This is a genomic window from Halonotius sp. F2-221B (genome assembly GCF_046719765.1).
Classification (GTDB): Archaea; Halobacteriota; Halobacteria; order Halobacteriales; family Haloferacaceae; genus Halonotius.
Map to the genome: position 1 here is coordinate 1 of NZ_JABEBY010000002.1, position 56,533 is coordinate 56,533.

The window sequence follows — 56,533 nt, forward strand, 5'->3', positions numbered from 1 at the left end:
AACGTGCTGTTTCCGGCTCATTCCTGTAGATATGCTCCCAGAGAGGTTAAACTAGACAGTCTAAGTCTGAAGCTACAGTGAGCGTTCGAGATTAAGATCTTCAGGGACTGGAGACATGGTATTGAGATAGGCCTCTGTCTCGCGGAGGCTCTTGTCGATCTCGACACGGAACAGGATGATTGCAATTTGTGCCCACTTGGTGTGCCCGCTGTCGCCTGTCGGCGCAGCGGGCTCGTCTTGATTCTCAACGTGTTCTTTGGCAAGATTCTTACACTGTCTGGCTATCGATCGCTTTGACTTCATATCGCAAGACGGCGTCCAATTTACCGTCAATTTCACGGAGAAGAGATAGAGAGCTACCGAGACGGCTGATTATCTACGCCGCAACGAGGCGTTTGCGGGCGAACCTCTCCGCGAGGTGTCCGCCTATGAAGTCCGCACCGCCGGTTACGAGTACGTTCATCGGGCGGTCTTAGTTAGCTATTTCCTTGTGGTTTCCACTATCATACCACTTTAATTTTCTTCGCCACCATTTTGAAAATGCTTCGACTAAGATGACTTCCGGAACTTCATCAGAGTTAGTTCACGCACTACACCATCGCCAAACTCGTACAAGTTATTAAATCCTTCATCCTGTAAGAGTTCAATCAGACTGCTTTGGTCGACTCCCTCATGAAGCTCAACATAACAAACACGTGCCCCCGATAAGTTCTCCCTCATTCCATGAAGGACTTCATGCTCTGCACCCTCAACATCGATTTTTATTACATCGGGCTGTTCAAGTTCAAGCGCATCGCCTCGCCTGACCTTTACCGTTTCACCATCTCCGTCAGACAGTTTCCTATGACCTGACTTTCCTGTATCTATAAGATTTCTAGTTCCCTCTTCATCTGCTAAAGCTATTTCCATTACAGATATATCGACCGAATTTAACTCAATATTCTTTCGTAATCTGGACAGGGCGTCAGATGCCGGCTCAAATGCCACCGTAGAGGCTCCTTGCTTTGCGGCGAACAGAGAGTAGGTGCCCACATTTGCACCAACATCCCAAACAGTATCGCCTGGGCGCACTTCATCCACAAAGTCTTGCAACACATCCAGCTCTCCGTGCCCTCTAGCGCGTTTTAAATCTTCCTCTTCTTCGATTATAAAATACACCTCTGTACCATCAACCGACAAAGACTTCTTGTTAATTAGATGGGCGTGAATCGTGGTCAAGCCTAAATAGTCACGCGTTCCTCTGAAGACCTCGGTAATACCCCCATCTTCGTACAACTCCTTCACACGTTTCAACGTTTGACTCACCATATTCAGAACGTATTCGTATTTCTTATATAAACCTCAGGAAACATCCCGACACCCAACCTAATTGATGTACGACCCTCATAATGGCAGTGTTCAGATAAGGAGTGAAAAGTGAGGCGTCACGAGTTCTACGTGGTTATGGAAGAATTCGGACGCCTCAGTGGCAGTATCGACCAGATTGAGTTAGCCTTTGTGGAACGAGAAGCGACACCGGAGTTTCTGATGAAGCTCAGTATTCAGCTGCATTTGTCTGGATTATCACTTTCGAATACTGTTTCTGTACTTGAGGTATTCGGTGTCGAACGCGCTCGATCAACCGTGCATAACTGGGTTCACAAAGCCGATCTACAGCCCACGTCCGGGAAGAGCCCGGATCACGTTGCGGTTGATGAAACGGTGATCCACCTCAACGACGAGCGATATTGGCTGTACGCAGCGGTTGATCCAGAGACAAACGAATTCCTGTATACAACCCTTGAACCGACGACTAACACCGGACTCGCAGAAGTGTTTCTCGCTGAGCTCAGCGAGAAACACGACGTTGCTGACGCCGTCTTTCTCATTGATGGTGCCCACTCATTACAGGCTGCCTGTCACCGAGCCGGCTACGATTTCAGATACGAGAAACATGGAAATCGGAACGCTGTCGAACGTGTCTTCAGAGAACTAAAACGCAGAACTCTCTGTTTCTCGAACTGTTTCAGCAACGCCTCAGCAGACACAGCCGACGACTGGCTCAGATCGTTCAGCTTCGCATGGAACCAGCTTATCTGAACACTACCCTCATAATCCCCGTAATGTTTATATATATATATAAATGATAGCAAAAAAAGCCAGAATGGGGAGAATATCCAAGATACTATTCGTAACCGTTTCCGATTTTTCTGAGGTTACCGGAGGAAGCGTGGCTACTGCAGAGATGGTCGCTGCATTCGGAAGGAATGAATCTATTGAACTCTCGGTGGTCTGTGCGGAACCGCCGGACGAGATACCATCGAAAGTGGCCGAAAACGTGGACGAATTCTACTACTTTTCGGGCGATTCTGAAGGAACTGTACTCGGACATATAAAAGAGCAAGCTAATATGGCGCCCGTTTTGCGAAGGGCAATAAAGAAAGAAGACCTCGATGCTGTAGTATCAAGGTACTCCGCCACCTCGGTTACTCCGCCTCTTTTGACCAAGGCGTACGGCAAACCGCACATTCTGTTGATAAGGGGGCTGGCTCACGACAGGATGCGCTACGGATACATACTCAAGAAGATATTCTGGATGAATGTCCGTTTAGCAGACAGACTATACGTTGCGTTCAAGGAAATAAAAAAAGAGACAAAAAAGGTACGTAAGCCGTCCCAGACTGAGGCAGAGTACTTCACTAACGCAGTAGACCCTGAGGAGTTCTCACCAACCTCGTTAGAAAAGGCAAGAAAGAGTCTTGAACTGGGACTTGAGAAGGATGACTTCGTGATCGGTTTCGTCGGAAGTCTAAAAGATAGGCACATGATTGAGAAGCTCCTACTCACGGTGAGTAACCTCAACGATGTTAACGCTCTGATAGTTGGGGATGGTCCTGAGCGGGGGAGGTTGGAAGAGTTAGTCCGTAAAGAAGGAATTGAGGAGAGGGTTACTTTCACCGGAAATGTTAAGCATAGCGAGGTTGACAGGTATATCTCTGCCTGCGATATTATGTATGGTGTCGTGCATCCAGACATACCCTCAAACCCGATAAAATGCTATGAGTACTTGGCGTCCGAGAGACCAGTGATTACTTCAAACAAACGGGAGTTTGAATTTGTGAGTAGAATAGAAGTTGGAAAGACAATAGATACAATAAAAATGGATGAGGTAAGAAGTGCAATACAGGATCTACGCTCGCTAACAAGAGAAGAGATTTTAAATATGGGTAAGAGGGGACGAGAATACGTTCTGGAAAACCACACCTGGGACGAACTTCCAAGGATGGTATTGGGTGACATAGAGGATATAGGAATATGAGAATGTTTATAAAAACACTCCGGTTTAGTCATATAGTAGTTGGAAAGCAGGTTGCTAATCACCAGACTGCGAAGGGTCACACTTCATCTGTCAGATATCATATTTGGTTGAATGTAAAATAGTATTACCGATATCGAGTTCAGATTGAACGAACATCAATTTAGGTGGTATAATTACACCTCAGATATCGTGATTTAAATTTCAAAACACTTATGTAATTTATCGAACAAAAACGTCGAAGCAGAGCGTCTCAAGCTGCTGTTTTCGAATGAGAGAACTGCTATCCAACTACCTCATATATATCCAAGGTCTTCCAACTGTTCTTTGACTTCATTCTGGGTTCCACCTGACCCACTACGGACTACTTCTCTTTCTCTGGGGGTGTGTTCGCCTGAACGGATTTCCTGATTGATGGCGTCATTGATATCAAGGACAGAGTCTATTTGATTAACCGTTCTCGTATCTGTCCCGGACACCATCGCTTTATGGGTATGTACTCCATCCTGTAATCCGTGGTCGCTAACAAGGAGAAGTACATCGTCGTCTTCAAGATCTTCGCGTAGCTCTCCCACGAAGTCGTCTAATTCGTCGTAAGCCTGTTCCTGTAGTTCGGGTATATCGTACGAGACATGTCCTATGAGATCAAGACCACTTGTGTAGCCGAAGACGAGTTCGTAACGGCGGCTTCTGAGTGATCGCCGTGCTCGCGCGATACGTACCATTGTCATTTCCATACAAAGTTCGTAGAATGAGAAAGGATCGGCACTTCTGTGCCCCCCCTTCGCTTCGCCGTCTCGTTCGAACATCTCACCCATATCCTTACGTAACTCATGTTCTCTATCCTTATCGTTCGGGTCAATTACATAGTTAGGAACACCGATAGCCTTCGATTCATGTCCGTCAAAGATCGTCTCCAATTCGTTCCTTTCGTAGTAGTCGGCAGATTCCCTGAAAGCGTCCTGCTCTGTGCTGTTAAGTATCCAAGCCCCGATGCTTGACTGGAGTGTGTCGGGGAGGACGTACTCGGCTACTTCACTTCCCCAACGCAAAACCGGGCTTTCCCATGCCACTCCACCGTCAAGCTTCAGTCCATGTTCTTCGGGTGTGAGTCCGGTTATTATACTGGGCCAGAGCTCGTGGGTGCTTGGCTCACCGGAAGAACTCTCTATCGTCTCTATGCTCTTGTGAGAATTGAGTACAAGATTTTCTTGCTGAGTTGAATCAACGAGTTCGGGATCAAGCGCATCAATTCCCAGAACTACGACAGTCATCATTTCATCAACACCCCTCATGATAATGAATTATTCGGAATTCTTCTCTGGAAAAACCATCAGTGTTATTATACCTTCCTTACCTAAGTAGGTTCATGACGGAACGCCCCAACATAATCTGGATTACCCTCGACAGCGTTCGTTCTGATCATACGACAATGGGGGGCTACGAGCGCGACACTACACCGGAACTGGAAAGAATATCCAAGACTACAGATGGGCAATGGTTCTCCAATTGTTTTTCGCACAATAACTCGACACGGACGTCAACCGCATCCATAATAACAGGTACGTACCCCTCACATCACGGTGTCACATGGGATAAGATCATTCCGCCCGAACTTGAGACGGTTCCCGAGATATTCTCCAAAGTAGGCTACCACACAGTTGGTATCTCAAGAAACGCGAACTCCTCGATGGGATTCAATCGGGGATTCGACGAATTCAAATGGATATCCTCTTCACAGTTCCTTAGTGCAGTTGACCTCCCTACGGTAATAAAGTATGGCTTGAATGTACGGAAACATTCCGCGGGGTTCACCACCGACACGGCGAAACACGCGACGCCGTTCATAATCAACGACATGGCGAAGAGACGGATCAGATCGTATGTCGGCGACAGCGAACCGTTCTTCATGTACCTCCACTACAATGAGCCGCACAGACCTTACTACCCCCCACTGAGCTACCTCGACGAGTATACGGACGAGATAGAAATGTCGACGCAAGAGGCTGCAGAGGTAGCTATGGAGATGCACCGGAATGCCAACGAGATAATCGCCAACGGCTCTGAATTCTCTGAAGAAGAATGGGAAGCACTCTATGCCATGTACGACGCTGAGATCGCTTACACCGACGACTGCGTTGGAAGGCTATTTGACTATGTCAAATCTCTTAATATTGACAACACTATATTCGTTATAACCGCCGATCACGGCGAACTTTTCGGCGAAAAGGACATGCTCACACATAAGATAGTCCTACACGACGCCGTGATCAACGTGCCGTTAGTAACGCACGGTTTTGGAAAGTTAGAGACGGGGACTGACGACTTGGTACAGCACGCCGACATCATGCAGACGTTGGTAGCCATGGCTGGCGGAGACACGAGCCAGTTCCAAGGAGTAGACATAAGAGAAGAATCACGTAATTTCGTCGTCGCTCAGGATCAGGACATCGGTAAATCTCTCGACAAGTTCGCCGAGTACAATCCGGAGTTCAATAGTTCGCGTTACCACAGATCTCTTTTGACCTGCATCAGAGACCAGAATTATAAGTACCAGAAGAGCGAGGAAAACGCTGAGCTTTTCATACTACCTGACGAAGAGGAGGACATATCGGATGAGGAACCGGAAGTCGTTGAAGATATGGATACAATTCTTGACAAATGGGTGGATGAGTATGGATATCCGGTTTCAGAAGAGGAAAAAAAGTCCAAATTCTCTGACAAGATGAAGCAGCAACTCTCTGACCTCGGTTATATTGTCGACTGATGCGTTTAGCCAAGCAGTCGATACTATACTTCGTATCCGACGTAGGGACATCGGTCATCGGTTTTCTTGCCATCCTCTACTTCGCACGCGTACTAGGCTCGGAACCGCTGGGCCAGTACTTTTCGATAATAGGTCTTATCGCGTGGGCTACGGTGCCGACCAACGGATTGTCGGCGGCGATAAATAAAAGGATAAGCGAAGGAAAAGACGCTGATGAAATATTTTCCGCTGCTACGGTAATCAATGGAGCCTACGGAGGTTTCCTATTCTTTGTCTCGATACTCGGAGGAAGATATGTCAACGCATACATCGGCGCGGAGGTGAACGTTTTACTCGCGAGCCTTCTCGTAATTAATATAATATACACATCCACCCGAGGAGGACTGAGAGGAAAAAAGGAGGTAGTTACTGCGGGCTTTCTGCGCACCTTTGACGGAGTGTTACGCACGGGAAGCCAGATAGCCCTGATCTATCTTGGATACAACCTCCTGGGTCTGGTCTTAGGTCACATAGCAGCACTCGTGATCTCGGCATTCGTCGGTGTCATCCTGTTCGGTCTACGCCCTAAGATACCGAGTAGGAAGGCATTTGAAGACCTATACTCATACGTCAAATACTCATGGCTCGGCGAAATCAAAGGAAAGACGTTTGGATGGATGGACGTGATAGTTCTCCAGCTTTTCGTGTCATCCAGTCTTGTTGGCGTCTATGGCGTTTCGTGGCGTCTCGCCTCCGCCCTCATTCTCGTGAGCAACGCCGTGAGTGCCGTAATCTTCCCGGAAGTGAGCGACCTATCCGTTGATGGAAACGATGATAACGTCCGCGACCTACTGAACGAAGCGATGTTTTTCGCTGGTATATTCGTGATACCCGGTTTTTTTGGGGTACTCGCGATCGGCGACAGAATACTACGTATCTACGGTGGAGAGTTCGTTGAAGGTGTAGTGATCCTCCTGATACTCATACTCGCGAGAGCGGTAAACGTGTACGGTTCACAGATGCTCAACATGATAAACGGGATAAACAGACCGGACGTCGCTTTTCGTATCAATCTCGTTTTCGTGGTTAGTAACCTGTCGCTTAATTTCGGTCTGGTGTATCTTTTCAGCTGGTACGGTGCCGCAGTAGCTACGGCGACATCGTCGCTCGTTACCTTGGTGCTGAGCTATAGGTCAATAAGTAGACTGCTAGGAAAGCCCGAGATACCGATGTTAGGGATACTAAGACAGGTAGCATCTGGGGGCATCATGGCAGTAGTTCTCCTCAGTCTGGAGTACTTAATGCCATTCTGGAACATGTACCTGACTATCGGTGCTGTCTTGTTTGCGGCTTTCGTTTACGCGGTGTCCCTGTACACTCTTTCGGGTAGAGTCAGAGAAAAGACACAGTCGCTCGTACCACTCTAATCATAGGAATTAAGGTCGTTAAGTATCTTACTGTACCTCTCAACGGAAGCCTCAAAGCTATACTTCTCTGCTCTATTGAAAATGGAAGATGGCGTCGGAATTAGACCGTAACTCATTGCCAAAACGAGGCTGAGAAGTCGATAATGGCAGTCGAATTACTCAGCCTCGTTGAGAATGCACTTCGTGCAGCCAAACAAGCGTTGGGAAGCCACGCGGGGAAGCCCGAGTCAGGCGGGCTTCCCCGCGAGACGAATATCGTCGCGCACTGTGTCCGGAAGGAGGAAGGACACAGCTACGGCGAGCTGGTTGATCGGCTGAGCCTCATGCCTGATGTGTGCGAACGGCTTGATCTACGCCCCGACGCCATGCCCGATCCAACCGCGTTCTACCACTCTTTTGACCGATATGCGATGTACATCTGGCGGGCGTTGCTGCGCGTGTCAGCGCAGCAACTCCGCCACTCTGGGCATGCAGCACTCGACAGCACGTTCTTTGAGCGTGAACAGGCCTCCCAGTACTACCGCCAGCGGAACGGACGCAGTGTGAAAACGATCAAGGCAACGATATTGACCGATACAGAATCCTTAGCGGTGCTTGACGTACACTGCTGTATCAACCGAGAACTAATCACCTCCCAGACGGACGTTTGGTTGACGCTGGCCATCGTGATTACTGGCCAGATATCGTCGGAATCGAGGGGAGAGCCCTCGATTCCTACCATTGGAAGTTGGTGAATCACATCAGTCGCTGCTTGTTTGACATCTGCTGCTGAAAGAACACCGTCTGGTTCGAGGTGATTGAACACATCCACGAACCAGACATCCGCCACAATCAGAGCGACGCTATTCTACTCAGACCGGTTGGGAAGTACCGATATTCCGGTTGATCACCGTGACGAAGACGCTGACTGGAACTATGATCACACAGAAGACGACTATTACTACGGGTATGGCTGCTGTGTCGTCACTGCAGCACATAACATTCCGGTCGCAGCAGCATTCACTCCAGCGAAGAAGGTCGATGAGGAAACGGCGATGCGTCACGCCTGACGCGCTCGCTGTCGACACTCCACGCTGGCTCCTCGGTTGATTCAGAGTTCGATATGCTGAGATGGCACGACTGGCTGCTAGAGAAGTCAGCCGTGCCGATATCGCCGTACAATCCACGGAATACGAACGATCCACCAGACATAGAATACCGCGTCGAAGAGCGAATCAAAGAACACAGCGACACCGTTCGTCTCTGGCAGCACCAACTCAACGAAACGTATGCAGAACGCTCACGAGTTGAAACAGCGATTGGCGTCTGCAAGGATCTCGGCCTCGGGATCCCGCGGATCCGAGGCCGAGTACGAGTCAAGCCACACGTCTTCCTCGCTCTTTGCCTTCGATTGGCTGTCGCACTCGCCAATCCCCCTCGAGGAAACGATGTCGCTAGCCCAACCATCACGCTATGAGTACAGTTCTGCACCACCGCCTCTGCTACTGAGCTAATCAGCTGTTTGGGGCTTAGGCGATAACGAGTGCATCTGAACACCGCCGTAGAAGCGAAGAGAACAAACCACAGGATTTGTATCGTCGTGGTAACGAGGAGTGATAATAGAATGATTCAACCACACGGTAACGAACTCGTCGACCGTCAGATCGGAGCCGAGCGGAGCGCAGAACTCCAAAATGGGTTCGATGACCTGACGACGGTTACACTCAATCAGAACCTTCTGTTCGATTTTGCTAATATTTCCCGTGGAGTCTACAGTCCGCTTCGGGGCTTCATGTCTCGAAACGATTTCCTGAAAGTCGTCAACGATCTCACGCTGGAGAGCGGAGCTGCATGGCCGCTTCCAATCGTGCTCGATATCGAAACTGAGCTCGCAAACAAGGTGGGGCCGGGAGATCGAATCGGGATCCGTAGCCCTAACGGCACGCCGGTCGGCATCATGAACGTCGACAGTGTCTACCGGTACAACGAGGAAGAGACCTCCCAGAACCTCTTTGGGACGACCGACGAGGAGCATCCCGGCGTTCGAACCCTCCAGTCGAAAGAGCCGTTCTTTGTCGGCGGTCCGATCAAGGCGTTTTCCGATGCCCTCCCACGGAATGGGAGCCATGATCTTTCGCCGAAGGAAACACGAGTTCTGTTCAAAAACCTCGGCTGGGACACCGTCGTTGGCTTCCAGACCCGAAACGTCCCTCATCGTGCACACGAGTACCTCCAAAAATCCGCGCTCGAACATGTCGACGGACTGCTCATCCAACCCAAGATTGGCGAAAAAAAACCGGGGGACTATCGAAACGACGCGATCCTCGAAGGGTACGAATCGCTCATCGAGAGCTACTATCCGACGGAATCGGTCGCGCTGTCGATGTTTAAATCACGGATGTGGTATGCCGGCCCCCGCGAGGCCGTCTTCGACTCGATCGTCCGCAAGAACTACGGCTGTACCCACTTCATCATCGGTCGCGACCACGCTGGTGTCGGCAATTACTACGGTGATTTCGAAGCCCAAGAGCTGTTCGACGCGATGGGGAACATCGGGATCGAACCGCTGTACTACCACTACGCGTTCTACTGCCGCAAGTGCGACGGGATCGTCTCCGAGAAGATCTGTCCACACGACTCCGACCAACATCTCGAACCGAGCGGCACGAAACTCCGTGGTATGCTCTCGGACAGCGAGTCGCCGCCGCCGGAGCTGATGCGTCCTGAAGTTACCGAAACCGTATTGAGCCTTGACGAAATATTTGTGGAGGACTAATTATGTTTACACTCTGGTTCATGGGCCGTCCGTCGGCAGGGAAATCGACGCTCGCCAGCCGTGTCGAGGATCGTCTTGTCAAGATGGGGTTCCCAATCGAGAATCTCGATGGCGACGAGATCCGGAAACACCTCCATCCGGATCTCGGGTTCTCACGAGAGGATCGCCGAACCAACAACCGGCGAACCGCCTACATCGCCAAACTGCTCAACCGCAACGACATCCCGGTTATCGTCGGCATGATCACGCCGTTCCGGGACTCCCAGGAGCAGGCTCGGGATATCATCGAGGACGAGGGCGACTTCGTCCTCGTCCACGTGAAGTGCTCCGTCGACGCCGCCGAGGAACGTGATCCGAAAGGCCTCTACGAGAAGGCACGCGAGGGTAACATCGAGAAGTTCACCGGCATCAACCACCCGTTCCAGGAGCCGCTCAACCCCGACATCGTCGTCGACACCGAAGACCAGTCTATTGAAGACGGTGTCGATCACGTACTCTCGGAACTCGAAGCTCAAGGACTGCTCGAAGAACAGCTCGACGACGACTACAGTTTCTCTATCACTCGAACCGAAGAACAGGAGCTCACCGACCGCCTGAAAGATCTCGGCTATCTCGGGGAGTAACGACTCCGCTTGCGATCCCGCGATCAGCTACAGTGATCGGTGTCGGTCAGCGCGTTCTCGAAGCGTAACAAGTTGTACCTCCGAGACCCGAACTTCTCCGATGCGGAACTTTCCGGAGTCGGGGCCGTGGCAGTCTGACCCACCCGTCTGAATGAGTCCGTGTTCCTCAGCGAGTGCCGCTGCATCCTCCACCGACACGTCCGCGTAGCCTTGGGTCGGAGCCGCGTCGTAGGGATACTGCACCTCGATCGCGTCCAGTCCTGCCCCGATGAGCTCGTCGACGATTCCATCGATGTGCTCGGCCCGAATACGGCCGGGGTGGGCCAGCGAGACGACACCGCCAGCACCCTGAATGGCATCAATAACCTCGGGGGCGGGGACACGCTCCATCTGGACGAACGCCGTCCCGTCGTTGGCGAGGTGTTCGTCGAAGGCTGCACCGATAGAGTCGACGATCCCTTCCTCGATGAGGACGTTGGCGATGTGTGGGCGGCCGAGGATCCCGTCGGCTTCGCCCCGAACGTCCTCATATGATCGGTTTAGGGATGTCGTCTCATGGAGCCGCTTGATTATCTTTCGGTTGCGATCCCGCCGGTACTCCCGAACCTCCGCGAGGATATCGGCGAGCCGTTCGTCGTTGGGATCGACGAAGTAACCGAGCAGTTCGACCTTCGTGTCCTGTACGTCCGCTCGAACCTCCACGCCAGCGATGCGTTCGACCCCGTCGTCGACGGTTCGTCTATCCTCGATATCCGTCGAGATGGAGTCGTGGTCGGTGATCGCGATCGCGTCGAGCCCACGCTCTCGTGCCTGGCGGGTGCGGTCGTCGACCGAGCAGGTTCCGTCCGACGCTACGGTGTGCATGTGGAGGTCGGCAACGCCGTCAGTGCTGTCCATACCGGATGTAGCTCACTCCGAATAAGAACGCACTGGTTTCGAATACGTTGGCGACGATAGCAACTCGGTCGACGCGTCAGATGTAGCCGAGGTCTTCGAGGTGATCCCGCGTTTCGGAATCCAACTGCTCGCCCGTGACGTACCGCTGGTCGTCGTCTTCGAGGAGCTCGGTTAGTCGCTTGAAGTACGTTTCGACGATCTCCGGTTCGTCGTCCAGTCGGTTCAGGCTCTCGCCAGGATCCTGAGCGATGTGGTAGAGTTCGACCGGTTCGAGATCACCGTTGGCCGTACAGATGAGTTTCCACTCGTTGGAGCGCAGACATACCAGCGAGTCCAGCTCGTTCCAGCCGAAATCGTAGTTCTCGTTCATCCGGTAAGTAAGCTTGTTCTCGCTGGTGAGCTGGCCGTGGTAGGTCTCAGAGTAGGCAAATTCCGGTCGACTGCCGTCCAGCAGAGAGATCCCCGCCACGTCAGGCATATCGAGGTCAAGGATATCCAACAATGTGGGTGCGATATCGATACTCCGGATCTGTTCGTGAACTGTTTCGGTCGGCACCTCCGGCCCGTTTATAAACAGCGGTACGCGAATGATATTCTCGTAGAGTTCGACCGCACGGAACTGTGAGCCGACACGGTTGCCCTCGCTGTCGTAGACCCAGGGGTAGCCATGTTCACCCGGCATCTTCGAGCCGTGATCGCCGGTGACGACGCTCACGTCGACGTTGACGAGTTCTTCTATGAGTTCAAGCTGGCGGGCGACGAAATCGGCCTCCTCGTAGTAGCGTCGTTCCTGTCGGCCGATGTACTGTTCGACGTTCTTGTACACGTTGTTCTCGTCGAACTCGGGGGGATCGCGCTTGCCGAACTCCGAGCGGAGCGTGAAGTGGAGGTCGAAGAGATGGAGGAACACGAAGTTGTCCTCACCGTCGTGATCCTGTAGCCAGTTGACTGCCCGGTTGACCAGCAGGTTCGCGGGACCGAACTCCTGTCTCCCCTCGTCGCGATCCTCGTACTCGACGACGTGTTCGAAGGTGTCGAACCCCTTGTCGATGTTTCCGGTTGGGAGCGGGTACCCGCCGACGAAGGCTGCGGTGTTGTAGCCTGCCTCGGAGAGCAGCTCCGGGAACGTTGTGGCGTCGGTTTCGTAGTCGACGAGCCACCGGACGCCGTGTTCGAACGGTCGCTGGCCGGTAAACATCGACGAGTGGGAGGGGCTGGTGAACGGTGCCTGTGCGATGCAGGTGTCGAACGAGAGCCCGTTCGAACGCTGTTGTTCGAAAAACCGGTGATCACAGGCGTCGGGACGGAGACAGTCGACGGATGTAAAGACGACGTTCATACGACGAGTATATTTAGGGAGTGTTTGAAACTACTGGTTCGCTAAGAGGCGGTGTTCAGATAAGGAGTGAAAAGTGAGGCGTCACGAGTTCTACGTGGTTATGGAAGAATTCGGACGCCTCAGTGGCAGTATTGACCAAATAGACTTAGACTTTGTGGAACGAGAAGCGACACCGGAGTTTCTGATGAAGCTCAGTATTCAGCTGCATCTGTCTGGATTATCACTTTCGAATACTGTTTCTGTACTTGAGATATTTGGTGTCGAACGCGCTCGATCAACCGTGCATAACTGGGTTCACAAGGCCGATCTACAGCCCACGTCCGGGAAGAGCCCGGATCACGTTGCGGTTGATGAAACGGTGATCCACCTCAACGACGAGCGATATTGGCTGTACGCAGCGGTTGACACAGAGACAAACGAATTGCTGCATACAAACCTTGAACCGACGACTAACACCGGATTCGCAGAAGTATTTCTCGCTGAGCTCAGCGAGAAACACGACGTTGCTGACGCCGTCTTTCTCATTGATGGTGCCCAATCACTACAGGCTGCCTGTCACCGAGCCGGCTACGATTTCAGATACGAGAAACATGGAAATCGAAACGCTGTCGAACGTGTCTTCAGAGAACTAAAACGCCGAACTATCTGTTTCTCGAACTGTTTCAGCAACGCCTCAGCAGACACAGCCGACGACTGGCTCAGATCGTTCAGCTTCGCATGGAACCAGCTTATCTGAACACTACCCGCTAAGAACCGGTCGATCTACTGGTTGGCGTAGAAGCCAGCTACGGCGTCGACGACCGTTCGCGCCTGCGAGTCGGTCACTTGCCCATGGATCGGTAGCAAAACGACTTCGTCGGCGAACCGTTCAGCGACCGGATACTCGCCGTCGACCGGTGGCGCGGCGTCGTACTCGTGGAGCGGCGTTTCGTAGAGGCGGCTCGTGCCGATCTCCCGTTCGTCGAGGTGGGCGGCCAGCCGGTTCGCATCCGGCGTCAACACCGGGAACGCGTGGTAGACGTCGGTCGCCCACGGCTGTACCGGCAGCAGGTTGACGGGGAGCTCCGACAACCGTTCCCGATATATCGTGGCGACCGCCCGTTTCCGGTCGGTCGTCGCGCCGTAGCTGTCGAGCTGCGAGAGCCCGACGGCGGCTTCGAGGTCGTTCATTCGGACGCTCCGCGGCGGCGGTGTCACGTCGTGGGTGTTCGTCCGCTGATCGCGGACGTAGTCGGCGACCGTTGCGTCGTCGGTGACGACGATCCCGCCTTCGGCGGTCGTCAGGTTCTTTGTCGCGCCGAAGCTGCAGATCCCGACCGAGCCGACCGAGCCGACCGGCTCGCCGTGTGCCGTCGCGCCCGGTGCCTGTGCGAAGTCGTCGACCAGCGTCGCGCCGAGCTGCTCACAAACCTCTTTTATATCGTTGATACGTGCGGGATGCCCGAACAGGTGTGCACTCACCGCGCCGTCCAGCGGGGCCGCCTCGGCGAGTGCGTCCGGATCGAGCCCCGCCGTCTTGGAATCGGCGTCGACGAACACCGGACGGAGGTTCGCACGGAGCACCGAGTACAGCATCGAGCCGCAGTTGTACGGCGAGAGGGCGATCCTATCGCCCGCCTCGAAGCTCGCTTCGAGCGCGAGTTCCAGTGCGACACTCCCGGAGGCGACCGCCACACCGTGGCTCCGTCCGACGAACGAACTGAACCGTGCTTCGAACTCGGCGACGACCTCGCCGGTCGACAACAGCCCGTCTTCGAGCAGTTCCACGACGTGGTCGATACCAGTCTCGTCCACCGCCGGTGCGCCGAGGGGAATCATCAGTTGCTCTGTGCTTCGCGGTACGCCGGGAAATATCCCGTGTCCGTGTCGATCCCGGCGTCGGCGGCAGCCTCAGTAAGGCTCTCGTAGACCGCCGGACAGTGGATGCGTTTCCCGATATGGAACTCCCCACGGCCTTCGGTTGAGAACCCCTTTTTAAATTTGAACACGCCAGGTCGACCGCCCTGGAAATCGAACCGGTCGGTGCCCCGGTCGCGCATCTCCATCATTGCCCCGTAGCAGAGGAGGTTGTTCACCCGGAGATCCCAGTAGTCAGGGTTCGACGCCCGCAGGTAGTCGTGAGCGATCCGGTCGTCGTGAACCACGACGGCCCCGCCGACGACCTCGCCCTCGTAGCGGGCGACGATGAGCGTCGAGAGGTCGCTCCTGAACAGCGTCTCGAAAAAGGAAAACGGGAACCGGTAGTGGTCGGAGGCGTCCTTGGCTTCCATCGCGTTCGTGTAGATGTCGTAGAACGCCTCGAATTCGGCGGGGTCGGTGGTCTGTTCGACGACGAGATCGGTCTCTTGGGCCTGCCGGATCGCGTTCCGGTTGCGTTTCTCGAACTCGTCCCAGAGCGTCTCAGTGTCCTTCGTGAGGTCGACGTGAACCGTCTCGCGGTTGAACGTTGGCTCCAAGGCGTCGAATCGCTCGTGGTTCTCCCGGTTGGGGTCGAACCGGATGAACTCAGAGACGATGCCCTTCTCGGCACAGAACTCGGCAAACGAGTCGGCGAACTCCTCGGCCAGCGAGGGGGGCGCCCCCGCCGACAGCAGCGGCCCGCCGTAGTACCACGACGAGACGATGTCGGAGTACGCCTCCGGGTTCGACAGCTCCGCCTCGGCAAACGGAAGTTCTGTGAGGTCTCGACGGATGTACGGGTAGTACACGAAGCCGTCTTCGTCGCCGTAGACGAACAGTTCCGCCCGCTCGGAGTCGTGTTCGAACTCCCCGGCGAGCGTGTCGAGGTACGTCGGCGAGTGGTACGGGCCGGCATCCAGCCGGTCGAACCACTCCTGCCACGTCTCCCGGTCGTCGAGAGTGTAGCTCCGTCCGCTCATCTTACATGTACGGGTAGTTCGAGTTGCGAAACACGTCCTGTTCGTATTCGGTGATGTCCTCCTCTTCCATCCACGTTTTGATCTCCTCGACGCCGTCCTCGATCGTCCGTTCGGCCTCCCAGTCGAGAATGTAGTTTATTTTGTCGAAGCTGACCCGGTAGGTTCGTTCGTCTTCCTTGTGTTCGACGAACCGGACTTCGGCATCCGGCACTTGGTCTTCAACGATCTTCCCGACTTTTTTGATCTGGTAGTTCAGGTCGTTGTCACCGACGTTGAATATCTGGTGGTCGACCTTCTCCTTGGGGGCTTCGAGCACCGTAACGAACGCGTTGGCCGCATCCGCGACGTGAACGAGCGGGCGGTACTGGTCGCCACCGTAGACGGGGATGTCCCCTTCGAGCACCGCCTTGGCGGTCAGGAGGTTCACGACAAGATCGAACCGCATCCGACGAGACCAGCCGAAGATGGTGCCCAGCCGGAGGTGGGTGGCCGTGATGTCGGAGTCGGTGAACTCCCCGTGAGTCTGGTGGAAGATGATGTCCTCGGACTCGATTTTTGACTCGGCGTACAGCGACAGCGGGTTGAGGAATGACCCCTCGTTGAGCTCCATCAGTTCGCTTGCGCCGTAGACAGAACAGGTCGAGGCGAACACGAGCCGTTCGATGTCGTGGAGTTTACAAACCTCGACCAACGTCTTGGTCGCTTCGACGTTCACTGCCTGTGTGGCCTGTTCGTTGACACCACACGCCGGGTCGCCGACGATCCCGGCCATGTGAATCACCGCATCTCGGTCTTCCATCGCATAGGAGAGATCCTCGATATGCCGAATATCGCCCTCACTAGCCTCGAACCTGTCGTGATTCCGAAACGGGGCTAATGCGTCATCACCAAACAAAAAACTGTCAAGCACACGGACGTCATGTCCGTTGTCGAGGAGTTCCTCGACGATGTAGTTGCCGATATATCCGGCACCGCCTGTAACGAGCACTCGCATAATTTACGGAATCCATCTGGGGTATAAATCTGTTTTGGGACAGGTCTTTCGCCTGATAACCGTCAGGATAAAGACAACCGAATCCTATCCCTTAGCCAGTATGACGACGAGCAAAATCGGTGGAAGCGGATCCGAATCCCCGTATTTCCGCCTCTACGTGGTCGGCCTGATACTCGGCACCCTCATCCGGATCGTCGCGTTTTTCGCTCCTATCGGCATCGTCCGCCGACTAGAGGAAACGCTGTTACCGGATGGCACAGCAACCGACGGCGTCCACCAGTCTCAGTAACGATGGTGGATAGTCATCCTGACGAGGACGCCCCCGATCGGAAGAGCGCGGTGTTCCTGCTTTCGAGCGAACGGTCTGGGTCGAATCTGGTTCGGAGTATTCTCGGCACACACACGGAGCTCTCTGCGCCCCATCCGCTGGAGACGGCATATCCGTGGGGGAAGGTGACGCCGCCGAAAGACCTCCCGAAACGCCGGGTTCGGAACCTCGTCCGAGACGTGTTGGTAAACAAACATCACTCGTTTCATCCGCTGGAGACGGCTGTCGACATCGACCGGGTCGTCGACCGGTTCTACTACGGCCAACAGAGCCACTCGCTGTTCGATATCCAGAGCGCGCTGTACGGCGAGTACGCCGCACAGGAGGGAACCGACGGCTGGGTGTCGAAGTATCCGGCCCTGTGGGACTGCCTCAAGGAGGCTTTTGAGTACTACGACGACCTGAAAATAATTTATAACGTCCGCGATGCCCGTGATGTTGCCCTCTCGTTTAAACGCTCGAACGTCTGGCGCTACCACCCGTTCTACAGCGCGACACGATGGCAACAGGAACAACGCCGCGGCATGGAACTCCTCGAAAACCATCCCGACTCGGTTCACCAGCTCCGGTACAAGGATCTGCTGCAGGATCCCGAATCGGTCGTCCGCGGGATGTGTGAGTTCCTCGAGATACCGTTCCAGGAGGAGATGCTCTACTACTACGAGACCGACGAGGCCCAGGCGGCCGCCGAGAGCGCGGAGGTGTTCGAGAACCTCACCTCCCCGATCATGAGTGACAACTACGACAAGTTCCACCAGCAGCTGCCGGACGACGAGATCTGTCTCGTCGAGAAGATCGCAGCCGACCAACTGGAGTACTTCGATTACGAGCTCGCCTACTCCGAGGCCGAACGTGAGCGCTTCGAGTTCGACCTCGACCGGTACGAATCCGAAGACAAAACCCTCACCAGAAAAGCCGCACTCCGTGACTGGTACCAGAACCCACGCGAACGGGTCAAACGCCAGCTGACGAAGTCGTTCGCAGGCTATCTGATCTTCCGGTACGGGGTCATCGAGAAGCTACTCCCGGTGTAGATCGGTCAACAGACGCTCGAAGTTCTCGACGGACGCCTCGAAACTGTAGTTGTCGATGGCGAATGCCCGACACGTCTCACTGATCTCCGGGAGATCCTCGCGGTCGAGAATCGCTTCGATCCGCTCGGCGATCTGATCCGGGGAACGGTTCGCCATCAGGAACCCCGTTTCCCCCTCGGTCACGACCGACGGAACCCCCGAGACCGGCGTCGCATAGACGGGCGTTCCACAGGCGAAGGCTTCCTGGATCGCCGTCGGGAGCCCTTCGGTTGGTTCGGAGGCCAACACCAGCAGTTTGAACTCGTTGAGGTGGGTCGGTATCTCGTCGTGGTCAACCCAGCCGGTAAGTTCGACCCGCCCCGAATCGATCTCTGCAGCCAGTCGTCGTTCGACCGTCTCGCGGTGGGCTCCATCGCCAACGAATCGGAACGTAATGTCGGCTGGGAGCCGCTCGACCGCCTTGACCAGCTCTTCGATTCCCTTCTCGATGTCGAGTCGACCGATCATCCCCACCCGCTGGTCGCGGTTCTCAATGGGAATTTGTGGCGTGAACTTCTCGTCGAGCGCAATGTATCGCGTTCCGTGCGGATACAACTTCTCTTGGAACCGACCTAACTCGAGTTCTTCGGCCATCGATTCAGTGTAGGTGACGATCCGGTCTGCCGCCCACAGGCTCCCGAATTCGAGCAGCCGCACGCTGTTGGCGAGAGTTCTCGCGACGATGTCTGGGTACTGTTCCTCCCACTCTAGTTGGAGCGTCAACGGAACGTCACCACGCGGCTGTACGACCACTGTCTTCCCGAGAAGTTTGGCGAAGACGATCGGCAGCGAGTAGGCCGTCCCGCCGAAGAAGTAGATCACCGGAGCATCGAAGCGACGAATCGCCCCGCAGAGGCGAAGCTGGTTCCGAACGAAAAGCAGTATCGTACCCAATAGCCCGTCGGCTTTCGCGCCGTGGGCGATTTCAGTCACGTCGTAGTTACCGTGGATATCCGATTCCTCGGACAACATTACTGTGACCAGCGAGACCGTCGTCAACTCCGAGAGGACGTTAAGCAGTAGGTACGTGGCGTTCTGTGGTGTTGCGCCGCTTCGCATCGTGACTACGGCGACATCCGGTAGCTGATTACTGGCCGAACTGTTCGTCATAGACTAGCTGTCTTCGGGATCGAACGCGCGGATAGTCTCGATGACGTACTCAATGTCTTCGTTTTCTAGTCCGGGATGGTTCGGTAATCCGATCATACTACCAACAATCTTCTCTACGTTCGGCAGCGACAGATCGTAGTCGTGATCGTTGGGGTTGGCACTCCACGGAAATTCTGAATTAAATCCTCGGTGATCGGCAAACACCGGCTGGTCGTACAGCGGCATGTTGTATCTATGCCGAGTCTCAACACCACGCTCTCTGAGTTCTGCCCAGACTTCTTTTCCTGTCATCCCAATCTTATCTTCTTGTACCTCGAAGGGAGCCCAAAAGTATGCGTGGTCGACATAGCTACGTACTGCTGCGGGTTCGAGCCAGTCGAGATCATCCAGTTCAGTGAGGAGATATTCGCTCATTTCACGTCGTCGTTCGTTGAAGCCGTCGAGTCTGTCGACTTGTGCTGTACCGATTGCACCATTGAGGTCACTCATTCTATAATTATACCCAAGAGTGATGTGTGTATCACGGTCAGCCATGCCGTGGCTTCTAAGCATGCGGAGGTTCTCAGCGATCGCTTTGTTATCAGTTGTTACAATGCCTCCCTCCCCGGTTGTGATATTCTTTGTCGCATAAAATGAAAAACACCCGACATTACCGATTGATCCAACTTTTTGATTCTTATAAGACGCGCCATGTGCCTGTGCTGCATCTTCAATAACGTACAAATCGTGTCTGTCGGCAAACTCACATATTTCATCCATTTCAGCCGGATGGCCATAGAGATGCACCGGCATTATGGCGAATGCTTCATCGGTGAGACAACGTTCAAGATCTGTGTGATCGAGTGTGTAGAGTTCACGGTCAATATCAGCAAAAACAGGCACTCCTCCTTGGTGAACCACTGCTGTCGCCGTTGATCCAAAAGTGAGTGATGGGACAATAACTTCCTCCCCAGGCTCTAACCCGAGAGCTTTGAGTACAAGCTGTATCGCAGTTGTTCCATTGGAGACCGCGACGGCATAGTCAGTACCGACATAGTTGGCCCACTTTTTTTCGAACTCCTCAACCATTGGACCCTGGAGAAATCGACCCGAATCAAGCACCTCGTTGACGTTTTCGTGTTCGGCCTCACCGAGTATTGGCTCAGCAACACTCACATATCTGTCAGCCATACTGTGGCTGTGCCTTCAAACATAATTAAGCCGTTGGTCGGTACGCTTGGTAGTGTTCAGATAAGCTGGTTCCATGCGAAGCTGAACGATCTGAGCCAGTCGTCGGCTGTGTCTGCTGAGGCGTTGCTGAAACAGTTCGAGAAACAGACAGTTCTGCGTTTTAGTTCTCTGAAGACACGTTCGACAGCGTTCCGATTTCCTTGTTTCTCGTATCTGAAATCGTAGCCGGCTCGGTGACAGGCAGCCTGTAATGAGTGGGCACCATCAATGAGAAAGACGGCGTCAGCAACGTCGTGTTTCTCGCTGAGCTCAGCGAGAAACACTTCTGCGAGTCCGGTGTTAGTCGTCGGTTCAAGGGTTTTATACAGGAATTCGTTTGTCTCTGGATCAACCGCTGCGTACAGCCAATATCGCTCGTCGTTGAGGTGGATCACCGTTTCATCAACCGCAACGTGATTCGGGCTCTTCCCGGACGTGGGCTGTAGATCGGCTTTGTGAACCCAGTTATGCACGGTTGATCGAGCGCGTTCGACACCGAATACCTCAAGTACAGAAACAGTATTCGAAAGTGATAATCCAGACAAATGCAGCTGAATACTGAGCTTCATAAGAAACTCCGGTGTCGCTTCTCGTTCCACAAAGTCTAACTCAATTTGGTCGATACTGCCACTGAGGCGTCCGAATTCTTCCATAACCACGTAGAACTCGTGACGCCTCACTTTTCACTCCTTATCTGAACACTGCCGTACGCTTTACCAGCAGTCACGGTGAGTGTCCTGAAGGCTTGCCCGGGAGTTCACCGCCAGCGGAGAATCCCATACAGATAGCCGATTCCGGTCGCTGCGAGCAACACGAACAGCATCGCCAGCTGAGTAGCCCTTGTTTTGCTCGGAGAGACGAGAAGGTTCCAGATGCGGCGGGGGATGTATCGGAGGAGCAGCCGACGTAGTTGTTCGGACTCTTCATCAGAGGACTCCGGGACGAGCTTCTCTATCGCTCGCTTTGAGTACCCTTGCCAGAATGCCCGTTCTACTAACCATTTTGGCTCAGTTCGGTACTGGTAGATTTTGTGACTCGCGACGGCATCAGGGGTATAAATAACACCTTCTCCATAGATCTGACCCAGTCGGGAACAGAACTCAGTTTCTCGCCCTTGGACACTCGATGGATCGATTCCGCCTTGTTTGATGCCACCCAATTTTAGGAACACATCACGCTTGAACGAGATGTTCGCCCCGAAGGTGTTTCTGACCTCACGTTCCTCCATCGGGAACCCGCGGTGGGTAACGCCGATGAGAAAGTAGAACTCTTCAGGGATGTATTCGGCTTTGATGTCGACCCAGTCGGCAGTCATTTTTCCCCCGACTGCGATCGCGTCGTGCCGCTCGTAGGCGTCGACGAGCTGTTCGACCCAGTCTTTTTTCGGCACGGCGTCGTCGTCGGTCAGCGCGACGACCTCGCCCGACGCTTGGATCGCGCCCATGTTCGCGCGGCTTAGCGGGCCCGCATCGTCGTGACTTAGATAACTGACGACGCTCTCCTCGTCGCCATAATCCTCAGACACTCGTTCGTAAACTACCTCATTGCCGTCGACGATCACAACGACCTCAACATCATCGTACGTCTGAGTGAGCAAGGCGTCGACGCACTCACAAAAATCAGGATATCGATCAAGTGAGTAGGTCGGAACAACGACAGAGACTTTCATACTTGTCAATTCGAACCCCTGATAGTAGGGTTTACGAAACGTCAAAACGACAGGGTTGTTTCGAGGCGATCTCCCGGTTAGTCGTCGGTCAACACGCCGGGAAGGAACCGATCCTCATGCGCAGCAATCCGGTCGCGCTCCTCAACGAGGGTTCCAAGAACATCACGGATCCCTGCCTCTAGTTCCTGTCGCTGTCCACCGACAAGGTCGAGGAATGCGTCGTTTTCCATCTCCATTTTGTGCTCTTCGTCCTCATTGCGCGGATTTTCGTAGTGTTTCACCTCGGTATCGAGATCGAACTCTTCGCCAACCTCGGCGATCGTTTCGGCGAGTTCGACGATCGCCACGGGACGAGTCACCTGATTGTAGATGTCGATCCCGTCGTCGCCGGAGTGGCCCTCCTCGACGAGTCGAACCAGACTTTCAACGGTATCCTCAAGACTTACCATCGGTTTCCGCTGTTCGCCCTTGCCGTAGACGGTAATCGGGTAGCCAGCAACAGCCTGGGCGCAAAACCGGTTGACCACTGTCCCGAAGTAGTAATCGAAATCGAATCGCGTTGGGCTGTCGTGGGCCTGCGTCTCCCCGGTTTCTGTCCCGTAGACGATCGCCGTCCGAATCTCGCTAATCGGGAACTCGAATTCTGAGTCGGCAAGCCGCATATTGGCGGCGTCGAAGGATTTGGTCACGTGGTACCAACTACCACCCATGTTCGGGAACGGAAGATCGTCGTTGCCACCCTGCCGGTCGACCTCAACTCCTCCTTCCGGGATCGGGAACTCCGGCGCGCCGTAGATGCCGGTCGTCGTCGTCTCAATGAAGTGGGTGTCGTCGAGCCCGCACTCGTCGAGCCCATGCAAGAGGTTGAGCGTCATCGAGACGTTGTTCTGCTGGGTGTACAACGCCCGCTCGCCGTTGATCGACGAGTAGGGCGCACTCGGTTGGGCGGCCGCATGGAGCACCGTCTCCGGCTCGTAGGTGTCGAGCAGTTGTAACACGAAGTCTCGGTCTGCAAGGTCTCCCTCGACAAGGCTCAGGTTGTCGACCGCTTCGAACCGCTCGCGTGGGTCTTCGATCTGTGTCGCTGAGACGCTGCCTGACTCTTCTACCCACTCACGGCGCGCGAAGTTGTCGACACAGATGATCCGCTCGTCGCGTTGGTTCGCCAGTCGCAGTGCAGTCGGCCAGCCAATGTACCCGTCAGCACCGGTCAATAGGACAGACATACGATTCAAGCTTCTACGTGTCGATATTTAAATCGGCTGCATCTTACCCTGTCGTCCGTTCTAACGAATGACTTCACAAGCCTTATTGACTGATTGAGACTGTGGCAAACTAATGAAAGATGCCGTGCTTGAATACATCCAGGGAGTGAAGCAGGCAGACTCCCCCGCTGATGTATTGAAACAAGTGTATCACATTCCGGTGTTGACGGCCGTTATCGCGTTCATGCTGGCCGTCCGGCTCCGCGCACTGGAAAACTTCCAAACCGATGGTGGCGTGACGTTCCGCGGCAACGATCCGTGGTATCACTTCCGGCAGACGAACTATTTGCTTGAACACTTCCCGACGACGATGCCGTTCGATCCGATGACGAACTATCCGACCGGAAAGAGCGTCGATCAGTTCGGGACGCTGTACGATCAGATCGTTTCCGGATTCATCCTACTCACCAGCTTCGGTGATCCCTCAACCGAGTACGCCGGGTTGATCATGCTTGTTGCCGCGCCGGTGTTCCTTACTGCGACTGTCATCCCCGCGTACCTCATCGCGGCCAGATTCGCTGGCCGCTGGCCGGCACTCGTCGGTATCGGCGTCTTCGCACTCCTTCCTGGGACGGTGCTTCGATACAGCTTGGTCGGCTTCTACGACCACAGCGCGGCCGAGGTCTTCTTCCAGACGCTCGGTGTGCTTGGCTTCGTGACGGCGATCGCCGTCGCCCAACAATCACAGCCGGTTTGGGAACTTATTGTTGACCGCGATCTCGACGCGCTTCGTCGACCACTTCTTTACTCCATCGGTGCCGGTGTTGCGGCAGCACTCTACATGTGGGCGTGGCCACCTGGAATTCTCTTAGTTGGCTTTACCGGGATCTTCTTTGCACTCAAAATCACGACCGACGTGTACCATGATCGGACGCCAGAACCGATGGTGTTCGCTGCTGGTGTTTCGATGACCGTCACCGGGCTGTTGATGTTTGTTCCATTGGAGAGTTTCACAATCGGGGCCGCATCTAAACATACACTGCTTCAAGTAATTCTTCCGCTCGGTGTTGGACTCGGTGCAGTTTTCCTCGCCTATCTTGCTCGACAATGGGAAAACAGAGAACTTGATCGTAGTTGGTATCCTGTCGTCGTCGGGTCGTTGATTCTTGTATCAGTAGTTGCCTTTTCAACCTTCGTGCGAGACCTCACTGGCAGTCTCCTTGCCCGCGTTGGGTTCAGTGCAACGGCTGGTGCACGGACGATCGGCGAAGCATCCCCACCACTCGCAGATAACCCGCCCTTCGAGTTCATCTACAGCGAGTATCGACTTGCACTGTTCACCGCGATCGCCGCCGCCCTGGTCATACTCGCTCGCCCGCTAATCAAAAGCGACAACACCCGCGACACAGGCTACGTCGCCGCCGCCCTCACAACAGTCGGCTTGATCTATCTCGGCTCACCCGTTGTCGACCAGATCGCCGGCGTCTTCGGGACGAGTTGGCAGGTGCTTGGATTGCTCATCAGCACCGGGCTGATCGTCGGTGCCACCCTCCGCCACCGCTACGACGCGACTGAACTCTACATCATTGTCTGGGGTGCGTTCATCGTCTCGGCGGCGTTCACCCAGATCCGGTTCAACTACTATCTCGCCGCCGTCGTTGCCGTCTTCAACGCGATCTTTATGGCCCAAGCAGCCGACCTCCTTGATATTCGGTCGACTGCCGGCTCAGTACGGGAGTCCGCAGAATCACTTGAAGGCTGGCAGGTTATCGTTGGTGTTACGATCATCTTCCTCGTCCTCGCACCCTTCGCGTTCCCAACGGTTGCGGCATGGGACACCGGCAGTGCCGACAGCAACCGTCCTGGTGCAGTCGAAATCTGGGGTGGCAGCTTAGAGTGGATGAACGAGGAAACACCAGCACCGGGAACACTCGAGGATCCTGACGCCGAGCCGATGGATCCAACCGGAACCTACGAACGACCCGCCGACGGCAACTTTGACTATCCAGACGGAGCGTATGGCGTCCAATCGTGGTGGGACTACGGCCACTGGATCACCGTCCATGGTGAACGCATCCCGAACGCCAACCCGTTCCAGGATGGTGCAAGACAGGCTGCCAATTTCCTGCTTGCCCCGAATGAAACGGCCGCCCAGACAGCCCTCAACGAGAAGATGGGCGAGGACGGCCAAACGCGGTACGTCATGATCGACTCCCAGATGGCCAACCCGAACTCGAAGTTCTCCGCGCCGACGGTGTTCAACGATGATGTGAGTTTCAACGATTACCTCGACGTGGTCTACCGGCAACGCGGCGAGCAGCTCCAGCCGGTCAGACTCCGCACCCAACAGTACTACGAGAGCCAGATGATCCGCCTATACGCCTATCACGGCAGCGCGGTCGAGCCATCCCCTATCGTTCTCGATACCGAACAGCAAACGGTTCCGACCCAGGGTGGCGGCGAAACCCAGGTTCGGGTCTTTGAGGGTGAAGCCCAAACGTTCGGCTCGCTTGCCGAGGCCGAAGCCTACGTCGAAGAGAACCCCGGCGCACAGCTCGGCGGCATCGGTGACAACCCCACTGAGCGTGTCGATGCCCTTGAGCACTATCGCCTCATCAAGGCCAGCGACACGCCGAGCCGGAACTATCTCAGCAGCTACCGCCGACTCCAACAGCAGACCAACGCCTCGACCGGCTCCCTGCTCCGAAACACGCCATCGTGGGTGAAGACCTTCGAGAAGGTGCCTGGGGCGACCATCGAGGGCTCGGGTGCCCCGGCCGGGAGTGAGGTGCGCGCCACGGTGCCGGTCGAGATCCCGGCCAGCGGCAACCAGTTTGCCTACACGCAGTATGCAACCGCCGACGAGAACGGCAACTTCGAGCTGACGGTGCCGTACTCGACGACCGGCTACGACGAGTTCGGCCCGGAAAACGGCTACACGAACGTCAGCGTTCGTGCTACGGGCGACTACCGGCTCCAGGCTACAGCCGATGACGGCGGCTTCTACGCCGGCACCGCCAGCGTCGATGAGGCACAGGTCGTCGGTGCCGACGAGACGGCCGTCGATGTCGAACTGAGCGAGGAACAGCCGCTCCAGCTCGGCGGCCAGTCCATCCAGGCCAGCGGCTAACCGAATGCCTCAACTCAGAGCCCTCGGTGGCGTCTATCTCCGCGGGCTTGCGATGGGGGCAGCCGATGCCGTCCCGGGCGTCTCCGGCGGCACCATCGCGCTGATCACCGGCATCTACGAGCGCCTGATCGCCGCGATCACCGCTGTCGACCCTGATCGGCTCCGACAGATCGTCGGGGGGCTCCGTACCGAGGGTCGTTCCAACGCCGTCGCCGCGCTCAGAGAGCTCGACGCTTTCTTTCTGGCCGCACTCGGCGGAGGAATCCTCACCGCCGTTGTCTCCGTGTTACGGCTTGTCAGCCTGCTTTTGGAGCTCGCGCCGGTCGCCACCCACGGCTTCTTTTTCGGCCTGATCGGCGCGTCGGCGGCCGTCCTCTACAGTGAGGTTTCGCTGGCGACCCGCGGTCGGCAACTCGCCGCCATCGCAGGCGTTGGGATCGCCTTCGCTCTCTCGGGGTATGCCGCAACCGCCCTCGGCTCATCGCTCTCGATCATCTTCGTCGCCGGCGCGGTCGCAGTCACCGCGATGGTGTTGCCCGGGGTCTCTGGGTCGCTGCTGTTGCTCATGCTCGGGCAGTACGACTACATGTCGACGACGCTCAGCAGGTTCACCGATGGGCTTGTTGCCGCGGCTCGCGGTAACGGCACCGACACTCTCACCGAAACCGCGCCGACGATCGCCGTCTTTCTGGCCGGCGGTGTCGTCGGCCTGTTTACCGTTGCCCACGCGGTTCGGTGGGCACTCACCAACTATCGTGAGGCAACACTCGTCTTTCTGGTGAGTCTCATTGTCGGTGCGTTGCGAGCCCCGGTCGTCCAAACTGGGATCGAACTTACTGCGGCCGGCCGTGCGTGGACACCCGAATCGATCGGGCTCTTTGTTGCTGTCGCCGTCGTTGGTGCTGCTGTCGTTGTCGGTATCGATCGGCTCGCTGGTGGCGTTGGGGTCGGAACTCAGTTGTGAGACTGTGACGAAGTGGTGCAGCTATCTCTATGCGCTGAGACAATATTTCATCTCTCTTATATTGTGGAAACATTAACTACGTTGCATCTACAACTAACTGGTATGTCGACCGCTGTTAAGATGGATGAAGAGGCGAAAGCTGAACTTGAGGCACTCCAGGCCGAAATCAAGCTCAAAACAGGAAAAAAGGTCACCCAACAGGAGATCCTCTCCCAACTGATTCGGTCAGCAACCGACGATCGATCCACGTTTATTGACTCCTTTCGCGACGGAGAAGTAGCTCTGAACGAGGCTGCTATTGACCAGTTCAACGAGGGGCAAATCTCCTCAGGTGTTGAGACGGATGAAGCCGATATCGACGAGATTCTATACGGATGAGCGTATTCGTCGACACCGGCGTTTTTTACGCGCACCACGATACCGACGCCAGCCGACATGCGGTCGGTGCCGAAGCGTTGACCGAAGTTCTCCGATCACCCGAATACGGCCAGGTCATGACAAGCGACTATATCTACGATGAGGCGGTCACGTTGACTCAAATGCGAACCGGCGATGTCGAAGCCGGCCTTGAGCTTGGCCGACGGATTCGCGGTGACGGCTATCCGTCAGCGATTGAACTCCTGTACTCCTCACAGAGATTGTTCGACCGTGCTGTGACCGTCCAGCAAACCTACGCCGACCACGGGTTCAGTTTTACTGACGCTTTCTCTGTGGCCATGGTCGAATCCAACGATATTGATTGCCTGCTGAGCTTCGACGATGACTTTGATGGGGTCGTCGATCGACTCGCTCCGGAAACGCTTGTTTCAGAATAACGGCGGTTTGATCCCAGCCGGAGCTCAACAGGCTGAACAACGTACTGATCACTATCTGTGCGCTTCTGCCGCTCCCGAAACCCTGTTGCGTGTTGATCTGAAAAACCCCGATACGAGAGAACCTCGAGTTGTCCACGGGTTGTGGTACCACACGCCTTCGAATTTCGAAACGAAGATGCGGATCTCGCAATCTTTCGTCGGCCTTATTACGATGAGCGTATTCCCCGAGCACAATGAGCGATGAGTCAGCGACAGACGAGGAGGATCGCACGATCCTGCTGATCGGCAGCGGGCCGATCCAGATCGGACAGGCCGCCGAATTCGACTACTCCGGCGCGCAAGCCTGCCGGGCACTCCAGGAGGAGGGCGCGCGCGTCGTCCTCGTCAACTCCAACCCGGCGACGATCATGACCGACCCGGAGATGGCCGACGAGGTCTACATCGAGCCGATCAACACCGAAGCCATCGCCGAGATCATCCGCAAGGAAAACCCTGACGGCGTCATCGCCGGGTTGGGCGGCCAGACCGGGCTCAACGTCACCGCCGAACTCGCCGAGGAGGGCGTCCTTGAGGAGTACGATGTCGAGATCATGGGCACCCCGCTCGACACCATTTACGCGACCGAAGACCGCGATCTGTTCCGCCAGCGGATGGAGGAGATCGACGAGCCGGTCGCCAAATCGACGACCATCTCCCTTGATGAGGACGAGTCGGTCACCGATTTCGACGAGGAAGCCTTCCGCGGTCGCGTCGAGGACGCCTTAGAGGAGGTCGGTGGCCTCCCTGTAATCGCCCGGACGACCTACACGCTTGGCGGATCGGGCTCGGGCATCGTCGACGACTTCGAGGAGCTCGTCGAGCGCGTCCGCAAGGGCCTGCGCCTCTCGCGGAACAGCGAGGTGCTCGTCACCGAGTCCATCGAGGGCTGGGTCGAACTCGAATACGAGGTCATGCGCGATGCCGACGACTCGACGGTCATCATCTGCAACATGGAGAACATCGATCCGATGGGGATCCACACCGGCGAGTCAACGGTCGTCACACCCTCCCAGGTCATCCCCGACAAGGGCCACCAGGAGATGCGCGATTCCGCGCTGAAGGTCATCCGCGAACTCGGCATCGAAGGCGGCTGTAACATCCAACACGCCTGGCGCGACGACGGGACGCCGGGCGGCGAGTACCGCGTTGTCGAGGTCAACCCCCGCGTGTCGCGTTCCTCGGCGCTCGCCTCGAAGGCAACCGGTTACCCCATCGCCCGCGTGACCGCGAAGGTCGCCCTCGGCAAACGCCTCCATGAGATTACCAACGAGATCACCGGCGAGACGACCGCCGCCTTCGAGCCCGCGATCGACTACGTTGTCACGAAGGTGCCGCGCTGGCCGATCGACAAGTTCGACGATGTGGACTTCGAGATCGACACCGCGATGAAATCGACCGGTGAGGCGATGGCGATCGGCTCAACCTTCGAGGAGTCGCTGATGAAGGCCCTGCGCTCCTCGGAGTACGACCCGGCTGTCAACTGGAACGAGGTCGACGGCAAAACCCTGGAAGCCGAGTATCTCGAACGCCCCTCACCCGACCGTCCCTACGCCATGTTTGAGGCCTTCGACCGCGGCTACTCCGTCCAGGAGATCATTGACCTCACCGGAATCAAAGAATGGTACGTCGAGCGGTTCAAACGCATCGCCGACGCCGCACAGGCCGCCCAGGACGGCGACTTCACGCCCGCGGCGACCAGCGGCTACACGAACACCGAGATCGCCGAGCTCACCGACGGCGGCGTCGATGTCGACACCGTCGAGCAGGAAGTCCCTGGCCGCAACTACAAACAGGTCGATACCTGTGCCGGCGAGTTCAAAGCCGAGACGCCGTACTACTACTCCGCACGCTTGCCGGAGTTCCACAGCGGCCCGCTGCTGGGTGAGGAGGCTGCCGGCGAGCTCAAAGTCGACAAGGAGACCGAAAGCGTCGTGGTCGTCGGTGGCGGCCCGATTCGGATCGGCCAGGGCGTCGAGTTCGACTACTGTTCGGTGCATGCCATCCAGGCCCTCCGCGATCTCGACATCGAGGCCCACGTTGTCAACAACAACCCAGAGACGGTCTCAACGGATTACGACACCTCCGACGGGCTGTTTTTCGATCCGATCTCCGCCGAAGAGGTCGCCGACGTGGTTGAGGCGACCGGTGCCGACGGCGTGATGGTGCAGTTCGGTGGCCAGACCTCCGTCAACATCGGCGAACCCCTCCAGGACGAAATCGACCGCCGCGGGCTGGACTGTGAGATCATGGGCACCACGGTCGAGGCGATGGATCTCGCCGAGGATCGTGACCGCTTCAACGAGCTCATGGACGATCTCGGCATCGCCCAGCCGGAGGGTGGCACCGCGACCTCAGAAAACGAGGCGCTGGAACTCGCCCACGAGATCGGCTATCCCGTCCTCGTCCGCCCGAGCTACGTGCTCGGCGGCCGTGCGATGCGCGTTGTCCACGACGACGCCGAACTCGAACACTACATCGAGGAGGCCGTTCGCGTTTCCCCGGATAAACCGATCCTCATCGACGAGTTCCTCAGCGACGCGGTCGAACTCGACGTTGATGCTGTTGCCGACGGCGAGGACGTGCTGATCGGCGGTATCATGGAACACGTCGAGAGCGCGGGTGTCCACTCCGGCGACTCGGCGTGTATGATCCCGCCGCGCTCGCTGTCCGAGGAGACCCTCGCCCGCGTCCGCGAGGTAACCGAGGATATCGCGGCCGCCCTCGATACGGTCGGCCTGCTCAACGTTCAGCTCGCCGTCCGCGACGGCGAGGTCTTCGTTCTCGAAGCCAACCCACGCTCCTCCCGCACTGTCCCGTTCGTCTCGAAGGCGACCGGCGTTCCGATCGCCAAGCTCGCGGCACAAGTGATGACCGGTCGCTCGCTGGACGAGCTCGATGTCGACGAGCAGATCCCCGAACAGACCAGCGTCAAGGAGGTTGTGCTGCCGTTCGATCGCCTCGATGGCTCCGATCCACGCCTCGGCCCGGAGATGAAATCCACCGGCGAGGTCATGGGCAGTGCCGACACCTTCGGCAAGGCCTACGACAAAGCCCAGGATGCAACGGGCAAGGCGATCCCGAAATCCGGGACAATCGCCCTCGACCTCTCGGATGAGGTCTTCCCCGATCCCGACACCGACGCCGGCGAGGAGTTGGCCGAGAGATTCGGTGAGTTCTTCGAGTTCAGCGACGCCGTCGATCTGATCGATGCCGCCCGCGCCGGCGAGCTCGATATCATTGTCTCCCGTGACCGCGATCTGTTGGAGGTTGCCGTCGAGGAGGAGATCACTTACTTCTCGACGCCGGCCAGCGCGAGAGCCGCGATCGAAGCCCTTCAGGCCAGCGACGAACCGATCGACGTCCAGTCGATCGCCAGCCGACCCAAACGCGTCGAGCAGTGGGGTAAATAACGAACGCGTCCTGTCGTTTTGACCACAGCCTCAGTACAGTCCAAGACTTTCTTTGATCGCTACGTTGATTTTTCTCAACTCTTCTGTGGGAACTGCTCCGAGTCGCTGTTGAACCCGTGCCTCGATGTCAACAACTCTAATTTGGCTTAGATCAGCGACGGAGTCAGCATCTAGCGGTGTTTCGGAAGCTAACAGTTCAACCTCAAACGGATATATATCATTTGGATCGTATTGTGTGGTAAATGGGGCAACGATTGTCGTTGGTGAGTGCTCGTTTCCGACATCGTTTTGAATCACCACACATGGTCTGTTTGTTCCTTGCTGTTCGCTTCCTTCTGTTGGATTCAGTCGAACCGTAACGATATCACCGCGACGGAGTTTCATATTCTCTCACCTATTCTTGCTCCGTCCATTCTGGTGCATCACCAAGTCGTTCAGTTGCTTCTGTGGAAGCATCTTCCATCTCCTCGGCAAGTGCGCGCGAGCGATCAGCGTACTTCCGGTAGCCTTCAGCAAGCCGCTCTTCATCGGTTGGTGGTTTTAGGACGATCTCATCGTCTGCTTCTATGATCGCTATCTCTTCACCACTTTTGAGTCCGTGACGTTCACGCAATTCTTTTGGAATCGTGATCTGTCCCCGCTCGCCGATCTTCCGTTTGTGTTCACTCATGTCTATTCATACTTTTTTCATACCCATAGAACTACCGGCTGAAGGAGCGAACATGAGGTATTGATCCGATTCAGGCTATCAACGTTCCGGTCGGTGTCGACCACGCTTTGCCAGCCGGAAGCGGATATATCCGCCTGCAACCCCTATCGGTGGTAATGGGACGGACTGCGGCACCTGACGAGCACCGCGATACGGTGACACCGGCAGCCGAGGCGGCGACCACCGACTCCGCGACCGCTCCGGCACTCGCCATCGAGAGCCTCTCGAAGCAGTTCGGCGACGGCGAGAACGCGGTGGTGGCGGTCGACGATGTGAGTTTCACCGTCGAACCCGGCACTGTCGTTGGGCTGCTCGGCCCAAACGGGGCGGGCAAAACGACGCTGATCAAATGCGCACTCGGGATCGTGCTGCCCGACGCTGGATCAGTTCGCATCTTCGGTAGTGATGTCGCCGACAGCCACCGAGCAGCGTACGCGAATGTCGACGCGATGTTGGAGGGTGCACGCAACGACTACTGGCGGCTTACCGTCCGCGAAAATCTGCGGTACTTTGCGACCATTCACGGTGTCGATCCAGACTCGGTTGCCACGCGTCACGACCGCCTGCTTGACCGGCTCAACCTCGCTGACAAAGCCGACACACCCGTTCGGGAGCTATCCCGCGGAATGAAACAGAAGGTGTCGCTGGCGAGTGTTCTCGCTGGCGGTGCGGATCTCGTTTTTCTTGACGAGCCAACATTGGGACTCGACATCGAAAGTGCGCGGACGCTTCGCCGCGAATTGCGTCGACTCGCCCGCGAGGAGGGGCTAACGATCGTGCTCAGCAGCCACGATATGGGTGTCATCGAGGCGGTCTGTGACCGCGTGGTGATGATGGCCGATGGCCGCATCGTCGCCGACGACACGGTATCGGCACTGCTGTCGGCAGCCGACCGTAATGTGGTGCGAATCGTCAGCCCGGATATCGGTACAGCACTCCTCACAACACTTCGATCCACATTCGATGTGCAGGCGGTTGAATCGACCTCCACTGGCACTCGTGTCGACATCGCTGCTGGGGGTGACACGCTCTATACCATTATGGAGACGCTCCGTGCCGACGATGTAACTATCGAGAATATCCAGACACTCCAGCCGGAACTGGAAGATGTGTTCGTCGAGTTGACCGGACTGGCACCTGAGCAGGCTGAACAGCGGAGTGGGTCGTCGTGACTGACGACTCCGATACCACAACGGCTGACACAACCGCTGATCCAGCCGTATCAGCCAGCGGTGCCACTGTATCGTCTGCCCCCACCGCCCACGATTCGGAGCCAAAGCCAGCCACCTACTCCCATCTCGCAAAAGCCGTGTTGTACCGCGAATATCTGATCTTTGTCCGCTATCCAGCCAACGCGATCGGCGGGATTGTCGTTGCGCTGTTCTTTTTCGGCGTTCTGTTTTACGGCGGCCGCGCGTTGACCGGTCGCGCGCTGACCGACTCGATCGAGGGGATCATCGTCGGTTACTTTCTGTGGACACTGTCTGTTGGGGCGTACTCGTCGGTATCGAACGACCTCGGCAGCGAGGTGCAGTGGGGCACGCTTGAACGGCATATCACGACGCCGTTTGGGTTTGCGCCCGTGGCGTTACTCAAGGGGGTCGCAAAGATCGTTCGCACCTTTCTCACGAGTGCGGTCATCCTCGCGGTCATGCTCCTGCTCACCGGCACACAACTGAGCCTCTCTCCGTTCACGGTCGTTGTGATCGCCGGCCTCTCGATCACCTCAGTGCTTGGCCTCGGATTCGCAGCCGGTGGTGTCACTGTCCTGTACAAACGGATCGGTAACTGGCTGAACCTCCTGCAGTTCGGCTTCGTCGTGTTGATTTCGGCCCCTGTCTTCGACGCGCCGTGGACTCGCGTCCTGCCGCTGGCCCATGGCAGCGCGCTCCTCCAGCGCGCGATGGTCGACGGTGTCCGGCTTTGGGAGTTTGGCCTGCTTGATGTCGGCTTGCTTGTCGGTGTCGCGGGTGGCTACCTCGCTGGTGGTTATCTCGTCTTTCAGTACGCAACACGACGCGCCCGACGGCTCGGTGTGCTCGGCGATTACTGACAAAAAACACTCGTTGCCGACGACCCGAATGTGACCCTAGGAGAGTTTGTCGAGTGCCGCAAAGAAATCAGCCACCGGCCCGACGAGTCGCACCGGCGTTTCGGCGCGTGAGACGGTAATCTCTGCCGGCGTCTCGATCTCATGCGGGCGTCGCCCATCGCTGACAACGACCGCATGGTCGGCATCGTCGACAGCCACCGTCACCTCGCAGTCGCCGCCGACAATCAGCGGCGGCATCCCGTCGACGCCACACATCTCGTTGACGATCAGCGCGCCGATCGAGGGGTGGACGATCGGCCCGTCCTCGCTGAGATTGTAGGCCGTACTCCCGGTCGGGGTGGCGATCATCACCCCGTCGGCGTGGCTCTGTGTGTACTCCGAGCCATCGATCGTCACCCGGAACGTCGCGCCGCCGCCGGGGCCGCGCCGTGGCCCGGTGACGACGATCTCGTTGACCGCGGGGACGCTCTCGAACCCCTCACACCGGGCGGTGAGCCGCGGGGCTTCCCTGATTTCGTGGTCGCCCGCTTCGATCGCGTCGACGGCCTCCCGAACGGCGTCGACCGCGTTCTCCGGGCTCACGGCGTTTAAAAATCCGACCTCGCCGAGGTTGACGCCCAACATCGGCGTGCCGCCGGCGGCCCGTGCGGCAAACAGAAAGGTACCGTCGCCGCCGATGCTGACGACCAGATCACAGCTCTCGAAGGCACCCACGTCGCTGCCGGATGCTGCATCGGTGGCCGTATCGGTGGTCGCTGTCTGCTCACCCAGCGCGGCGGCGGTGGCGGCATCAAGCCGTGTCGACACCCCCTCGTCGACGAGGGCAGTTCGGATCGACTCGGCGACGCCGACCGCCCGGCTGTTGTCCCGCTGTGCGACGAGGCCGACTTCCATACTGCGGGTTCTCGCCGGGGTGGCAAAAGGGCTGGGTCAGCCTGCTGTCTCCGCCCGCTTCGTCAGCGTTGGTTAGTCGTGGCGGGTCAGACAAGTCGGCAGCCCGATTAGCTCAACAGGCTCGGAGTTGTCGGGCGAGTAGACGACGAACTGGCCTTTCTCCATGTAGGGCACCTTCGACTGCAGATTTGCGGGGATGTTGACGCTGTTGATCGCATCCTCGTCGCCGAGATTGAGCACCAGCTTCGTGTTCAGCTGCTTGAACACCGGATCGGCGATATCCTGTGGATCCTGCGTGATAAGAAAGAGGCCAAGCCGCTCCTTGCGACCCTGTTTGGCGGCCTCAGTAAATTTCTGGACGACCTTGCGAGCTTGGACGGTGTCGGCATCCGCGAGGAAGTTGTGGGCTTCGTCCATCCCCAACACGACTGGTGTCTCCTTGATTCGGTCGCTGTCGGGCGCATTCGAGAGCTTGTTGTCGATCAGGTACGCCGAAACGGCAAGCACACACAGCTCCTTTGCGCGACTCGATGAGAGGTGGTAGGTCGGCACCACGGTCAGCCCGCCGGGGCGGACAAGCTGGTGGTCGAGTTCGGTGATCGGCTTTGCTGATTGGTCGAAGATCCCCGAAGGCATCCCGAAGACGCGTCGCTTGATCGCATCGAACGTTGCCTCGTGGACGCGGCCGGATTCGTCGAGTTCCTCCTTCAGGGCCGGGTCATCGAGAAAGCTCTTGAACTGGCTGTAGGTACCCGACTCGCCGTACTGTCGGAAGAACCGATTGAGCAACGTCTGGAGCCCCGAATACTGGTTGTCGTTGAGACTGCTGCCGGCGACGAGCCACGGCCGCGCTTTGGTCATCGAAAACGGGACGGTAAACTGGATCTGCTCGGCCCGATGACCCTCTCCTGGATAGCTCGTCCCGTCTTCCGTGGGGACGAGCGCGATCGTGTCGTCGACACCGCCGTAGGCGACGTTCTCCCGCTCCAGTTTGCGGGCGAAGCCGTCGTCCAGTTCGGGGTTGTCATCGTGCATCTGGGCGTACTCGTCTTGGGGGTCGAACTGGACAACCGCGGGCTGAACCGTCCGCCCATCGTCCATCGGGTACGCTCGTTCTTCGCTGAGATACTGCCGGAGGATGTTCTTTGAGGCGTGTGTTTTCCCGGAACCGGTGCCGCCAGCGACGAGGGTATGCCGGAAGACGAGCGGGTCACCGGACTCGTAGTTGTCAGTCAGCCGGTAGTCGATGGTTGGGGGTTGGGCGGCGGTTTCGACCTTCTCGCCGCCGACCGAGAGATGGCCGAGGAAGACGCCCGCTTCGGGGATGTTGAGCCCGGTTTTGATCTGCTCGCTGTCGGTCGCCTGTTTGAGAATTGCGCCGGGCTTGGGAACGCGGTCGGTCATCCGCCGATTGAGTTCGATCTCGCCGTCATCGTCGTACTCCTCGTAGAGGACGGCGACGGGGTCGAGATCGGCCATGAACTTGTAGTCGCGTTCCTCGAAGGTTGACTGCCGCATCATCCGGCGGGCGTGGATCTCGGTGGCGTCGTCGGCGTGGAACTCCTGTGCGTATTCGAGGCCGGTGATCCGACAGAACAGTGTTTCGTCGTCCGGGTACGGGACGAGCAGGTATTTGCCGATCCGCACGGCCTCGCGGTTGCCGGTCGTGATGAACGCCCGCAGCGTCGTTTCCTCGTCGTCCTCGGCGACGCGCAACCCTTGAGAGACCGACAGCGCGCCCATGCCGGTGTCGTCGCCCTCCACGTCGGCGGCGATACGCTCGAAGCTGTTGCGGTTGTCGCCCTCGCGGTCGTCGCCGTCACCGTCGGGATCGCCTGTGGTCGTCCCGCCGTCGGCCGACGACACCGAGTCGGATTGTGCCTCGCTTCCGCCGGTGTCGTCGGTTACGTCGCTAAAATCCTCCAGCGTCATACAGTGGGGTGCCACCCTGGGGGTAAACTCCTTTCCCCTATCGACCGCGGGGTCGCTGGCTTTTATTCGCCGGCGACAGTACTGATAGGTATGGATTACGACGCAGACAGCACCGCAGTAGTCGTTGTCGACATGCAAAACGGCTTCTGTCACCCGGATGGCTCGCTGTACGCCCCCGGCAGCGAGGCCGCAATCGACCCGGTCGGCGACCTCGTTGACCGCGCTCACGATGCAGGGATGCCGGTCGTCTACACGCGAGATGTCCACCCGCCGGAACAGTTCGATGATGCTCACTACTACGACGAGTTTAATCGGTGGGGTGAACACGTCGTCGAGGGCTCGTGGGAAGCCGAGATCGTCGACGATCTCTCTGTCGCCGAGGATGATCACGTCGTCGTCAAACACACCTACGACGCCTTCTATCAGACCGAGTTAGAGGGCTGGCTGAACGCCCACGGGATCGACGATCTGTTGATCTGTGGCACCCTCGCCAACGTCTGTGTGTTCCACACCGCCGGCAGTGCCGGGGTCCGGGATTTCAAGCCGGTCGTTATCGAGGACGCACTGGGCTACATCGAAGAGGACGACCGCGAGTACGCGGTCGATCACTGTGACTTCCTGTTTGGTGAGGTTACGACCAGCGAGGAGTTGTCGATCTGATGGCTCCCGGCGATCTCGAAGCGGTTCCTGATGCCACAGATCTCTACTACGTTGACACCGGCATGTACGATGTCGCCGGCTACGGCGCGGTCTACATCCTCGACACCGCCGAGCCGGCGGTCATCGACACCGGGATCGGCACCAACCGCGAGTACATTGTCGACGCCCTCGACGAACTCGGCATCGACTCGTTGAGCTACATTCTGCCGACCCACGTCCACCTCGATCATGCCGGTGGCGCGGGCTTTCTCGCCGAGGCGTTCCCGGACGCCGAGGTACTCGTCCATGACCGCGGCGTCAACCACCTCATCGATCCGGGTCGGTTGGTCGAGGGAACGAAGGCCGCTGTCGACGAGATGTGGCCCTACTACACCGAGCCACAGCCCGTCCCCGACGGTCGGATCACCGGCCTCAGCGACGGCGACGAGATCGATCTCGACGACCGTACGCTGACAGCGCATGCGGCTCCGGGCCACGCCCCCCATCAGCTCGTCTTCGAGACCGACGGGCTCGTCTTCACCGGCGACGCCGCCGGCATCTACGTCGCCGCCCGCGATGAAATCCGCGTCACCTCACCACCGCCGCAGTTCGATGTCCAGCAGTGTCTCGATGATGTCTCGATGATCCAGTCGCTCGATCCCGACACCCTCTGTTTCGCCCACTTCGGGCCGCGGGATTACGACGAGGGGCTGCTCGATGGCTACAAACGGGGTCTCATCGAGTGGGTCGAGGCGATCCGCCAGCAGCGCAGTCGAGTTGACGACGACGAGGCGGTCACCGACCATTTCGTCACGAACACCGACCTCACCGAGATCTGGGGCACCGAGAAGGGGTGGGCCGAAACGCGGCTCAACGTTCGCGGCGTGTTGGCTGCTCTCGATCAGGGGCGTGTCGACATCGACGACCCGTCATGACATCCTCCGCGCCGTGAACGGGTGCGGTTTCCGCCGTGGGAGTCTCAGCTAGGCCGTTCCCCGGCGGCAACATTCCCGTCGCTGTTGACGGTACTCCGGTCTGTGCGCTGTTGTTTGGGACGGTGAGAGTGTGATATCTCCAGCCACTCATGGCTGTCCCACTCCAACCGCACGGGCCGTGCCATCGGCCTGACTGCCTGCTCGGTCTGTCGCGCTAAGAACGTCTCACTAGCGGTGAGGTCGGCGTGGCCCTCAAACCCGCACTGACACATCAACGTATCTTGATGCCGGTGTGTTCGATCTGTTGCGCCACACTGTGGGCACTCTTGACTCGTCCACGCCTCTGATCGAACCGCAATCGAAATATCGTATTCCTCGGCTGTCGTCGCCAACCGTTCAGTGAACTGTTTGAACGCCCAGAAGTTGTGTGTCTTGGCGTTCGTCTCGACCGACCAGTGGATGTCGAGTACGTCGGTCAACCCACCGATATACACGGTAGCAACGCCCTCGTCGTACAGTCGTTCGATCAGGTCACGACACAGCGCGGCTTGGGCGTGGTCGCGGCGGCGAGTACGTTGGCGATACAACCGCCGGATACGCTGGCTGCTGTATTGGCCTTCCGATAGTTTGGACTGTAAGCGGGCGATTTCTCGCGTCGTGTCACGGAATCGGTCGAACAACTCACGCCCTTCGTACAGATATTGCTCACCGGTCGTTGTAGTGCAAGCGACGAGATTGTTGGCACCGATGTCCAGAGCGGCTTCTTCCGAAGCCAGTGGAGTTGCCTGTGCATCGTCAGAAACAGTCACAGGCTGCGAAGCTCTGAATACATCGTCTGTCTCGTCGTACCACAGTTCTAACCGGCTTTGCTCGTCGTATTCAGGCCAGTTTGGGTCGCCAACAATTTCCAGTCGAAAGCGGCTTTTCGGGCTGCTATGTTTGTCTCGCAATTCCTCGCCGACGACGAACTCTAGCCGAGAGCGGTCGCCCCACTCGACGGTGTATGCGTCCTTTCGGATGACACCTTTGAGAACACGCCCATCATCTTCGTTGCCACGGAACCCCGGCGGTTCCGGATGTTCCGTCACCTGCTGGTTGTCAGGATCGTGGAACTGCTCTTTGAGTCGGAAGAACGACCGCCATGCCTCACTGTTTTTTGCAATCACTTGCTGGGCGGTTGAGGCACCGAGGACGCCTTTGTACTGGCCTTCGAGCTGGCCAGTATCGGCGTCCCATACGTCGCCCTCGAAGCCGTCTTCGTCGTTGTACCGCATCAAACGCTGGTAGTTGATTTCGTTCCAGAGCGCGGCCGAACCGTCCAACAACTCCCGCAGCACCTGCTCATCGGCATCGCAGAGCGGGCGCACGGCGAAGGTGTTGGTTCGCTTCATCTGCCATTTCACTGTACATTCCCGGCGGGTTTGAACGTCAGCCTTCCACGGTGAAAGTGAAATGATATCACCACCATTTGAGACTCAGGATTAGCAGTGGTGGGCGGATGATTCAGTGGAGCGCACGCGATTCACGCCCGTCCCCAGAAATCGGGATTTCTGGCGTGCGAACAAATCGCGGAGCGATTTGTCAACGCCCTGTTCGGCGTCCGGTTCCGACTGTGGTCGGAACACCCCCGCCTCACGGAAAGGGCGGGACTCTCTCGCTGTATCAGGTAGGCACCAAACGGCGAACAACCGAGCAGAGACGGAGACGACCAAATTAGGTCGCTGTCGGGTGATTTCACGCGCGCAAAACGCCGATTTACGGCGGTGAAATCGCGGTTTGTCGACGCCGAATTCTCGGCCCGATTTATGACCCTCTCAGCCATGGGTGGGATGTATGCAGCCCTCCCAATCATGCCAACCGGAATCGGGCGATGGTGTCGCTGTCGAGGAGATCCTGTCGTTGCTCGCCGACGACTACGTTCGATCGATTCTGGACGCGCTGACCGATGGCCCGAAGCCAGCAGCCGCGCTCGCTGATCGCTGTACCGCCTCAACCGTCACGATCTACCGGCGGTTGGATCGCCTCGAAACCGCCGGGCTCGTCGCCGTCGAGACACAGATCGCCCCCGATGGCAACCACCGCGCGCGGTACCGCGCTCGCCCGGCGTCGATCACTGTCTCGGTCACCGAGGCGGGACTGACCGGCGAGATCACCATCGAATCGACAGCCGAGCCGGCGGCCGGCGACTACGGCCACCGCCCGGCCTCAACCGTGGGCGATGATTGATCGGCTGGTCGTTTCAGTCACGGAGATCACGCTGGGAGGTTTATAATGGATGCCGGCAAATCCCCGCCCGTGTCGTCGCTGCCCGAGTGGATCGACGAGCGGATCGACCGCAACCTCGACAACACGCTGACGCAAGCCCACGTCGTCGAGACGATGCTGGACGCCGATCGACCGTTCTTTTCGATCCGCCAGCTCCAGGCGCGGATCAAACCCGACGTGTCGACGGCGACGGTTCGCAACCGGCTGAACGAGCTTCAGGCGATCGATATCGTCGCCACCGAGACCTACCCCGAGTCGATCACGCTCTACTACATCAACCACCCCGAGGCCGACTGGCCGCTGTCGCCGACGGGCAAACGACAGCTGGCCAGCGACTCGCCGCTGGATCGGCTCTCGACGTGGGGGTTTCTCACGATGCGTGATACCGCCGGGGTTCGGACGCTCGCGCTTGCCGGCCTCCAACTGACGCTGCTGTTGTTAACCCTCGGCGCGCTCCTGACGATCGCCGGTCTCGATATCGGTGTGACAAGCAGCGACGTTGTCTTCTGGGACACCGCCTTCGATCTGTTGTTCGTGAGTCTCGGGATCCTTCTCACCGAGCGGGTCGTCCGCTGGCTGCGCCGGCGGTTCGGATCCAGTGATTTGATACCGATGCTGTGAGTATCCCCGCCAACGACGCTATCGATGTCCCCACCTGATTCGCCCGACGGCCCAGAACTGCTCGCCGAACGCTCCGTGTTGGGGATCTTTATCCACCCGATCACCCTGTTTACCGGGTTTTTCGGGATCGGCATCGTGATCGCCGCCATCGTCTACCTGCTTTCCTCCCACCAGTTCACCCGAGCCAACGCCCGCAACGCGTTGAACTGGCATCTCTCAGTGTTCTTGCTGGCGCTTGTCGGCATGGTCTTGTTCATCCTCGGTGCTGACGAGGGTGCGGCGGCCAGCGGTGGGATGGTCTCGCTGCCGATCTTACCGGAGCCAGTGGCGACCATCTCGGTCATTATCGGCGGGGCACTGCTCTTTTTCGGCGGGGTTGGCGGGCTGTTGACGATCGTTTTCAGCATTGCGGCAACGTTCAAGGCCATCTTCGGCAGCGCGTGGCCCTACCCCTTCGCCCCGGACCTGCTGGCGTGGCTTGGGCAACTTGATCTCGGTGGTTGACGCGGCTCACACGATTACTGCCCGCCGCGACGACGTTCGTCACGAATGGCGGCGAGATCCTCGTGGGTATCAATATCGCTGAAGGCCGTCGCTTCGACGTGTGCGGTCACCGTTCGCTCGGGGACAACGAGCGGATCAAGCACCGAAACGAATGCCGCAAGCCCCCCGTCGTGTTGCTGGCGTGCGTCCGCACAGGCCGCGGCGGCCGCCCGAACGTGGACAACTGCCGGCAGCGACCGCTGTTGGCCCCCAACACACGGCACCGCTCCCGTCTCGTTTTGGGCTTGGCCAAACAGATACTCGATAAATCCAGCAGGGACAAACGGCATATCACAGGGTAGCACCGCCGCATACGTCGCATCGGTCGCCGCCAGCGCGGTTCGCAACCCGGCCAGCGGCCCGCGATCAGCGACCGGATCGATCGCAAACCGGGGGTCGTCGCCGACCGCCTCGGCAAACGCCGCCTGCTGGTCGGGCCGGCAGTTGATGATGCGTTCGTCGACCGCGGGGCTCAACGCGTCGGCGACGTGCCGGAGCAGCGGTTTGCCGTCAAGCGGTGCCAACGCCTTGTCGATGGTGGGAAACCGCTCGGAGCGACCGCCGGCGAGGATCAGCCCCGCTCGGCCGGTGTCGGCGTGGGCCGCAGTGGTGTCATCGTCGGTCGGTGGCTGCTCTGCGGTGCCATCATCGTCTGTCAGCGACACACTGTTCCCTCCCGTTGGCGGCGGTCGGTGTCGGTGGCAGCGTCGGCCGGCCGCGACGCCGGTGTGACCCGTCGTGATCGCCCACTGTCCGTGGGTTGGGGGCTGTGTGGGTGTCGGCGTTCGGCTGGTGGCGTGGCCCTCATTTCGGCTGTTGGTGAGGTGTCGGGTCGACGCGGTAAAACACTGCTCGTTGACGTTTGTCTGGTTGTGGGGTTGATAGCCGGAATCTGTCCGACTTATAAATCTGTATAATGTGTCTGTATTGAATATCGGTCTCAAAGAGCCGCATTTCTGCCCATAGCTGTGCTAAATTTACTCTGTTTCACAATCGCGTATTCCCGTGGCAGTGGCTGCCGGTGTCCCGAGGGGGTTGCTTCGACGGTCTTAAGAAAACTTAGCCAGAAGGTATGTGGGATGAGTAACCCGGCGTTGACCGTTGTCGAGTTCCTCCTGACGACCCACGTCTACAACGAGACACGCTCGTTAGACGAGAACGATCTCCCGCCGCGCTTTCGGCAGGTGTTTTGGACCGATACCGAGACGGCCGACGATGCCGACGAGACCGATGCATCGACAGCCGACGAACCGGCTCCCCCGGGTGAGATCGCCCGCCCGCTGAAGGTGACCGAGTCGGTCGCCCGCACGGCCACCGGCGTCGAACGCCCATGGGAGGCCGTCTCCGGCCTTCTGTTTACCCAGCGCGATGACTTCTCCGGGGAGATCTCACTGACCCAACCGGAGATGGCCTTGGAGTGGTATCTCGAACGCGCTGACGACGAGCAGTTGGCGACAAACCCCACGATCGCCTCCGCGGCCGAGGATGAAGACGGGGTTTCGGTCACCTACGAGGACGCCCGCGAGAACACCCGCCCGATCCAGGCCGACCGCGTCTGGATCGACGCGCTGCTGTCGCAGTATTTCGACGAGGACGACGACGCCGAGATGCTGGATCTCGTCTCGGTGCGTGCCCCCGAGGAAATCGAGATGACCCTCGACGACCTCGTGCTCACAACCGACCAGGAAGAGGAGATCCAGAAGATCGTCAAGGCGATCGAACACCGCGACTACCTTGCCTCGATCGGGCTACGCGAGATCGGCAAACTGCTGTTTGTCGGCCCGCCAGGCACCGGGAAGACGACGATCTCCCGCGCGCTGGCTCACGAACTCGGCCTCCCCTTTGTCGAGGTGAAGCTCTCGATGATCACCAGCCAGTATCTCGGCGAGACGGCCAAGAATGTGGAAAAGACCTTCGAGGTCGCCAAACGGCTCTCGCCGTGTATCCTCTTTATCGACGAGTTCGACTCGGTCGCCAAAACCCGCCGCAGCGACGAACACGCCGCGCTGAAACGGGCGGTCAACACCCTCCTCAAATCGATCGATGACATCTCGCTGATCCGCGACGATGTCCTCCTGATCGGCGCGACCAACCACCCCGACCAGCTTGACGCTGCGGCGTGGCGACGCTTTGACGAGATTGTCAACTTCCCGAAACCGGATCGCGGGATGCGGTCGGACATCCTTGAGGTCATCACTCAGCCGATGGAGATCGAGGGCTTCGATCCCGAGATGATCGCCGAACACACCGAGGGGCTGACCGGCAGCGACCTCCGGATGGTGCTCCGGGAGGCTGTGCTTGAGGCGCTCACCGAGGAGCGAACCGAACTCACACAGGACGACCTGATCGCCGCCGTCGAGGACTTCGAGGAGCGAGACAACCTCAAAAACATGGATATGATCGACGGCGACGGCGCGGCCCTCACCGGGAGTGCCGACGACCACGACCACGGCGATCATGAGCACAGTGAACACGATCACGGCGACCACGACCACGCGGACGAGGGGTCAGCCGACGCCGACGACGCCGAAACACCACCCCAGTAGGTTCCCCGATGAGCATGCGCGTCACCCTCCTCGGTACCGGCGATACGACGGGGACGCCGACCGTCGGCTGTGACTGTGCAACCTGTGCTCTCGCCCGGGAGCGTGGCATTGAACGGAGCCGGTTTTCGGTGCATATCGAAAACGAACGCACCGGGGAATCGATCCTGATCGATCTCAGCCCGGATTTCCGCCAGCAGTTTCTTCGCCGATCGGTGCCGCTTCCTGACGCCGCGGTCGTCACCCACATCCACTTCGACCATCTCGACGGTCTTGGCAACGCCTACCGGATCTTCGATGACCTCCCCGTTTACGCCGCCAACGAGGTTGACCCCGAAACCGGGGAGTCCGTCGCCGAGACGGTTCGCCGGAAGTACGACTACCTCGACCGGGTGTCAGTCCACGATGTGACGCCGCTGGAGCCGATCGAGGTCTGTGGGCTCGAACTTACACTTGTTCCGGTCGACCACCCGCCGCTGATCTGCTACGGCCTCGTTGTCGTCGACCCCGAGACGGGTGCGAAACTCTCGCTGTCGGGCGATACCAGCTACGACATCCCCGACTCCTCCCGCGATCGACTCCGCGATCCCGACCTGTTTCTCGCCGATGCGATCGTGCCGGCCGCGCTCTGTGATCGCCACCCCCTTGGCGGCAGTCACCACGACGCCGATGGCGTCCCCCGAAGTTTCGGCACCAAACATATGACCCGCGAGGGCGCGCTGGCGTTGGCGGCCGACCTCGATGCCGACGTAACGCGGTTGGTGCATACGGCTCACTACTATCCGGCCGATGAGGCCTTTGCCGAGCCACTCGCTGTCGACGGTGAGAGGTACCGCCTCGATGCAACCGGTGTGACCCGTCTGGAGGCCGACACACCGACATCGGCGTCGACGACGGACTGATCGAAGGCCGTCGCTGAGGGGTGGTTGCGTCGCCGCTGCCGATCAACACGGCCTGTCGTTTTGGGTACTGTCGCCCGGTTGACTCGTGTGACCAGCACCTTGCGTCGCTCAAAAGTCGTCGGCGAACTTGCTGCGGTTGTTGATATCGATCTCGCTAACGCTTGCGCCCGCTCGTGTCGCGGCGAAGACGATGGCGTCGGCGACCTCTGCGGGTTCGCTGGCCTCGCCTTCCTCGAAGACCTCCTCGAAGGTGCGGCCATCGGTGGATTCAAACTCGGTGCGCACCGCGCCGGGGTTGACAACAGTGACGCCGACGCCGTCGTCGCCGACCTGGGCGGCGACGCTCTTGGCGAAGCCGCGCGTCCACCATTTCGAGGCCGCATAGACAGGGTTGTACGAGCGAGGATACTGCCCGGCGAAGCTACCAAGGAAGATCAGATGCCCCTCACGCTCGCGGACGTGGGGGATCGCCGCCCGCGTCGCGTAAAACATCCCGTCGATATTCGTCTCTTGCATGGTCTCATACTCGTCGGTCGCCATCGTCTCGACATCGCTGCCGCGGGCCAATCCGGCGTTGTTGACGAGGATAGCAAACCCGCCGAATTCGGCGACTGTCGCCTCGATCAAGTCGTCGACAGCCGATTCCTCGCGGACATCGGTCGGGACGACCAACGTCTCGACGCTGTGGTCAGCCTCGATTTTGGCGGCCAGTTTGCGCAGCCGATCCTCGCTGCGGGCGGCAAGCACGACGGCCGCGCCCTCGGCGGCGAGCCCGCGGCAGGTCGCCGCGCCGATCCCGCTGCTTGCGCCGGTGACGATCGCTGTCTGTCCGTCAAGGGTAGTGGGCATAGGCGTTCCAGGATGTCCACGCTCGAAGCTGTTCTGGAACTGACTCGCTCGGGATCGCCCCTTGGGATCGGCCCCAGGCGCGGAACATCTATACTGCTTGCAGTCCATCGGTACAGTATGTCTCTCAGCAAGGATGTCATCAACGGGATCATCTCGCTTGTCATCAGCGTCGCCGTCACTGTCGCCCTCGCCGGCGACGACGACAGCTACACGCTCAGCGATGTGACGCTCTCGGTGGCGATCTCGGCGTTCCTCTCGGGCTTTTTCACGAGCTACTTCGCCGAATAACGCCCCCACGACGAGAACAACAGCTTACAGAAACCGACCCAGCCCGCTCTGTGATCGGGTGATGCCGTCGGGATCGGCGACCCACGGGCTTCGCTCCGCGCGGAGCGTTTCGCGGTCGACCTCGGGTGGGTCGCTTGGCTCGTAGCCCGGACACGACTCGCCGCAGTCGGTCGCGGGGTCGACAACGCGGTCGAACCACTCACAGTACGGCCGACCATCGTCGGTCGCCTCGGCGTGCTCGCAGGCCGGGAAGTCGTAGGCGCGCCATCCTTTCCCGTAGGCGCGCTCGGCGATCCGCCGTCGCTTGCGGGCTTTCGCGTCGGCGTCGACAACGGCGATATCGGTGCGGAGCGGCTCGGCGTTCGTCGGCTCGATCCCGGGCTCGTCGGTCGCCAGCGGCGTCGGCTCACGGACAACCGTTCGCTCGCCGCTGTCGGGATCGAACCGCCAGACGCCGACGGCCTCCGGCAGGCGGTTGAGATGGGCCCGCGTCACGTAGCTCTCGGTGGCGAGGATCACCTCATCGAAGAGCCCCAGCGCGATATCGACCCGAAGCTGGCGGTCGAGATCACCCGGTCGGTCGAGATCAGGTTTGTTTTCGATCCCGACCAGCGAATCGATCCAGTTGGGATATCGCGTTGTCTGGCGGACGTACCGCCGACCATTCCGGCGTTCGACCTCGAAAAACCCGCAGTCGACAGCGCGGTCGACGACGCTCCGGGCGTGGTCGATGCTGCAGTCGAAGGCGTCTCGCCAGTCGACGGCCGCGCCGGCACTAACCTCGCTTTCGATCGCCAGCGGCGGGATCGTCTCGCTGGTGATCGCTGCGCGATCGTCGAGGGCATCGGTGGGCCGAACACAGCAGAGATCCACGATCCGACCCCCGGGGTCGGCGACCGCGCCGCCGAGCTGGCGGGCGATCAGCCAGTCGGTCGTTGCTTCGAGGTGGGCGGCCAGTGCCAGCTCGAAGCGAAACTCCATGGGTGGCGTTGGCTCTCGGCGGACAAAAACCGGTCGCCACCGCTCCCCGAAGCGGTCGCTGCCGTCCCGAAATCCGTATCCCGGGGGGTCGCCTACGACCGGTATGCGCCGGATCATGCGGAACGCGCTGTTGCTGACGGGGTTTGTCGTTGTCGCGCTGCTTGCGGTCGGTGCGGTTCCGAGCTATCTCGGCAGCGGCGAGGCCTACTATCTCGAAGCGACCCCGACTGACGAGGGTGGAGCCGCGGTCAACGTGACCGCGATCAGCGAGCGGCGGTTCCCGTATCTCACCAAGGCGGTGACCGCCGATGACGGCCGTTCGGCGGGGTATCAGCGCGCCCTCGGCGGCTACAAGACGTGGTTCGCCCACTCGCCGTTCGACGAGTTCGACGCCCTCCAGCGACTCGACGCCGAGGCCGTCCGCGACGACGGTGATCGGGTGCTGGTCACCTACGAGGGTGAACGCTACAGCGTTGCCATCGATAGCGACGGGGCTGGTGGTGACCAACAATGAGTGGGTCTGACGACGCGGCTGGCGACAGATCGACCGACACCCACGAGCTATCGACGCTCGCCGACCCCGAGTGGCCGGTTATCGACTCGGTCGCCGAGTACGACACCGGCTGGTTCACCGGCGGCTACGATCTGGTTGAGCAGCCCGATGGCTCCGAAAAGCGGTACTACTGGGCGGAACTGCCGCCGGCGGCGGTGATCGTTGCGGTGACCGACGGCGAGCTGCTGTTCGTCGAGCAGTATCGCCCGACAATCCGAGAAACTCAGTATGAACTGCCGGCCGGGATCGTCGAGCCGGATGAATCATTCACCGAGGCGGCGGCCCGCGAACTCCAAGAGGAGGTTGGTTTTGTCCCCGATGAGACCGAACTCCTCGAAGAGTTCTGGTGTTCAACCGGCCTGTTGCGACACCGTCGTGGGATCGTGCTTGCGACCGAGTTGACACCGGCTGAGCGAACACTCGACTCAAACGAGTTTCTGGTACCGAAATCGGTGCCAGTTGAGGCGGCCCTGTCGGTTGCCCGATCACAGCCGACAAACGATGCCACTCTCGAAGGCGTCCTGTTGGCAAAAGAACACGGGATCCTGTCGGCTTAATCGTCCTGGCGGATCGTCAGTACCGGGATCTCTGACTTCCGGACGACCTTCTCGGTGACGCTGCCGAGGAAGGCGTGTTCGACACCGCTGCGGCCATGGGTGCCCATGGCGATGATATCGATATCGTTCTCCGCGGCGTACGCGAGGATCTCCTGATCGGGTTTCCCCTCACGACAGACACAGACGGTATCACAGCCGTCGTCTTCCAACTCGTCGGCGATCGCCTGGGTGTAGCCTTCACCCTCCGCGCGGAGCACCTCGTTGACATCGACGCTGCCTTTTGCCATCCCGCTGGTGCTGACCGGTTCGCCCTTTCGCTTGAACATCCCCGTCCGCCAGTTGCCTTGCTCGTCTTTGTTGAGCGTGAGCGACGCATCGCCGCTGTCGGGTGTGACGACATACAGGACGTGAATCGTCGCATCATAGCTGTTTGAAAGCGTTCGAACGTGTTCCATCACTGACTCTGCGGCCTCACTACCGTCGGTTGGATAGAGGATGTTGTCGTACATGTGAACTGCCTCCTGTTTGACACACGAACGATCATCACATAAGTGTAGTGCTCATTCTTACTGGATTGCAGGTCACGACAGCGCGCCGCCCAGCACCTTTGCGGCGACCAACACCGGATCCCACACGGGGCTAAACGGCGGCGCGTAGGGGAGATCCAGGCGTTCGAGTTCGGCGACGGTGAGCCCCGACTCCAGTGCCGTCGCCAGCGTGTTGATCCGGACGGCCGCCCGGTCTGCTCCGACGATCGTCCCGCCAAGCAACCGCTCGGTTTCGCGGTCGGCAACGAGGGTCACATCGGTTTCGGCCGCACCGGGGTAGTAGCCCGACCGGGAGCCGGCGGTGATCGTCTTTCGTACCGGGTCGAACCCGGCCTCGCGGGCGGCGTCGGCGTCGACAACCCCGACCCGGCCGCATTCGAGATCGAACGCCTTGACAACGGCTGTGCCGGCGATATCGCCAACCGGTTCGGGGTCGCCGGCGACGGTCGCACCGACCGCCCGCCCGCCACGGTTGGCAGTTAGTCCGAGTGGCATCCATGTCTGCTCGCCCGTCACGGTGTGGCGTGCGGTCGCACAGTCGCCGGCCGCATAGATATCCGGCAGATTCGTCCGGCCGTACTCGTCGGTGGTGATCGCGCCGCCGGCACCGAACTCGATGTCGGTGTCGGCCACCAGTCCGGTGTTTGGTTCGATACCGACGCCGACGACCGCGAGATCGACCGGCTGGCGGCCGCCCTCGTAGCTGATCGCCTCGATCCGGTCGTCGCCGACGAGACGCTCAACGGGGGTGTCGGTGTGGACGTGGACGCCCTTGGCTTCCAGTTCGGTTTCGACCCGGTCGGCGACAGCCTGGCCGAACGGTTGGAGGACGTGGCCCGACCGCTGGAAGAGATGGACATCCAGCCCGCGACCGCGCAGGGCTTCGGCCATCTCGACGCCGACGTAGCCGCCGCCGACGATCGCCGCGGTCTCGGGGGCCGGCTGTTCGGCGTTGTGGGCGACCCGCTGGCGGTCGGCCGGTGTGTCGGCGATCCGCGTCTCGTCGTAGGTCTCTGGGTCGGCGATGTAGGCGTCAATCGCGGCGGCCGCGTCCATGTTGTGTAGTGTAAACGCGCCATCGAGGTCGCGGAGATCGAAGGGGCCGGTCGTCGCTCGGCCGCCGGTAGCGACGAGCAGGTCGCTGTAGGGCTGTTCGATCGCTCCGTCGTCGGTGGCGATGGTGACAGTGCTGTCCTCGGGGTCGACAGCCGTCACCTCGTGGCCGCGCCGGAGGTCGATCCCACGCTCGTCGGCCTCAGCTGGCGACAGCGACAGCAGGTCGCCCAGCTGCTCGATGCGGCCCTCGATGAAGTATGGCATCCCGCAGTAGGCATACGAGATCCATCGACCTTTCTCGAAGACGATGACCTCTCGATCGGGGTCGACACGGCGGCATTTGCTGGCGGCACTCAGGCCCGCGGCGTCAGCACCGACGACGACAAACGGATCCTCCATGGCTGGTGGTCGGCCGGTGGCAACAAAAGGCTCACCCCGCTGTGACCACCTGCGACACCGTCGCCCAGCCAGTGAGTATTTAGCATCTCGGGTCGTTGCCACCCGTATGGTGCAGGAGCGCGTCATCCGGTTTCTCGCCACGGGTCGCACCAGACGCGTGTTGATCGCCCTCCGTGAGACGACCATCTCGCCGTCGATCGCGCTGGTGCTCATCTCGACGACGCTGATCTTTCCGTTGACGCTGTACGCGCTGTTGGTGTGGAACACCGGCCCGTTGATGGGCGTGCTGATGGGCGTGATCTTCGCGCTGGTGTACTTCCTGATGACGATCGTCTTCGGGATCATCTTCTACTACAAGGATAACCGCGAGCTCCCACTCTCCTGAGTTCCACCCCACACCGGCGACGGTGTGGTCGGCGCGCTGTGGCTGTGTTTCCGCTGGGTCGCCGCGGGCGAGGGACTTATCCCCCCGGCTCGGCATCCACGCGGTATGGACGGCGAGATCTCCCCGTCGACGGTGGCCGCACTCCGCGACAGCGACGAGCCGCCCCGCATCGTCGACATCCGCACCCCGGCCGCCTTTGAGCGCGAACATATCCCCGACAGCGTCAACATCCCCTTCGAGGTGCTCCCGAACCGTGTCGCCGAGCTCACCGATGCCGACCGGATCGTGACCGTCTGTCCTCACGGCCAGGCAAGCGTGCAGGCCGCCCGGCTGATCGGCTCCTACGAAGGCACCGCCGACTGTCAGGTCGAAAGCATGGAGGGCGGACTCACCGCCTGGGACGGGCCGCTGGCGTCGACAACGCAGCCCGCCGACGATGGCCCTGAGGCACCGTTCTAATCGCCTGTCGACGACAGCTACGACCGCCGGCTGTGTCGCAGCGCGACCAGTCCAACCGCGAGTACAGCACCGGCGACCCCGAAGCCGGGCACCTCGATCTCGGTGGGGACGTCGATCGGTGCGTCTGTTGTCGTGGCGGTCTCCGTGACCGTCACCCGTATCTCCTCGCCGCCGACGGCGATTCGGTAGCTGCCGGGGGCGGTGAACCGCTGGGCGAACCGGTGGGTCGTTGTTGCGCCCGGTGCCAGCCGGCCGGTTCGTGTCGTTGTGTTGTCGCCGATCCGGAACGGTAGCTCATACGCGCCGTCTGTCCCGCCGACGTTCTCGACGGTGACACCCACCGAGACCGTCTCGTTGAGGCCGACCGTAAGATTCTCTCCCGACGCCGGAAGCCGGCGGCTCGTTCCACCGACACTGATCGGCGTCTCGTCGGCAAACCGGAACGCAAAGCGGGCGGGCTCGGCCCCGAAGGCGGCGGTGTGGCTGTCGCGGCTCCACATCGGATCGACGGTTGTGGCGGTTGTCGCCGCCGTGGTCTCCTTGGCAGCCGTCTCGCCGGCGATGGCGTCGATATAGCCCGCGATGTCCGCCGCGGTGAGCTCTCCCTCGTGGCTGTTGATCGCTCGCATGAGGGTATCGAGGCTGGCCTCGCCGTCGGTTGTCAGCCGGATCCGACGATCGAGATCGCCGGCGACGAGCGCGCCCTTCCGGTAGTTGGCGAAGTTCTCCCAGGTGTTGGGGTCGGTCATGACCGCCGACGCTTGGGGTTCGTCTTCGCCCTGTGCGAGAAACCGCTGGAAGCGATCGAACTCGACGCGGTCGGCCTCCAGCGTCAACAGCGCGGCGTAGTAGGTCGCCGTCGCCTCGGTGATCCAGCGGGCGTCCGCGGCTGCGGTGTACTCCTGGCGGGTGTGGACATACTCGTGTACCCAGTTGTTTGCCGGTGTGTCGACGGGTTCGTCGGCCCGCACCCAGAAGTCGCTGTCGCCGGTTTGGATCCCGCGGACGGCCCACTCAACGTCGCCGGTCGGGGCGGCGATCATCAACACCTCGTCGTCGCGGTCGCCGATCCGGAGCCGATCGGATGCGGCGGTTACCGACTCGAAGATCTCACTTGTCTCGCTTTCGAGGTCGGCTGTCTCGGGCACCACAAGGTGGAACGTCTGGCTGTGGGCCGTTCGCGTCCGTCGGTCGTAGGGGCCGAGATAGGCGATTTGGTCGCCGGCGACACCCGGGCCGTCGATCTCGGTTTCACGGACGATCTCGGGGTCGTCGCCGACGATCCGACCGCTGATGTCGCCGACCGACGGGATCCGCACGAGCGACCAGTTGGCGGTGTCGGCAAACCGGTAGGTGCCCTCCGCGCCGGGCTGGTCGGCCGCACTCCGGACGTCTGCGTCGATCCGGTAGCGCACGGTGGCAGGATTGCTGTTGCTGTCCCACTCGACGCTGTCGGTGGCGGTTCGGGTGAAGCCGCTGGTCGAAACGACCCGCGCGTCCGCCGGGAGTTGGAGGGTGAGTTCTCTGAACTGTGAGGGGATCTCGGCGGTGACGGTGGCGGTGATCTCCCCGACCCGATCCGGCGTTCGATCCAGCGTCGTCGTCAGCCGCAACTCGGTGTGTGTCGACAGCGGCGTCGGTGTTGGGGTGTCGTCGACACCTGCTGTAGTTGCTGTTGGGGTGTCGTCGCCGACCGGTGTGGCGGCGGCTGGTGGTGTTGCCCCGGCTGCGATCGGGACGGTGAGGAGACTCACACCCACGATCACCGCCACAGCCATGGCCCGCCATGCCGACATAGCTGTCACAACGCCCCGGAGTCCAATAACGATTCCCAACGCCGATCCGGCCGCTGTGAGAGAACAAACAGGCGTCAGAACGGAAGGCGGTTAGATCGCTAGCTCACGCAACAGTAAACCCTTTATCGCGGAGGAAATCCTCCACGCGACCCTGGTGGTTGCCCTGGAGTTCGATGGCGTCATCCTCGATGGTGCCACCGCAGGCGAACTTGGATTTGAGATCCGACGACAGGCTGCTCATATCCACGTCACCGGGGTCGAATCCTTCGATGACCGTTACCTCCTTCCCGTAGCGGCGCTCGTCGATGCGGATGTTGATCTGTTGAGACTCTTTGGCAACGTCCTCGCAGACGCAGAGTTCATCAGGCAATCCGCACGTCGAGCAGACTTCCGACATTACAGTTCGGACTACAGGATGGTCATATTAAACAGTGTCGGGATTTACAACCGGTCTCAGGCCGCGTGTTGGGAGCCACAGCCGTCCAACCCGGGCACACGACGCGTTCCAGCCGCTTCCCTGCGGCCTCGCCGACATCCGAGCGATTATACCGCTTGCGAACGGCCTCCCGGCTATGACCCCGGTGACGGGACTGCCGCCGACGATGGCCGACCGCAAGGACGACGTGACGCCGATGCTGAGTCAGTATGTCGAGCTCTGTGAGCAACACCCCGACGCGCTCGTTCTCTTTCAGGTCGGTGATTTCTACGAAGCCTTCTGTGAGGCCGCCGAGGCAGTCGCCCGCGTCTGTGAGGTGACGCTAACGCAACGCGAGGATTCCACCGGCGAGTACCCGATGGCCGGGGTTCCGATCGACAACGCGGCCTCGTATCTCGAAGCCCTCGTCGACGCGGACTACCGCGTTGCGCTGGCTGATCAGGTCGAAGACGCCGAAGAGGCGAGCGGACTCGTTGACCGCGCAGTAACGCGAGTCATCACCCCCGGCACAGTCGTCGAAAACGAGTTGCTGGCGGCAGGCTCGACGACCTACGTCGCAAGCGTGGTCGAACGCGAGATCGACGACGGCGAGCGAGACGGCTACGGCATCGCCGCCGTCGACGCCTCGACCGGCGAATGTTTTGTTACGACCGTCCCGACCCGCGGCGACGTGCGCGAGGAACTCGACCGGGTTCAGCCCAACGAACTGCTCGTCGCCGACGACGCGCCGACGGTCGCCCCCGACGGCGACTGGATGGAAACCGGGATCGACGCCGAGTTATTCGACCCCACTGTCGCCCGCGAGCGGCTGAGCGAGTACGTCGCCGACCCCGACCGCCGCTTCGACAGCGACGCCGAAGGGCGGGCTTGCGGCGCGGTGTTGGCCTACGCCGAGTACACGCAGGGCGACGACGGCCCGCTCGAATACATCTCCCGTATCCGGCGGCACGACCACCGCGAGCAACTCCGCCTTGACGCCGCCGCGCTCCGGAGCCTCGAACTGTTCGACAACCGCGGGCCAGGATCGGGTGCGACCGTCTTCGACGTGCTCGATGAGACCGCGAGCGCGCTCGGGCGGCGGTGTCTGGATCGCTGGCTTCGCCGGCCGCTGGTCGACCGCACCGAGATCGACGCGCGACTCGACGCGGTCGACGCCCTCGTCGGCGACGGCATCGCCCGCAGCGACCTTTCCGATCTGTTGGCGGAGGCCTACGATCTCGAACGGCTGGCCGGCCGCATCTCGCGGGAGCGTGCCGACGCCCGTGATCTCCGCGCGTTGCAGGCGACGCTGTCGATCGTCCCCGAGCTGAAGGAGATCATCGCCGAGGTTCCCGCGCTGAGCGATCACCACGACCGCCTCGACGAGTTGCGGGACGTGGCGACGCTGATCGACGAGGCCATCACGACCGATCCACCGATGGAACTCACCGAAGGCGGTGTCATCAAACAGTCCTTCGACGACGAGCTCAATAACCTCAGAACGACCGAACAGGACGGCCGCGAGTGGGTCGCCGACCTCGAAACCGCCGAACGCGAGCGCACCGGCATCGACTCGCTGTCGGTCGGCCACAACCAGGTTCACGGCTACTACATCGAGGTGACGAACCCGAATCTCGATCAGGTGCCCGACGATTACACCCGCCGCCAGACGCTGAAAAACGCCGAGCGGTTCTACACGCCCGAACTCAAGGAGCGCGAAGACGAGATCTTCGGGGCCGCGGAACGCGCCGACAGCCTTGAATACGAGCTGTTCTGCGAGGTACGGGAGACCGTCGCCGCCGAAACCGACCGGATTCAGGCACTGGCGAGTGCGATCGCTGAACTCGACGCACTGTGTTCCCTTGCTATCGCCGCGACCGAGGGTGATTACGTTCGGCCCGATCTCCAGGCTGCCGACGCCGACTCCGGCATCGAGATCGGCGGCGGCCGCCACCCTGTCGTCGAAACGACCCAGGCGGAGTTCGTCCCCAACGACACCGACCTCGCCGGCGGCGACGTGGCGATCATCACCGGCCCCAACATGAGCGGGAAATCGACCTACATGCGCCAGGTCGCGCTGATCTGCCTGCTCGCCCAGACGGGGAGTTTCGTCCCCGCCGAAGCGGCTGAGCTGCCGATCCTTGACCGGATCTTCACCCGCGTCGGCGCGAGCGACGACATCGCCGGCGGCCAGTCGACGTTCATGCGCGAGATGAGCGAGTTGACGGAGATTCTCCACGACGCGACCGACCGCTCGCTCGTCTTGCTCGACGAGGTCGGCCGCGGGACGAGCACGGCCGACGG

At 59.1% G+C, this 56,533-nt stretch carries 54 protein-coding genes and 3 pseudogenes (1 of these 57 cut by a window edge); 31 read left to right on the plus strand and 26 right to left on the minus strand.

From position 1 onward, the window contains the following. Positions 1 to 72: 72 nt before the first annotated feature. Both HKK80_RS01200 and HKK80_RS01205 read right to left on the minus strand, forming a co-directional pair. Complete coding sequence (locus tag HKK80_RS01200) at positions 73 to 303, minus strand: hypothetical protein (protein WP_411797789.1); 231 nt, start codon at positions 301 to 303, stop codon at positions 73 to 75. Positions 304 to 549: 246 nt separating this feature from the next. Next, entirely contained in the window at positions 550 to 1,308 is a 759-nt protein-coding gene (locus HKK80_RS01205) for an FkbM family methyltransferase (RefSeq protein WP_411797790.1), read from the minus strand. 135 nt (positions 1,309 to 1,443) lie between these two features. On the opposite strand from HKK80_RS01205, the gene HKK80_RS01210 reads away from it, so the two are divergent. Continuing rightward, positions 1,444 to 2,079, plus strand: coding sequence for an IS6 family transposase (locus HKK80_RS01210; protein ID WP_411797791.1), 636 nt, complete (start codon positions 1,444 to 1,446; stop codon positions 2,077 to 2,079). Between the two features lie 43 nt (positions 2,080 to 2,122). Next, positions 2,123 to 3,298, plus strand: a complete 1,176-nt coding sequence (locus HKK80_RS01215) for a glycosyltransferase family 4 protein (RefSeq protein ID WP_411797792.1) — start codon at positions 2,123 to 2,125, stop codon at positions 3,296 to 3,298. A gap of 293 nt (positions 3,299 to 3,591) precedes the next feature. On the opposite strand, the gene HKK80_RS01220 is transcribed toward HKK80_RS01215, so the two are convergent. Beyond that, entirely contained in the window at positions 3,592 to 4,569 is a 978-nt protein-coding gene (locus tag HKK80_RS01220; RefSeq protein WP_411798001.1) for an alkaline phosphatase family protein, read from the minus strand. Positions 4,570 to 4,664: 95 nt separating this feature from the next. Between HKK80_RS01220 and HKK80_RS01225 the strand changes: the two genes are divergently transcribed. The 3 genes and pseudogenes from HKK80_RS01225 to HKK80_RS01235 all read left to right on the plus strand — a co-directional run. Next, positions 4,665 to 6,062 (plus strand): sulfatase-like hydrolase/transferase, encoded by a 1,398-nt coding sequence (locus HKK80_RS01225; protein ID WP_411797793.1) that lies wholly within the window; start codon positions 4,665 to 4,667, stop codon positions 6,060 to 6,062. Beyond that, positions 6,062 to 7,468 (plus strand): polysaccharide biosynthesis C-terminal domain-containing protein, encoded by a 1,407-nt coding sequence (locus HKK80_RS01230; RefSeq protein ID WP_411797794.1) that lies wholly within the window; start codon positions 6,062 to 6,064, stop codon positions 7,466 to 7,468. The genes HKK80_RS01225 and HKK80_RS01230 overlap by 1 nt, the downstream gene beginning before the upstream one ends. Positions 7,469 to 7,611: 143 nt before the next feature. Continuing rightward, positions 7,612 to 8,073 (plus strand): annotated as a pseudogene (locus HKK80_RS01235) (IS5/IS1182 family transposase); the annotation flags it as partial. A 17-nt stretch (positions 8,074 to 8,090) separates the two neighbouring features. Here HKK80_RS01235 and HKK80_RS01240 read toward each other — a convergent pair. Continuing rightward, positions 8,091 to 8,273: pseudogene (locus HKK80_RS01240) on the minus strand (ISH3 family transposase); the annotation flags it as partial. A gap of 297 nt (positions 8,274 to 8,570) precedes the next feature. Here HKK80_RS01240 and HKK80_RS01245 point away from each other — a divergent pair. The 3 genes from HKK80_RS01245 (at position 8,571) to cysC (ending at position 10,846) form a co-directional block, all read left to right on the plus strand. Further along, the gene (locus HKK80_RS01245) at positions 8,571 to 8,924 is read left to right on the plus strand and encodes a transposase (protein WP_411797795.1); all 354 of its coding nucleotides are present in this window, start codon (positions 8,571 to 8,573) and stop codon (positions 8,922 to 8,924) included. Positions 8,925 to 9,071: 147 nt separating this feature from the next. After that, the gene (gene sat, locus HKK80_RS01250) at positions 9,072 to 10,223 is read left to right on the plus strand and encodes a sulfate adenylyltransferase (protein ID WP_411797796.1); all 1,152 of its coding nucleotides are present in this window, start codon (positions 9,072 to 9,074) and stop codon (positions 10,221 to 10,223) included. 2 nt (positions 10,224 to 10,225) lie between these two features. Further along, positions 10,226 to 10,846, plus strand: a complete 621-nt coding sequence (gene cysC, locus HKK80_RS01255) for an adenylyl-sulfate kinase (RefSeq protein ID WP_411797797.1) — start codon at positions 10,226 to 10,228, stop codon at positions 10,844 to 10,846. Positions 10,847 to 10,873: 27 nt separating this feature from the next. Here cysC and HKK80_RS01260 read toward each other — a convergent pair whose 3' ends face one another. Further along, positions 10,874 to 11,743, minus strand: a complete 870-nt coding sequence (locus HKK80_RS01260) for a PHP domain-containing protein (RefSeq protein ID WP_411797798.1) — start codon at positions 11,741 to 11,743, stop codon at positions 10,874 to 10,876. A 76-nt stretch (positions 11,744 to 11,819) separates the two neighbouring features. Next, positions 11,820 to 13,082: a sulfatase-like hydrolase/transferase gene (locus HKK80_RS01265; protein ID WP_411797799.1), complete on the minus strand. Its 1,263-nt coding sequence runs from the start codon at positions 13,080 to 13,082 to the stop codon at positions 11,820 to 11,822. 100 nt (positions 13,083 to 13,182) lie between these two features. Here HKK80_RS01265 and HKK80_RS01270 point away from each other — a divergent pair, with 100 nt between their 5' ends. Then, positions 13,183 to 13,818: an IS6 family transposase gene (locus HKK80_RS01270; RefSeq protein WP_411797800.1), complete on the plus strand. Its 636-nt coding sequence runs from the start codon at positions 13,183 to 13,185 to the stop codon at positions 13,816 to 13,818. A 26-nt stretch (positions 13,819 to 13,844) separates the two neighbouring features. Here HKK80_RS01270 and HKK80_RS01275 read toward each other — a convergent pair whose 3' ends face one another. From HKK80_RS01275 to HKK80_RS01285, 3 genes are read right to left on the minus strand one after another with little or no spacing between them, the layout of a single operon-like run. After that, on the minus strand, positions 13,845 to 14,876 hold the full coding sequence (locus tag HKK80_RS01275) for a DegT/DnrJ/EryC1/StrS family aminotransferase (protein WP_411797801.1): 1,032 nt from the start codon (positions 14,874 to 14,876) through the stop codon (positions 13,845 to 13,847). A 23-nt stretch (positions 14,877 to 14,899) separates the two neighbouring features. Continuing rightward, positions 14,900 to 15,961, minus strand: a complete 1,062-nt coding sequence (locus tag HKK80_RS01280; protein WP_411797802.1) for a GNAT family N-acetyltransferase — start codon at positions 15,959 to 15,961, stop codon at positions 14,900 to 14,902. 1 nt (position 15,962) lies between these two features. Then, positions 15,963 to 16,955, minus strand: a complete 993-nt coding sequence (locus tag HKK80_RS01285) for an NAD-dependent epimerase/dehydratase family protein (protein ID WP_411797803.1) — start codon at positions 16,953 to 16,955, stop codon at positions 15,963 to 15,965. 100 nt (positions 16,956 to 17,055) lie between these two features. Here HKK80_RS01285 and HKK80_RS01290 point away from each other — a divergent pair, with 100 nt between their 5' ends. Next, positions 17,056 to 17,244, plus strand: coding sequence for a hypothetical protein (locus HKK80_RS01290; RefSeq protein ID WP_411797804.1), 189 nt, complete (start codon positions 17,056 to 17,058; stop codon positions 17,242 to 17,244). Positions 17,245 to 17,246: 2 nt separating this feature from the next. Continuing rightward, positions 17,247 to 18,317: a sulfotransferase family protein gene (locus HKK80_RS01295; RefSeq protein WP_411797805.1), complete on the plus strand. Its 1,071-nt coding sequence runs from the start codon at positions 17,247 to 17,249 to the stop codon at positions 18,315 to 18,317. Here the strand turns inward: HKK80_RS01295 and HKK80_RS01300 are convergent. The 5 genes from HKK80_RS01300 to HKK80_RS01320 form a co-directional block, all read right to left on the minus strand. Then, positions 18,303 to 19,415 (minus strand): glycosyltransferase family 4 protein, encoded by a 1,113-nt coding sequence (locus HKK80_RS01300; protein WP_411797806.1) that lies wholly within the window; start codon positions 19,413 to 19,415, stop codon positions 18,303 to 18,305. The two genes, HKK80_RS01295 and HKK80_RS01300, sit on opposite strands and share 15 nt — an antisense overlap. A 54-nt stretch (positions 19,416 to 19,469) precedes the next feature. Beyond that, on the minus strand, positions 19,470 to 20,636 hold the full coding sequence (locus HKK80_RS01305; protein WP_411797807.1) for a DegT/DnrJ/EryC1/StrS family aminotransferase: 1,167 nt from the start codon (positions 20,634 to 20,636) through the stop codon (positions 19,470 to 19,472). Positions 20,637 to 20,692: 56 nt separating this feature from the next. Then, a complete protein-coding gene (locus tag HKK80_RS01310; RefSeq protein WP_411797808.1) occupies positions 20,693 to 21,328 on the minus strand; it encodes an IS6 family transposase in 636 nt (211 codons plus the stop codon). Between the two features lie 104 nt (positions 21,329 to 21,432). Beyond that, on the minus strand, positions 21,433 to 22,344 hold the full coding sequence (locus tag HKK80_RS01315) for a glycosyltransferase (protein WP_411797809.1): 912 nt from the start codon (positions 22,342 to 22,344) through the stop codon (positions 21,433 to 21,435). A gap of 77 nt (positions 22,345 to 22,421) precedes the next feature. Further along, positions 22,422 to 23,570: an NAD-dependent epimerase/dehydratase family protein gene (locus HKK80_RS01320; RefSeq protein ID WP_411797810.1), complete on the minus strand. Its 1,149-nt coding sequence runs from the start codon at positions 23,568 to 23,570 to the stop codon at positions 22,422 to 22,424. A gap of 112 nt (positions 23,571 to 23,682) precedes the next feature. Between HKK80_RS01320 and HKK80_RS01325 the strand changes: the two genes are divergently transcribed. The 5 genes from HKK80_RS01325 (at position 23,683) to carB (ending at position 31,907) form a co-directional block, all read left to right on the plus strand. Then, a complete protein-coding gene (locus HKK80_RS01325; protein ID WP_411797811.1) occupies positions 23,683 to 26,679 on the plus strand; it encodes an oligosaccharyl transferase, archaeosortase A system-associated in 2,997 nt (998 codons plus the stop codon). Between the two features lie 4 nt (positions 26,680 to 26,683). Then, positions 26,684 to 27,643: a DUF368 domain-containing protein gene (locus HKK80_RS01330; protein ID WP_411797812.1), complete on the plus strand. Its 960-nt coding sequence runs from the start codon at positions 26,684 to 26,686 to the stop codon at positions 27,641 to 27,643. A 102-nt stretch (positions 27,644 to 27,745) separates the two neighbouring features. After that, a complete protein-coding gene (locus tag HKK80_RS01335; protein WP_411797813.1) occupies positions 27,746 to 28,021 on the plus strand; it encodes a hypothetical protein in 276 nt (91 codons plus the stop codon). Next, positions 28,018 to 28,458, plus strand: a complete 441-nt coding sequence (locus HKK80_RS01340) for a type II toxin-antitoxin system VapC family toxin (RefSeq protein ID WP_411797814.1) — start codon at positions 28,018 to 28,020, stop codon at positions 28,456 to 28,458. The genes HKK80_RS01335 and HKK80_RS01340 overlap by 4 nt, the downstream gene beginning before the upstream one ends. A gap of 233 nt (positions 28,459 to 28,691) precedes the next feature. Continuing rightward, positions 28,692 to 31,907, plus strand: a complete 3,216-nt coding sequence (carB, locus tag HKK80_RS01345; protein ID WP_411797815.1) for a carbamoyl-phosphate synthase large subunit — start codon at positions 28,692 to 28,694, stop codon at positions 31,905 to 31,907. A gap of 30 nt (positions 31,908 to 31,937) precedes the next feature. Here carB and HKK80_RS01350 read toward each other — a convergent pair whose 3' ends face one another. Together HKK80_RS01350 and HKK80_RS01355 are read right to left on the minus strand one after the other, a co-directional pair. Then, the gene (locus HKK80_RS01350; RefSeq protein WP_411797816.1) at positions 31,938 to 32,291 is read right to left on the minus strand and encodes a type II toxin-antitoxin system PemK/MazF family toxin; all 354 of its coding nucleotides are present in this window, start codon (positions 32,289 to 32,291) and stop codon (positions 31,938 to 31,940) included. 10 nt (positions 32,292 to 32,301) lie between these two features. Next, a complete protein-coding gene (locus HKK80_RS01355; protein ID WP_411797817.1) occupies positions 32,302 to 32,577 on the minus strand; it encodes an AbrB/MazE/SpoVT family DNA-binding domain-containing protein in 276 nt (91 codons plus the stop codon). A gap of 155 nt (positions 32,578 to 32,732) precedes the next feature. Between HKK80_RS01355 and HKK80_RS01360 the strand changes: the two genes are divergently transcribed. Further along, positions 32,733 to 33,788 carry an ABC transporter ATP-binding protein gene (locus HKK80_RS01360; RefSeq protein ID WP_411797818.1) on the plus strand — a complete coding sequence of 352 codons (1,056 nt, stop codon included), beginning with the start codon at positions 32,733 to 32,735 and terminating at the stop codon, positions 33,786 to 33,788. Beyond that, complete coding sequence (locus HKK80_RS01365) at positions 33,785 to 34,669, plus strand: ABC transporter permease (protein WP_411797819.1); 885 nt, start codon at positions 33,785 to 33,787, stop codon at positions 34,667 to 34,669. The genes HKK80_RS01360 and HKK80_RS01365 overlap by 4 nt, the downstream gene beginning before the upstream one ends. A 36-nt stretch (positions 34,670 to 34,705) precedes the next feature. On the opposite strand, the gene HKK80_RS01370 is transcribed toward HKK80_RS01365, so the two are convergent. After that, positions 34,706 to 35,563 (minus strand): NAD(+)/NADH kinase, encoded by an 858-nt coding sequence (locus tag HKK80_RS01370; protein WP_411797820.1) that lies wholly within the window; start codon positions 35,561 to 35,563, stop codon positions 34,706 to 34,708. A gap of 72 nt (positions 35,564 to 35,635) precedes the next feature. Further along, complete coding sequence (locus HKK80_RS01375; RefSeq protein WP_411797821.1) at positions 35,636 to 37,495, minus strand: ATP-binding protein; 1,860 nt, start codon at positions 37,493 to 37,495, stop codon at positions 35,636 to 35,638. A 90-nt stretch (positions 37,496 to 37,585) separates the two neighbouring features. Here HKK80_RS01375 and HKK80_RS01380 point away from each other — a divergent pair, with 90 nt between their 5' ends. Both HKK80_RS01380 and HKK80_RS01385 read left to right on the plus strand, forming a co-directional pair. After that, entirely contained in the window at positions 37,586 to 38,155 is a 570-nt protein-coding gene (locus tag HKK80_RS01380; protein WP_411797822.1) for a cysteine hydrolase family protein, read from the plus strand. Further along, positions 38,155 to 39,069 carry an MBL fold metallo-hydrolase gene (locus HKK80_RS01385; protein ID WP_411797823.1) on the plus strand — a complete coding sequence of 305 codons (915 nt, stop codon included), beginning with the start codon at positions 38,155 to 38,157 and terminating at the stop codon, positions 39,067 to 39,069. Before HKK80_RS01380 ends, HKK80_RS01385 begins: the two co-directional genes overlap by 1 nt. Positions 39,070 to 39,113: 44 nt before the next feature. Here HKK80_RS01385 and HKK80_RS01390 read toward each other — a convergent pair whose 3' ends face one another. Continuing rightward, positions 39,114 to 40,460 carry an RNA-guided endonuclease InsQ/TnpB family protein gene (locus tag HKK80_RS01390; RefSeq protein ID WP_411797824.1) on the minus strand — a complete coding sequence of 449 codons (1,347 nt, stop codon included), beginning with the start codon at positions 40,458 to 40,460 and terminating at the stop codon, positions 39,114 to 39,116. Positions 40,461 to 40,902: 442 nt separating this feature from the next. Here HKK80_RS01390 and HKK80_RS01395 point away from each other — a divergent pair, with 442 nt between their 5' ends. From HKK80_RS01395 to HKK80_RS01405, 3 genes are all read left to right on the plus strand, one after another. After that, entirely contained in the window at positions 40,903 to 41,295 is a 393-nt protein-coding gene (locus HKK80_RS01395) for an ArsR/SmtB family transcription factor (RefSeq protein WP_411797825.1), read from the plus strand. 69 nt (positions 41,296 to 41,364) lie between these two features. After that, the gene (locus tag HKK80_RS01400; RefSeq protein WP_411798002.1) at positions 41,365 to 41,955 is read left to right on the plus strand and encodes a hypothetical protein; all 591 of its coding nucleotides are present in this window, start codon (positions 41,365 to 41,367) and stop codon (positions 41,953 to 41,955) included. A 24-nt stretch (positions 41,956 to 41,979) separates the two neighbouring features. Continuing rightward, positions 41,980 to 42,459, plus strand: coding sequence for a DUF4870 domain-containing protein (locus HKK80_RS01405; RefSeq protein ID WP_411797826.1), 480 nt, complete (start codon positions 41,980 to 41,982; stop codon positions 42,457 to 42,459). Between the two features lie 14 nt (positions 42,460 to 42,473). On the opposite strand, the gene HKK80_RS01410 is transcribed toward HKK80_RS01405, so the two are convergent. Next, positions 42,474 to 43,163 carry a molybdenum cofactor guanylyltransferase gene (locus tag HKK80_RS01410; RefSeq protein WP_411797827.1) on the minus strand — a complete coding sequence of 230 codons (690 nt, stop codon included), beginning with the start codon at positions 43,161 to 43,163 and terminating at the stop codon, positions 42,474 to 42,476. A 414-nt stretch (positions 43,164 to 43,577) separates the two neighbouring features. On the opposite strand from HKK80_RS01410, the gene HKK80_RS01415 reads away from it, so the two are divergent. Then, positions 43,578 to 45,044 (plus strand): ATP-binding protein, encoded by a 1,467-nt coding sequence (locus tag HKK80_RS01415; RefSeq protein ID WP_411797828.1) that lies wholly within the window; start codon positions 43,578 to 43,580, stop codon positions 45,042 to 45,044. Positions 45,045 to 45,058: 14 nt separating this feature from the next. Beyond that, positions 45,059 to 45,880 (plus strand): annotated as a pseudogene (locus HKK80_RS01420) (MBL fold metallo-hydrolase); the annotation flags it as partial. 171 nt (positions 45,881 to 46,051) lie between these two features. Here HKK80_RS01420 and HKK80_RS01425 read toward each other — a convergent pair. After that, on the minus strand, positions 46,052 to 46,792 hold the full coding sequence (locus HKK80_RS01425; protein ID WP_411797829.1) for an SDR family oxidoreductase: 741 nt from the start codon (positions 46,790 to 46,792) through the stop codon (positions 46,052 to 46,054). 117 nt (positions 46,793 to 46,909) lie between these two features. Here HKK80_RS01425 and HKK80_RS01430 point away from each other — a divergent pair, with 117 nt between their 5' ends. Then, complete coding sequence (locus HKK80_RS01430; protein ID WP_411797830.1) at positions 46,910 to 47,080, plus strand: hypothetical protein; 171 nt, start codon at positions 46,910 to 46,912, stop codon at positions 47,078 to 47,080. A gap of 24 nt (positions 47,081 to 47,104) precedes the next feature. Here HKK80_RS01430 and HKK80_RS01435 read toward each other — a convergent pair whose 3' ends face one another. Next, positions 47,105 to 48,061: a DUF5787 family protein gene (locus HKK80_RS01435; RefSeq protein ID WP_411797831.1), complete on the minus strand. Its 957-nt coding sequence runs from the start codon at positions 48,059 to 48,061 to the stop codon at positions 47,105 to 47,107. A 103-nt stretch (positions 48,062 to 48,164) separates the two neighbouring features. Here HKK80_RS01435 and HKK80_RS01440 point away from each other — a divergent pair, with 103 nt between their 5' ends. Together HKK80_RS01440 and HKK80_RS01445 are read left to right on the plus strand one after the other, a co-directional pair. Next, entirely contained in the window at positions 48,165 to 48,575 is a 411-nt protein-coding gene (locus tag HKK80_RS01440; RefSeq protein ID WP_411797832.1) for a hypothetical protein, read from the plus strand. Next, the gene (locus tag HKK80_RS01445; RefSeq protein WP_411797833.1) at positions 48,572 to 49,171 is read left to right on the plus strand and encodes an NUDIX hydrolase; all 600 of its coding nucleotides are present in this window, start codon (positions 48,572 to 48,574) and stop codon (positions 49,169 to 49,171) included. Before HKK80_RS01440 ends, HKK80_RS01445 begins: the two co-directional genes overlap by 4 nt. Here HKK80_RS01445 and HKK80_RS01450 read toward each other — a convergent pair. Both HKK80_RS01450 and HKK80_RS01455 read right to left on the minus strand, forming a co-directional pair. Continuing rightward, the gene (locus HKK80_RS01450; RefSeq protein ID WP_411797834.1) at positions 49,168 to 49,680 is read right to left on the minus strand and encodes a universal stress protein; all 513 of its coding nucleotides are present in this window, start codon (positions 49,678 to 49,680) and stop codon (positions 49,168 to 49,170) included. The two genes, HKK80_RS01445 and HKK80_RS01450, sit on opposite strands and share 4 nt — an antisense overlap. 72 nt (positions 49,681 to 49,752) lie before the next feature. After that, complete coding sequence (locus tag HKK80_RS01455; RefSeq protein WP_411797835.1) at positions 49,753 to 51,174, minus strand: FAD-dependent oxidoreductase; 1,422 nt, start codon at positions 51,172 to 51,174, stop codon at positions 49,753 to 49,755. Between the two features lie 106 nt (positions 51,175 to 51,280). Between HKK80_RS01455 and HKK80_RS01460 the strand changes: the two genes are divergently transcribed. Then, positions 51,281 to 51,559 (plus strand): hypothetical protein, encoded by a 279-nt coding sequence (locus HKK80_RS01460; RefSeq protein WP_411797836.1) that lies wholly within the window; start codon positions 51,281 to 51,283, stop codon positions 51,557 to 51,559. Between the two features lie 105 nt (positions 51,560 to 51,664). Next, positions 51,665 to 52,018, plus strand: a complete 354-nt coding sequence (locus tag HKK80_RS01465; RefSeq protein WP_411797837.1) for a rhodanese-like domain-containing protein — start codon at positions 51,665 to 51,667, stop codon at positions 52,016 to 52,018. A gap of 17 nt (positions 52,019 to 52,035) precedes the next feature. On the opposite strand, the gene HKK80_RS01470 is transcribed toward HKK80_RS01465, so the two are convergent. Then, positions 52,036 to 53,814, minus strand: a complete 1,779-nt coding sequence (locus HKK80_RS01470) for a hypothetical protein (protein WP_411797838.1) — start codon at positions 53,812 to 53,814, stop codon at positions 52,036 to 52,038. 103 nt (positions 53,815 to 53,917) lie between these two features. Continuing rightward, positions 53,918 to 54,211 (minus strand): stress response translation initiation inhibitor YciH, encoded by a 294-nt coding sequence (yciH, locus tag HKK80_RS01475; RefSeq protein ID WP_120084435.1) that lies wholly within the window; start codon positions 54,209 to 54,211, stop codon positions 53,918 to 53,920. Between the two features lie 175 nt (positions 54,212 to 54,386). Here yciH and mutS point away from each other — a divergent pair, with 175 nt between their 5' ends. Beyond that, positions 54,387 to 56,533 carry the 5' portion of a DNA mismatch repair protein MutS gene (gene mutS / locus HKK80_RS01480; RefSeq protein WP_411797839.1) on the plus strand. Its footprint extends 550 nt past the window's final position, so the window shows 2,147 of its 2,697 coding nt (coding positions 1–2,147); the start codon lies at positions 54,387 to 54,389; its stop codon lies off the right edge, out of view.

Coding starts and splice junctions, on each gene's coding strand:
- HKK80_RS01230 (WP_411797794.1), top strand. CDS start 6,062: ATGCGTTTAGCCAAGCAGTCGATACTATACTTCGTATCCGACGTAGGG.
- HKK80_RS01330 (WP_411797812.1), top strand. CDS start 26,684: ATGCCTCAACTCAGAGCCCTCGGTGGCGTCTATCTCCGCGGGCTTGCG.
- HKK80_RS01460 (WP_411797836.1), top strand. CDS start 51,281: ATGGTGCAGGAGCGCGTCATCCGGTTTCTCGCCACGGGTCGCACCAGA.
- HKK80_RS01265 (WP_411797799.1), bottom strand. CDS start 13,082: ATGAACGTCGTCTTTACATCCGTCGACTGTCTCCGTCCCGACGCCTGT.
- HKK80_RS01340 (WP_411797814.1), top strand. CDS start 28,018: ATGAGCGTATTCGTCGACACCGGCGTTTTTTACGCGCACCACGATACC.
- HKK80_RS01200 (WP_411797789.1), bottom strand. CDS start 303: ATGAAGTCAAAGCGATCGATAGCCAGACAGTGTAAGAATCTTGCCAAA.
- HKK80_RS01405 (WP_411797826.1), top strand. CDS start 41,980: ATGTCCCCACCTGATTCGCCCGACGGCCCAGAACTGCTCGCCGAACGC.
- HKK80_RS01335 (WP_411797813.1), top strand. CDS start 27,746: ATGTCGACCGCTGTTAAGATGGATGAAGAGGCGAAAGCTGAACTTGAG.
- HKK80_RS01450 (WP_411797834.1), bottom strand. CDS start 49,680: ATGTACGACAACATCCTCTATCCAACCGACGGTAGTGAGGCCGCAGAG.
- HKK80_RS01445 (WP_411797833.1), top strand. CDS start 48,572: ATGAGTGGGTCTGACGACGCGGCTGGCGACAGATCGACCGACACCCAC.
- HKK80_RS01300 (WP_411797806.1), bottom strand. CDS start 19,415: ATGCGAAGCGGCGCAACACCACAGAACGCCACGTACCTACTGCTTAAC.
- carB (WP_411797815.1), top strand. CDS start 28,692: ATGAGCGATGAGTCAGCGACAGACGAGGAGGATCGCACGATCCTGCTG.
- HKK80_RS01430 (WP_411797830.1), top strand. CDS start 46,910: ATGTCTCTCAGCAAGGATGTCATCAACGGGATCATCTCGCTTGTCATC.
- HKK80_RS01290 (WP_411797804.1), top strand. CDS start 17,056: ATGACGACGAGCAAAATCGGTGGAAGCGGATCCGAATCCCCGTATTTC.
- HKK80_RS01325 (WP_411797811.1), top strand. CDS start 23,683: ATGAAAGATGCCGTGCTTGAATACATCCAGGGAGTGAAGCAGGCAGAC.
- HKK80_RS01310 (WP_411797808.1), bottom strand. CDS start 21,328: ATGGAAGAATTCGGACGCCTCAGTGGCAGTATCGACCAAATTGAGTTA.
- HKK80_RS01205 (WP_411797790.1), bottom strand. CDS start 1,308: ATGGTGAGTCAAACGTTGAAACGTGTGAAGGAGTTGTACGAAGATGGG.
- HKK80_RS01380 (WP_411797822.1), top strand. CDS start 37,586: ATGGATTACGACGCAGACAGCACCGCAGTAGTCGTTGTCGACATGCAA.
- cysC (WP_411797797.1), top strand. CDS start 10,226: ATGTTTACACTCTGGTTCATGGGCCGTCCGTCGGCAGGGAAATCGACG.
- HKK80_RS01395 (WP_411797825.1), top strand. CDS start 40,903: ATGCAGCCCTCCCAATCATGCCAACCGGAATCGGGCGATGGTGTCGCT.
- HKK80_RS01435 (WP_411797831.1), bottom strand. CDS start 48,061: ATGGAGTTTCGCTTCGAGCTGGCACTGGCCGCCCACCTCGAAGCAACG.
- HKK80_RS01280 (WP_411797802.1), bottom strand. CDS start 15,961: ATGAGCGGACGGAGCTACACTCTCGACGACCGGGAGACGTGGCAGGAG.
- HKK80_RS01440 (WP_411797832.1), top strand. CDS start 48,165: ATGCGCCGGATCATGCGGAACGCGCTGTTGCTGACGGGGTTTGTCGTT.
- HKK80_RS01315 (WP_411797809.1), bottom strand. CDS start 22,344: ATGAAAGTCTCTGTCGTTGTTCCGACCTACTCACTTGATCGATATCCT.
- HKK80_RS01375 (WP_411797821.1), bottom strand. CDS start 37,495: ATGACGCTGGAGGATTTTAGCGACGTAACCGACGACACCGGCGGAAGC.
- HKK80_RS01220 (WP_411798001.1), bottom strand. CDS start 4,569: ATGACTGTCGTAGTTCTGGGAATTGATGCGCTTGATCCCGAACTCGTT.
- HKK80_RS01245 (WP_411797795.1), top strand. CDS start 8,571: ATGCTGAGATGGCACGACTGGCTGCTAGAGAAGTCAGCCGTGCCGATA.
- HKK80_RS01390 (WP_411797824.1), bottom strand. CDS start 40,460: ATGAAGCGAACCAACACCTTCGCCGTGCGCCCGCTCTGCGATGCCGAT.
- HKK80_RS01415 (WP_411797828.1), top strand. CDS start 43,578: ATGAGTAACCCGGCGTTGACCGTTGTCGAGTTCCTCCTGACGACCCAC.
- HKK80_RS01360 (WP_411797818.1), top strand. CDS start 32,733: ATGGGACGGACTGCGGCACCTGACGAGCACCGCGATACGGTGACACCG.
- HKK80_RS01270 (WP_411797800.1), top strand. CDS start 13,183: ATGGAAGAATTCGGACGCCTCAGTGGCAGTATTGACCAAATAGACTTA.
- HKK80_RS01455 (WP_411797835.1), bottom strand. CDS start 51,174: ATGGAGGATCCGTTTGTCGTCGTCGGTGCTGACGCCGCGGGCCTGAGT.
- HKK80_RS01355 (WP_411797817.1), bottom strand. CDS start 32,577: ATGAGTGAACACAAACGGAAGATCGGCGAGCGGGGACAGATCACGATT.
- HKK80_RS01425 (WP_411797829.1), bottom strand. CDS start 46,792: ATGCCCACTACCCTTGACGGACAGACAGCGATCGTCACCGGCGCAAGC.
- HKK80_RS01385 (WP_411797823.1), top strand. CDS start 38,155: ATGGCTCCCGGCGATCTCGAAGCGGTTCCTGATGCCACAGATCTCTAC.
- HKK80_RS01370 (WP_411797820.1), bottom strand. CDS start 35,563: ATGGAAGTCGGCCTCGTCGCACAGCGGGACAACAGCCGGGCGGTCGGC.
- HKK80_RS01285 (WP_411797803.1), bottom strand. CDS start 16,955: ATGCGAGTGCTCGTTACAGGCGGTGCCGGATATATCGGCAACTACATC.
- HKK80_RS01305 (WP_411797807.1), bottom strand. CDS start 20,636: ATGGCTGACAGATATGTGAGTGTTGCTGAGCCAATACTCGGTGAGGCC.
- HKK80_RS01225 (WP_411797793.1), top strand. CDS start 4,665: ATGACGGAACGCCCCAACATAATCTGGATTACCCTCGACAGCGTTCGT.
- HKK80_RS01470 (WP_411797838.1), bottom strand. CDS start 53,814: ATGTCGGCATGGCGGGCCATGGCTGTGGCGGTGATCGTGGGTGTGAGT.
- HKK80_RS01295 (WP_411797805.1), top strand. CDS start 17,247: ATGGTGGATAGTCATCCTGACGAGGACGCCCCCGATCGGAAGAGCGCG.
- HKK80_RS01350 (WP_411797816.1), bottom strand. CDS start 32,291: ATGAAACTCCGTCGCGGTGATATCGTTACGGTTCGACTGAATCCAACA.
- HKK80_RS01465 (WP_411797837.1), top strand. CDS start 51,665: ATGGACGGCGAGATCTCCCCGTCGACGGTGGCCGCACTCCGCGACAGC.
- HKK80_RS01215 (WP_411797792.1), top strand. CDS start 2,123: ATGATAGCAAAAAAAGCCAGAATGGGGAGAATATCCAAGATACTATTC.
- HKK80_RS01210 (WP_411797791.1), top strand. CDS start 1,444: ATGGAAGAATTCGGACGCCTCAGTGGCAGTATCGACCAGATTGAGTTA.
- HKK80_RS01260 (WP_411797798.1), bottom strand. CDS start 11,743: ATGGACAGCACTGACGGCGTTGCCGACCTCCACATGCACACCGTAGCG.
- yciH (WP_120084435.1), bottom strand. CDS start 54,211: ATGTCGGAAGTCTGCTCGACGTGCGGATTGCCTGATGAACTCTGCGTC.
- sat (WP_411797796.1), top strand. CDS start 9,072: ATGATTCAACCACACGGTAACGAACTCGTCGACCGTCAGATCGGAGCC.
- HKK80_RS01320 (WP_411797810.1), bottom strand. CDS start 23,570: ATGTCTGTCCTATTGACCGGTGCTGACGGGTACATTGGCTGGCCGACT.